The sequence below is a fragment of the Aquipuribacter hungaricus genome, assembly GCF_037860755.1.
Classification (GTDB): Bacteria; Actinomycetota; Actinomycetes; order Actinomycetales; family JBBAYJ01; genus Aquipuribacter; species Aquipuribacter hungaricus.
Genome location: NZ_JBBEOI010000008.1, coordinates 1 through 48,088 on the forward strand (window position 1 = coordinate 1; position 48,088 = coordinate 48,088).

Consider the following 48,088-nt stretch of genomic DNA (forward strand, 5'->3'; position numbering starts at 1 on the left):
GGCCGGGCGGTCGTCGGCCGGGCAGACCCCCGCCGGGGGCGGGGTCGGGCGGGCCGGGGCGACCGGCGCGCGCGGCGGGCACGGAGCCGCCGGCCAGGTCGACCGCCAGCACCCGGAAGCTGTACGAGGTGCCGTGGCGCAGCCGCGGCAGGGAGCCGGGCTCCACCCGTGAGGTGGTCCGCGCGCCGTCGCCCGGGGCGTCGGGCACCGTCTCGACGACGGCCTCGGTCTCGCCGTCCGGTCCGGGCGGCTCCACGTGCACGACGGTCAGCCCCGGTCGCGGCGCGGACAGGCTCCAGCCGTCCCACCCGGCGACCACCTCGTGCAGGTAGTAGCCGACCACTGAGCCCGAGGACGCCCGGTTGAGCGCCGACAGCTGGAGGAACCCGACGTCCGGCTCGTCGGTGAGGACGGGCACGTCACCCGGTCCGCCGGTGACGGTCACCCGCCGCCGGTGCAGGCTGTGCCAGCGGCGGGTCGCGTCGTCCCAGACCTCGACGCGGATCCCGCGGACCAGGTCGTCCAGGAGCAGCTCGCGGGTGCCGTCGTCCGCCGCGAGCGCCTCGGCCCGCTGCACCCGCGCGAGCACCTCGGTCGAGCGCTCCCGCCGCGCCAGGGCGAAGCCGGTCGAGCGGAGGGTGGCCGGGGCCGAGGTGGCCGGGTCGCCGTTGGCCTCGCTGGCGTAGTGCCGGGCCAGGGTGCGCGCGTGCTGCTCCAGCTTGAGGCCGGCGGCGTCCGGGTCCGCGTCCAGGACCACCCAGTCCTCGTCGCCCAGCGGCAGCAGTCCCGAGACCCACGCCTCGCTCGACCGGGCGGCGAACAGGTCGCCGTCGACGACGACCGCGGTCCGGCGCGGGGGCAGCACCTGCAGGTCCTCGGCGGGGGACGTCATGGTGACGCTCACCCAGGTCGCCCCGGCCAGCGCCGCCCGCGCCGCCGCCCCGCCCCCCGCGCCGCCGTCGTCGGTCTCCAGGACGACGTCGACGGCCAGCCCGAGCCGGCGCAGCAACGACGGCGTGGACCCGAAGCCGGCCACCCGGGCGTGGAAGTCCTGCTCGGGCCTCTCGGGCCGGGGCGTGGGCACCGCGTCCGGGTCGGGCAGCCGGCGCGGCGGCTCCTGCGGCTGCTCGGGGCGTTCGTAGTAGCGGCGGACCGCGTGCGCGTCCACGACCAGCTGCAGCCCGGGGTCGTCGAACCGGCCCTCGCCGGCCAGCCGGTCGAGCCTCTCGCTGGTGCGGGTGTCGGCCCCGGGGTCCTCCAGCAGCAGCTGCACCGGGGAGGGCCGGTCCTCGACCTGGCGCTGGTACGGCGGCAGCGGCGGAAGCTCACGGCCGTCCCGGGGGCCCTTCTCCTCGTCGTCGTCCGCGGTCAGCGGGCCCAGCGTCGTCACGGCGTCCTGCAGCCGGCGGGCGAGGCGCTCCTGGTCGCGCCGGGCGCGGACGGGCGCCTCCTCGAGCAGACGGCCCAGCGCGCCCTGGCGGTCCAGGCTGGCCATGGTGTGCAGCAGTGCGCCCGCGACGGGGTCGCCCTCCAGCCCGGGTCGCCGGGCGGGCGCGGCGGTGACGGCCGCCAGGTGCAGGTCGACGGCGTGGTCGCTCATCCGGCTCGCCGGCAGGGTGCGCCAGGTCTCCTGCGACAGCGTCGGGGCGGGGAACCCGGCCACCGGCATGGTGGGGGGCAGCACGGCGGCCCACGAGGCGGCGTCGGCCACGGACACCACCCGCAGCGGGATGCTGCCCGCCGGGTCGAGCGACGTGGTGAGGGAGAAGGTGCAGCCGGCGAGCGTCGTGGGCCAGTCCACGGCGGCGGGGAAGTCGGACAGGACCGTGCCGTCCACCAGCTTGTGGGTGAGGAACACGGTCAGGTGGGCGGCGGCCTCGTCGTCGAGCGAGCGGGGCAGCGCGGTCGCCAGGACGGTGGTGGGCATCGGGTCCTCCTGCTCAGGCCGGGACCGGGGCGAAGGCGTCGCAGTACGCCACCCAGTCCGCGTTGAGGCCGTCGTCGTCGTCGGGCGGCATGACCTGCGCCATCGTCGGGTCGCCCGTGGAGCCCGCGAGCTTGCGCTCGACCGTGATCTCCACCGAGGCGGAGAAGAACAGGACCTCGACCTCCACGACCAGCGACGCCCGGCCGACGAGCTTGCCGGTCTGGAACTGGTAGGTCAGCGACAGCTCCAGCGTGATCGAGGCACTGACGAGCCCCAGCACGTCGACCTCGCCGCGGATGCGGAAGTACGCGGTCAGCAGGCCGGCGTCGGCCTCGAGCCGCAGGTACACCCCGACCGAGACCGACACGGAGCCGGACGCGACACCGAGGTCGACCGACAGGCTGGCCGCCGCCTCCAGGCCGAGCTCGAGCAGCACCAGGCCCTTGGGCGCGGCCCGCAGGCCCAGCCACCCGCCGCCGCCGACCATCATCACGGTGAGCCGGAACGGGGCGTCCTTGGAGCAGAACCGGAACCCGACCGTCATCGCGTCGCCGAGGAACGGCACCCGCGCGTCCGCGCCGAGCGCGATGTTCTCCAGGCTGAAGACGCCGACGGACACGTTGGGCAGCGCCAGGTCGAAGCCGGCGGTCACCCCGGTCGGCGCGACGTCGACGTAGGGCGGGTCCGAGAAGCCGTCGAAGGGGATGAGCCCGCGCAGCCGGTCGACGAACGACAGCGGCCCCAGGAAGCCGATCCCGCCGAACACCACGTCGACCTCGGGCTTGCCGGTCGACCCGGCGTGGAACGCGATGCGCCGGAACATCAGCTTCATGAGCGCCGTCCCGCCGGTGCCGACGAGGTTGAGGTCGACGTCGGAGATCTCCGCCAGCACGTCGACCGCCGGGGGTGCGCTCGCCGACGCCCGCACCACCACCTCGACGAGCAGCGGGTGCGCGTCCTTCGGCAGGAAGATGCCCGGAGCACCCGGGAGCAGGCCCCACGGCGTGATGGCCGGGCGCCACGACAGCCGCGCCGTCACCTGCCCGGCCGCGAGCCCCTGCAGCATCTCGGCAACACCCTCGGCCTCCGAGGCGAGGGCGGTGAGGGTCCGGAGGGTCCGCACCGGCCCGTCGAGCGAGGACCGCACCGCGGCGGGCACTCCCGGCACCCCGACCGCCACCAGGAGCGGGTCCAGGTCGCCGGCCAGGGCGACGGCGGCGGGGCTCAGGGCGTCGGCGGTCCCGGGCAGGCCCTCGACGGCGTCGACCAGGTCGTCCAGGTGGGTGCGGGCGGTGGCCAGGCGGGCGTCCAGGGCGTCCTTCGCGGTCTGGGCGACCGCCCTCGCGCCGGCGTGGGCGGCCCCGGTGACCTCGGCGCCCAGTCGTCGCTCGGCCTCGTCGAGCGCCGCCCGGAGGCGCTGCGCCTCGCCGAGCATGCTCGCGAGCGCGTCGAGGGAGTCGGACACGAACGCGGGCGCCTCGGCCAGGTCGCCGTCCGGCTCCAGCAGCTCGAGCAGGCTGAACAGCCCGAACAGCTTGGGGAACGCGCCGGCGAGGAAGACGGCCGGGTCGAACCTGCCGTCGACCGACGGCGACGGGCCGGTGCCGTCCTCGCCGACCGCCCCCAGCACCCGCGAGATGCCGCGGACCGTGAGGTTGGGCGCGACGAAGCCGCCCGAGCGGTCGGACCCGCCGGTGAAGTCCACGACGGGCGCGGTGCCCGGCTTGAGCGCCAGGACCAGCTCGCCGGTGTTCGGTGCACCGGGGACCGGTGGGGCGTCGACGCCGCGCACCGGCAGGCCGTCCGCGAGGTACGGCTGGGCGAAGACCAGGTCGACGGCGGGTGCCTGCGGGGACAGGTGCCGCATCGAGGGGACGACGGCGCGGGCCTCGAGGAGGAACGGTCGCGAGGTGACGGCCTCGGCATCGACGACGCCGTCGAAGAGCAGGTGGCCGACCTCGACAGAGGTGTCCCCGGCCTTGACCGGCGGCGCGACGGCGAGGGTCTGCCCGCGCCCGAGGATCTGCCGGACGGGGGTGTACAGGCCCGAGGCGAGCTCCGGCCGGACCACGACCGTCCGTCCTTCCCGGCTGAGGGCCTGGACGAAGACGAGCGGCGCGGCCCAGCTGCGGTCCTGGCCGCCGCGGTCGACCGTCGTCAGGGTGAACGGGAACGGCACCCCGCCCCGGGTGGGGACGAACGGCTGACGGTCCTCCGGTGGTGCGTCGATGTCGGGGGTGACCAGCGGGCTGAGGGTGACCTGCGCGAACGGGTTGTCGCGGTCGGTGGCGGGGTAGGTGCGGGTGGGCTGCCGGACGACGATGAACCAGCGCTTCCACAGGTACGCCACCGGCGTCTCGCGGTGCTTGATCTCGCGCTCGGTCACCTCGACCAGGAAGCAGCGGTGCCCGAAGGGGAACAGGAACCCGGGGTAGGCGACGCGGACATAGCCGTCGCGGCCCATGAACGCCTGGTGCCGGTAGTCGACGACGCTCCCGGACTCCCACGACTGCTTCCAGTCGAACCAGGCCCCCAGGCTGGACAGGGCGAGGTGGCGCACCTCCAGGGGAGTGTCTGCGTTCCGGGGGTCGGCGCCGGTGGTCTGGTCGACGACCGCGCCACGCGAGAAGGCATCGAGCGACATCTCGAAGCCGGGCTGGGGCGGGTCGACGCGGCCGTCCCGGTCCCGGTTCCACAGGGCGCGGACGACGCGCTGCCCGTCGTCCGGGTCCGCCCCGCCCCGGGCGGCGCCCTCGTCTCGTGGTCCCTCGGCTGCCGGTCCCTCGGGCTCGCCGTCCGGGCGCTCCTGGCCGTCGGACCGGCGGACGCCGAGGGCGGTGCGCCACAGCTCGCTGCGCCCGGCCGGCCCGACCGGGTCGCCGGAGTGGCGGAACACCCCGCGGGCGCTGGGCGAGACGACCAGCCGGTAGGGCGCCTCGATCGCCGTCTCGCGGTCGGTCGGCGGCTCGAGCGACCCCTCGCCCGCCGTGCCCGCGGGCGTCGCCGCCGGGGCGACCCGCAGCTGCAGGCGTTGCAGCGCCTCGAGCACGTCGCGCAGGGTCCACGTGATCCGGGTGCCCTCCGGCAGCTCGTAGACCAGGCGGCTGGGCTCCGCTGCCCGGTGCGCCGACGGCCGGGTCGGGGGGAGGGTGGGACCGGGGACCCCCACCGGCCAGGTCTCCTCACCCAGGTGCTGCGGCGGGAAGTGCACGACGAGCAGCGCGTCCGGACCGGCGACGAGCTCCGCCGAGCCGTCGGTCGGCTCGATCGTGCAGCCCGGTGCCTCCAGCCGGAGGTCGATCAGGTCCTCGGTTCGCAGCAGGCGCACCTCGACCGGCTCGCGCCCGTCGCGGCCGAGCTCGTCGGGCTCGCGGTCGTCGGGCTGCCCCATGAAGCACCGTTCCTCGCTCGTCACCCCGCTGGCAGGCAGCGCGGCGGGTGGTCCTGCGCCGAGGCGCGACGGCCGACGGCGAGGTGCGAGAGGCGGCCTGCGGGAGTGCGCGTCGCGGGTGGGGTCGACCCTGCCGCGGCGGCCCGGCCTCGCACCGGCCCGGTCGTCGACGGCAGGAGTGACGCTACTCAGCGTGAGGACGGTGTCAACGGTGATGGGTCGGCGTCCTCCAGTCCTGTCCGTCCGTGACCGCCCCTGAGGTCGTCCCCCGCGTCCGGGGTACCGGGCTCGTCGTAGACCGGGCCCGTCGTCACTCCTAGTCTCCGTCCGAGTCAGGACGGCAGACCACGGCCTGCTGAGGCGCGGGTGCTGGCGAGGCCGCGTCGACCGAGCCAGCGGGGGACGAGGGTGGGCCCCGTGGGGCTCGAACCCACAACCCGCGGAGTGATCCCGGGGTGTCCCGGCGCGTTCGCTCGCGTGCAGTTTGTGCAGGTCAGGGGGCTAGCGGGTCCGGTTGTTCTCGGCGGTCGAGGGACGCTGAGACCGCGGGCGTAACCGCATCCTGACCGCTCCTGCGGGTCACCATGGCTGTCGCGATGACGCTGGCTCAGCCCTCCCGCCGCGTCGTGGGCTTCCCCGGCGTCGTGTCCTTCGGCACGGGTCCATCCTCGTTTCCAAGGTCATGAACCTCCACCGAACCCAGGGCGCTTCAACCGAACAGTCATGTGTCGGTATGGCGGCGCCGTGCTAGCGCGTGCCCTTGCTTCTGGCACCTATCTGGCACGGTCGCTCGGGGGCGGCGCCTCCCGGCGGGCTGTTGCCGAGCGGCCCCACATTGCCGTGAGCCAGGTCTGGGCCGAAGTGCCCAGCCCGCCGCTTCGTAGGCAGCCGCACCTCCGACCGCAAGGTTCGTCACCTGTGCGGATGATTTGCGTGCCATCGTCGATGTGCTCCGACGCCCCCGGCACTACAGCGCAGCGGTCGACCGGGGCTGGCGCCAGGCCAGCGTCGCGACGAGCGAGCACCCAGAAAATATTCAGGCAAGCGGACTGGACAACGGTCGGCGCGGGCGGAGCACCACGGCGCACGACCTTGGTGGCCCGACTGGCGGAGCCGCCTAGTGAGTGCGCCGCTGTCTTCGACCGATGAGGTCGTAAGGTCCTCAAGATGTCGACCTACTCCGCAATGGAACGCTTCGCAGAGGCGCAGCGTCGCCTCGTGACGCAGGCGAGTGACTTCTCACTGGAGACCGTCGCGGCCATGGTCGACACCCAGGCGATCGACCCCTCGCCGGCCTACCAGCGACGTGCAAGATGGAGTGTGTCGAAGCAGTCGGCGCTGATCGAGTCGTTTCTGCTCAATGTCCCGGTTCCTCCGGTGTACCTCGCCGAGGAAGAGTTCGGCTATTACAGCGTCATCGACGGCCAACAACGCATTACGGCTGTTCATGATTTTATGCGAGGTCGGCTTGAACTGCGAGGGCTTAAAGAACTACCCGAGCTCAATAACGCCAGGATTGACGCACTGCCAGAAGCAATGAGGAACGCGCTACGCATGCGCCCGTATATCAGGGCGGTGACGCTCCTGCGCCAATCAGACCCGGACCTGAAGTATGAAGTCTTTATCCGCCTTAACCGTGGCGGCGAACGGTTGACTGATCAAGAAGTGCGCAACAGCGCGATGCGAGGCCCGCTGAACGATCTGCTCATTGAGCTTGGGTCGAATCCATTCCTCTGGCAGCAATTCAATATCACCCCGAGCTCAGAGCGGTTTGCTCAGATGGCCGACGTGGAGTACGTTCTACGCTTTCTGACGTTGCTGCATAGTTGGCCATCCTTCACTGGCGACTTGTCTCCGTCCATGGACCATTTCATGCTTGAAAACGCACACGCGGGCCGGCAGGGTCTGGAACAGTTCGCGCTTGAGTTCAATAGCGCCCTTGTCCGGTGCGAGGAAATATGGGGCGTAAACGCCTTTCGTCGAGCAGAGCAAGACACCTGGCGGGGGCGAGGGCTCTTAGGTATGTACGACGCCGAGATGCTCTCTGTGGCGCTTCTGTCCGAGGCAGAAGTCAATAAGGCAGCAGCACGAAGCGACAATGTGTTGCGCATGACGAACAACCTCTTTGACGACCCAGAGTTTGTCAAGGCCGTTACGGTCTCGACCAATACGTCGGCGAGACTGAGGTTTCGCGTCGAGGCCCTTATGCATCTCTTGCGAAACGCATAGTCGGGCAGTGTCAGCAAGAGAGCGGCTGGTTCGGAGTCTGCGGGCGCTTCTGAACCACATCGACTCAGGGGGCATACAAGACATGGCCTTACCTGGGACCGATGCGTCTGAGGCGACGCGCCTTAAAGAACGGCCTGTCTGTCACCGCCTTCGCCTGTTTCGAAGTCTTCATTCGGGAACGCCTGGACGAACTACTTGTCGAGTTAACGAAATGTCCTACGCTGCCCGATTTCGATCAACTCCCAGAAGCCCTTCAGATGGCCGCTACGAAAGGCGTCGTGGATGCCTTACGCTTTCAACTAAACCAGCGGCGTGAGAACCTCGATACACAGACGGTCGTGGCGCTATCACAGCGACATGCTGGAATGATCGCATCGACGGCCGGCAGGCCCTTCGAATTGTCGGATTGGTCGTTTGGCTGGGCGAGCAGCAATGTGGGCCCTGGAGTCTTGGTCGATTTTCTCAATGCCCTCAAGGCGCCGAAACTTTACAGCGAAATCCCCAAGGTCCTACAAGATGTCGACTTCGACTACGCAGCCGCAGGTCTTGCGGACGGCAACAAGTTCGCGTTAGCGCGCCTCGGTGGGTGGCGTCATGCTGCAGCCCACGACGCCACGGCGTCGGTCGATCTCGCACTGCTGCGAACTCGAATCACAAGCTATTTATCTGTGGCGTTCGCTTTCGACCTGCTCGCATCCTTCGCGATGCGCGTGCTCGTAGATGAGTTCTCGGGTTATGGGGAGGTTGCGCCGGATAGGAACTGTCTTCTCCTGCGGCAATTTGTGCCAGTGGTGCCAGCATTTGAATTGCAGGACATCTCTGGAGGTCGATTGCAGTCCTACTACGCCTGGGCGCAATGTCGCGCAGACATCGGCGAATTGCCGACGCCTCTGACTGGCGCAGTATTCGAGCGGGATGTACAGGGTCAGATCGTCGATTGGTTCTTCCACTGATCTAGAGGTGTGGCGGCAGTTCAGTGGATGGGCGTCCGTCGTCTTGCCTCTTTCTCGTCGTTGTAGCGGAGTGCCACCGGATGCGCGATTGGTACGGTTTGGGGGGCGGGGCACCGAAAGGCTGGAGCTCCTAACGCCCCGAGACAATAGCGAGGCGGTAGTTCGATGTGAACGGTCGCGTCGAAGTCGTGACGGTGATTAGAGACCGACGACGCACCGTACATATGGTGCTATCAGGAGAGACTATGCTTATGCAAAGCGGCGTCATAGCGAGGCGAGGGTGGTAGCTCGCTGCCTTTAAGCAGTATCTTGCGCTCGGCCTTTTCAGGAGGGGTAAGCCGTCGGTCTCCACAGGCGCAGGGATGCGAGCAGCGCTGCGCCGCACTCGCAGGCCGCCGTGCCCGTCGCTGCGCGCAGGCGAACCCGTGGATTGCTGAAGGCGCGCGCCGCCCGAAGCGATCTCCCCCATTGCCAGTCCACGGTAGAGTGTGAAGCATGGCAAAGTTGGTCGTGGTGCTGGACACCAACGTCCTGAAAGAAGACCCCGTCCTGAATGGCCCCGCGGTGAAGCGGCTGTTCGCGTTGAGTCGGCGCCAGATGCTGCACGTTGCCATCCCCGAGGTGGTGCTCCTGGAGCTGAGGCGTCAGTACACAGACGTCGTCGAGGGGAAGGTCGCGCAATTGCGCGGGATGCCCTACAAGGCCAAGGAAGCATTAGCAGAGTTGCGTATACCCTTGGATCACGAAGAGGTGAAATTGCCCTCGTTCCCGGACCTCGACTTGGCTGCGATGATGGAGAGTTACTCCGATACCGTGACGCTCCGCCTCAGTGAAGCGGGGGTAAGCCGTCTCTCGCTCCCGCGAGTCTCGCACGCTGATGTCTTGCGGCGCGACCTGGAGCGCCGGTCCCCTTTCAAGGCGAATGGCCGCGGTTATCGCGATACGTTGATTTGGGAGAGCATTCGCGAACTATTCACTGAGGCGCTCGCCCTCGTGTTCATCACCCGCGACGGTGACTTCGTCGCTGGCGGCAGCCTGAAGGATGACCTAAGCCCGGATGTGCCAGGGTACGTCCAGGTTACTTGCGCCGAGGACATCGACTCTGCTTTAGCCCTGGCGACCATACAGGACTTGGTCTCTTCAGTCGAAGCCGACTATGCCGAGTCTTTCGCTTCGGCCGAAGACATCGCCGTGGCATTCCTTGAGTCGGCAGTTGAGCAATTGCAGGATGTCGACGTGCCGGAAGATGTGTTGCGTAGTCAAGGAATCGACCGAAGCGTCTACGATGCGACTATCGAGGCGGCGGAGGGTCTTCATGCCGTCATCTGGTCCCCTTACGACGAATTCGATGGCACTACTGTGTTGGGCGAAGCCTCACTTTTGATCGCGGCCACCGCTGTCGGTTATGTTGATAAGGCGGATTCTGCTGCACTGGCAGATGAAGATTTGGCGGTCGTCAGTTGGGACACGGAGGATCGAGCACAGGTTCAGTTCCAGGTCCGAGCCCGAGCGGAGTTCGATCTCCGGATCGAGGTATCGGGTGAGTCCGTTGAGGATTGGACATTCGGCGGCTTGTCGCCGGAGTAGTGCTCGACGGGACTGTAATCAGCCGGGCGCCCATTGCCATACCTTTTTTACATCCGCGCCCGCAGAGGAGCTTGAGTTTCTATCCATAACCTCAAAGACTCGTTGGGCGGTGGTCCAAGCGGCCTCGACGTAAACCGGTGATGCGTCCGCTGAACGAGCAAGAGGCTGACCTTGTGTCAAGGGAGACAGATGTTTCCATGTGTTTCGGCTCTGCTGGGACTTCGGGCCCGAGCGCCGGAAAAGTAGATGACTGCGGCAGTGCGGTTATTCTGTGCGGGTGTCGCCAAGGACAAAACTTCTGTTTCTCGTCCGTTTTCGTTCCCATGGAAATCCTCAATCGTATGGTCGGGGCCGCGACCATTGCTTCGGCAGTTGCGCCGTGGTGCACGACTTCAGCGGTTGCCGACGTCGGTGCGGTCCAGGTCGCGCCGCGCGGGGCAGCCGCCGTGCCAGGGTCACGCTGCGCGCGAACCGGGTAAGAACCCGGGCGAGGACCCTCTACGGCATCGACTCGGTCCGGGAGTGTTGGCACTTCCTGTCGTGAAAGGCCCAGGAACTGGCGAACGATCTTCTTTAGCGCCGAGGTGCCGTATCAGCCGCCGGTGAGACCCGCGGGGGGACGTCCATGGGCACGGTCCTCGGCCGGAGCGGGTTTGAGATGCCTGATTGCCAAGGCGAGGGCGGGGGCAGGGCTGTGCGGCGGCCTGGGGTTCGCCACTCCTCGGTCTTGGTCGCGGGGACGGCTCCGGCGGGGGAGCTGCTGGCGTTCCAAGCATGCGCGGGCGGGGAGTCGTCAGTGACGTAGCGAATCTCTTGGGACGGGTCGGGGTCGGTGAGCAGCGTGGCCCGCCACAGCATCTCGAACCACGGATCGGCGACCCTGTCGTCGGTGCGCTCCGCCCGTGTCCTACTGGCGGCAAGAGGCCCGCTCGCTTCGGTAGGTCGCACGGCTGAGGCGAGAATTGCGTCGACCGGCCATCCTCGCTGCACGCCTCGCTCGACGGCGTGGCCGAGGGCCGGCCACCAGGGGCTGTCCTCCACGGTCTGGGCGTGCTCCGCACCCAGGACGGCGATTGCGGCTGCCGGCCACGCGGTTGGACATGGGCGCGTGGCGCTGGCGCCGGGGGTCGTGGGTGTGTTGCGGGTGACGCGCCACCACAGGGCGGCGGCGTGGTCGTCGGGCACCTGCCCTTGTGCGGCCGCGTCGACGAGCACGGCGCGGGCGTCCACGCCTGCGCGGGACAGTCCTGCGAGCCGGTCCGCGAGGTCGGTGCGGAACGGGTCGTGGCCGGCACTGGGTGCGAGGCGTTCCACCAGGTGGCCCCATTCCTGCCATGCCGGTGAGGGGCCGCCCTCGATCCTGCGCTGCAGGCTCTGCTGCCAGGTGCGGGCGGCCTTCTGCAGCTGGGGCGCGCCGGTGGGGCGCCGGTCTGCGGGGTCTACCTGGACGGCGGCCCGCCACACGCGCAGGTCCGCAACGACGTCCGGCGGCGGGCCCGCAGCACCCGCCGGCACCCACCCCGGGGACCCGTCGACGTCGGAGCGGACCTGCTGAGCCAGGTCGACTACGCGGGCGGCGCGGTCGGCGAGGTAGACCCCCCAAGTGTCGTCTTGAGCGAGGCGGGCCGGGACGGCGGGCAGCCAGGGCAGCGGCCCGGGACTGGTGCTGCGCAGGCCGGTGTCGTCCAGTCGCCAGTCGAGGACCGCGGCCGGGTCGACGGCGTCACCCAGGGGTCCTCTCTCCGCGTCCGCCCGCAGCGCCTCGGCGGGGTTCGCCCCGCTGGCGGTCAGGAGCAGCAGGTGGGCCCGCAGCACCGGCCAGGCGGGTGTCTGGTTGATGCCCGGCACCAGGTCGTCCGCCGCGTCCTCGACGGCGGACACGACTTCGGGGCCGGTGATGTCTTCGGCGGCGAGGCCGAGGGCGTCGAGGTAGCGGGCGGTGGCGTACCCGAGCTGGACGGCGGGGTCCGCCTGGTCGCGCTGCAGGGTGGCCGCCGAGGTCGGGCTGCCGTCGCGGGCGAGGATGGCCTCGAGGTGCTCGGTCGCGGTGCGAGGGTGCACCACCTCGGGGCGCACGACGCCGTGGGGGTCGCCGTCCCCGACGACGGGCAGGTAGACGTGGTTGGCGAGGCGGCCGCGAGTGAGCATCGTGTACAGCTGCTGCCGAGACAACGTTCCCCCCCGCCCTCCGTCGTCCCCCCCCGCCGACGAGGCCGTGCATGGTGTCCACGGACAGGCCCTGGGCGCTGTGGACGGTGGTGGCGTACCCGAGCTCGGTGCTGGTCCGGACGTAATCCGCGGGCAGGCGCACGCTGCGCCCGCTCCCGAGATGCCTCGCGGTGACTGCGCCGTCGTCGTGGGTGGCGGTGAGGGTCCAACGGTCGCCGTTCTTCACCCAGTCCGTCGCCGTCGTCCGCAGCGACCGGTCGTTGGTGCGGGTGAGGAGCAGGTCGCCCTCGCTGGCCTCGTTCCCGTCCGCCAGCCTCACCATTGCCAGCCTCACGACCGTAGGCCCGTTCCCTTGCTGGGTGGCGAGGCGGTGGGCGCGGGTTCGCTGGTTCAGGTCGCTGACCAGCTCCCTGGTTGGGGCCAGCATGATCGAGTCCAGACCGGCGGCGCGGTCGTGCTGCCAGGCCTGCAGCACCTGCGCGGTCATGGTGGTGAGGTCGCCGACGTGGACGCGGTCGTTGTCGAGGTAGAACCCGAGGGCCTCGGGTCGGCCTTCGCGCAGCGCCAGGCTCGCGGCGGCCTCAGCCCGGTCAGCGAACCGGAGGAGTTCGTCGAGGCGGAGTGCGCCGTGGCTGGCCTGGATGTCGCGCAAGACGCCGCCGGCGCCGATCGCGGCGAGCTGCTGGTCGTCCCCGACGAGGCGGACGCTGCCGCCCCGCCCGGCGACGAACTCCACCGCGGCGTGCAGGGAGATGGTGTCTGCCATGCCCGCCTCGTCGATCACCACCAGCGTGCCGGCATCGATGCCGCGGACCCAGTCCGGTGCGGACGCCATTGTGGCTTCGCCCTGTGCCACGCCCCTCGCATGCGAGTCGTGCGCGGTCTCGTGGGTCAGTGACCAGGTGAGCTTGGCCAGGGTGTCGGTGCGGGTGCCGGTCGACTCCCGCAGCGCGGCCGCCGCGGCAGCGGACGGTGCAAGCCCGACGACGTTCCCCCCACCCTCGGCCCAGGCGGCGGCCAGCACGCTCATGGCCGTCGTCTTTCCCGCCCCGGCCGGGGCGATCGCGAGCTGGACCCGCGCGCCGGAGGTGGCCATCTCCCGCACCAGGGCGGCCTGCCCGGCGTTGAGGGTGGTGCCGTTGGCGGTGGCCTCGAGCAGCGCCACGTCCACGGCCCGGGCGTCGACCGCGTGTCCGTCCCGCTGCCCCGCGAGCTCCACGAGCCGCCGCTCCGCCGCGAGGACCGCGGCCGAGGTGTAGAGGTCGCTGCCGGCGACCCGGTAGACGCTGCTGCCGTCCGCCCGCCGCAGCCGTCCAGGCTCGCCGAGGAGCCGCCCGTCCACCCTGCGCTCGGCGGTGCTCAGGGCGACCGACCGTCGGTGGAGGACTTCTGCGACGAGGGCCTCGACGGCCTGCTCGCTAGCTGGCACCGAGGCCCCGGCGGCGCGGACCTGGCGTTGTGCCTCGGCGCGGACGTGCCACACCTGCCACGTCGACCGGTTCTGCTGCAGCGCAGCCAGGGCCCGCTCGGCCGCGCTGTCCAGCCAAGCGGCGTCCCCCGCCGGGTTTGCGTGAGTCCGGCAAAAGGCGGGGGCGAGGACCTTGCCCAGCATCCGGTGCAACCCGCCGCCCTGACCGAGCACCTCATCCGCTTCCACCCGCCACACGGTTCGCTGCTCGGCGAGGGTGCGGGGTTCGTGCTTCGCGGCGCGGGTCTCCAGATTGGCCTGCTGCGCCAGGTGCAGCGTCTCCACCGGGGTCGGGGGCCGACCGTGGTCGCGCTGGAACTGGGCGGCGAGCTCGCCGCGGCGGGCGTCGATGTCCCCACGGCGCGTGGCCCACCGCTGCAGCAGGACGGTGTCGATCCCCACCACCTCCCGGACGGGCCTCTTGCCCGCCTCCGACCGAGAGGTCACCGCGCGGGGCTCGAACTGCAGCCCCAGGTCGTCGCGAAGCCTGGCCTCCAGGGCGGTGTTGTACGTCTCCGACGCCGCGACGACGGCCTTGAGCAGGACCCGCCCGTCGATCGACAACCACCGACCGTCCGTCCCCCCGGAGCTCGTTCCCCCGGGATTTGTCCCGCCGGAACCTGTGCCGCGGGTCTGGACCTTGTTGGCGACGGCTACGTGGGTGTGGAGGTCGGGGTCCCCGGCCCGGCTGTCCCGGTGGGTGAACGCCGTCGCGACCAGGCCAGTGACGTCGACCTGCCTCACCCCGTTCGTGCCGGTCCGCGTGTACAGGGCGTGGGTCTCGATGAACCGCAGCGCGTCGGCCACGGCGCCCTGGTGGGCGCGTTCGATCTGGGCGGCGACGTCGGGTGGGGCGACCGCCCAGAGGGCGCTGACCGACTTCACGGGGGAGAAGGCCAGGTCGTACCCGGCCACGGCGGTGGCCCGCGGCCGCGACAGCCGTGCGATCGTCCCGGCTAGTTCCCGGGCGTCGCGGGGTGAGCGGCCGTGCTCCTCGGCGAAGATCTCCCGCGCCACCTCGGTCCGGACCCGGGCCCGCTCGTCGGCGGAGACCGGCTGCCCGGCCGTGAGACCGGAGTCGCCGATCGCGGCCACGCGTCGGGCGACCTCCATGCGGAACGAGCTCACGTCAGCGGCGTAGACCTTGAAAGGAGCTCCCAACCGAGTCGCGGTTTGCCGGTCCCGTGCACCCGGCCCACGTGCATCGGCGTCGTGCTTCGCCTCGAGGGCGGCGAGACGGTCCGCGGCCAAGGGGTGGTGCCCGAAGCCGAACAGGGCGTGCATCTGCTGCTGTGTCACCGGGTCCCCGGCGGCCAGGCCGTCGATGCCAGCCAGACCGGACCCGATCCACTGCCCGGGCGCCTCGCCCCGCTCGGTGTAGTAGCTCGCCAGGCCGACGTGGCCCTTCTCCGTGGCGTCCAGGGCTGCGACCTGCCGGGTCAGGTAGTCGTACCCCGACCCGGCCGTCAGCTTGTGGACGCTCATCACAATCACACAAGCCGGGCCCTCTGCCCAGGCGCTCAGCCTGGAGCCCCGTACCCCCCGACAATGCAAGAGGTGTGTGGCAGATGATCTTTCGCCCTCGAACCAGGGGGGAACGAAGGGACCGTGCCGGCGTCCCGAGCCTGCGGCGGGGCTAGGCGACCGGGGGCTAGGGGAGCGGGGGCTAGGGGAGCGGGGGCTAGGGGAGCGCTGCGTATGGCTCGGAGCGGGATGCCAGCTCGGGCTGCGACGGGACGCAGCCGGGCCGGAGGGCCGCAGCCGGCACCAGGAGCGCCTGCTGCTGATCGACGCGACACCTGGTTACAGGCGACGCACCCTGAAGCCTCGCGGCGCGTCCCCTGCCCGCAACAGCCTCACAGGACTGTCGGCGACTAAGCTGGGTCGGTGGCCCGGTCGGATGTGGGGCAGGCGGCCTGTGTCCCTCAAGGCCGCCACCCTGCCTCCTTCTCGTCGCCTTGCCAAGGAGCGCGACGTTGAGCGAGGCAAGAAGGAGAAGAGTGAGCAGTCCCGATCGAGCCTTCACGTTCGTCGACTTGTTCGCCGGGATTGGCGGCTTCGCCGTCGCCCTCAGGGACCTCGGCGGCGAGTGCGTCGGTTCGGTCGAGCTCGACCGTCAAGCAGCTGCGGTCTACGCCCTCAACCACGGCACAAACCCCTTTGGTGACATCACGGAGATGGCGAACGAGGATCGAGTCGCCTTCGACGAGCACACGGTCCTCGCTGCGGGATTCCCGTGCCAACCTTTCTCGAAGTCCGGCTCCCAGAAGGGCATGGACGAGGTGCGCGGCACGCTCTTCTGGAACATCCTTAAGATCGTCGAGGCGCGTCGCCCTGCCGTGCTGCTGCTCGAGAATGTCCGAAACCTGGCCGGACCGAGACACCGCCACGAGTGGGACGTGATCGTCAAGTCGCTACGACAGGCCGGATACCACGTGTCTTCCCGTCCGGCGGTCTTCTCGCCCCACCTGCTGCCCTCCGAGCAGGGCGGCCAGCCACAAATTCGTGAGCGAGTGTTCATCACGGCCACGTACTGGCCCGAGCGATCCTGGGAAGATCCCGTTCCTGCGGTCCAGAACCGCATGGTCCGCACGGACCCTTGGGACCTCGAGAACGACCTGCCTCTAGACTCCCGTCGGCACATTCCAGGCTGCGACCTGTCCGCAGACGAGCGTCGTTGGATCGATGCCTGGGAGAACTTCCGACAGCTTGTCGTCGCCAGCCTTATGCACACCGCGCCCAACCGCCTCCTCGACGAAGTGCGACTGCCGGGCTTCCCGATCTGGGTCGACGCGTGGGAGGACGACGCCGATCTGGAAATCCCGGAGGGCACCCCCCGCTGGAAGCAGGTCTTCCTCCGGAAGAACGCGACGTTCTACACACAGCACCGGTCAGTCCTCGATCCTTGGATCAAGCAGCACGGCGTGATGGCGTTCCCGCCGTCGCGGCGGAAGTTCGAGTGGCAGGCACAGCAGGAGTCCTCCCTGTGGAACTGTGCAATCCAGCTTCGGCCGTCGGGTATCCGGGCCAAGCGAATGACTCACCTGCCGGCCCTCGTCGCCATGTCGCAGACGCCGATCCTCGGGCCGAAGCGGCGGCGCCTGTCGGTCGCCGAGGCTGCTGCCCTACAGGGCCTTCCCTCCGACTTCACCTTCGGTGATCAGCCCGACTCCGCTTCGTACAAGCAACTTGGCAACGGTGTGAACGTGGGCGTCGTGCAACATGTTCTCCGTCAGCACGTCTCGCGGGACATCGAGCGCATCCGGCTGATCGCGCCAGACCTGCTGGCTGCTGTGGGAGTTGTGCCGGTAGCTCCCGTGGAAGCCCAGCTTTCCTTGGTGTGAGGGACCGACGCGAGATGAGGTACGAGAGCGCGCGGACGAAGGCCGAGGTCGTCGCCCGGATGTACTTCCTGGGCAACCGCGTCGCGGAGCCGCTTGGCCCGGGCAGCAAGGAGAAGAAGTCGGCACTCGTTGCCCTTGGGCGCCATCTTCAGATGGACCTCGAGCCCGTCGCAGGCAAGCACGAGTGCGCGCGCCTCATCGCAAGCGCGTTGGGCGTGCCATGGGACGACACGTGCATCTCCGCTGGTGACACGATCACTCTGACAGGGCTGAACCGACTGGTCGACGGAGCCGTCATGGCACACATCACGGCCGGCACCAGCCCTGTACGTTCGCTGATACGGGAACTGGCCGGCGTGAACCCGGCACCGCGCTGGGACGAACGGGAGGCCGACAACGTGGCAGCAGATTTCAGCGAGATCGAGCAGAACATTGCTGAGGCCCTCGCCGAGCTCGCCTCAGGCGGTGCGACACCGCTGAAGGTCGACGTCGCATGGTCTGATCCGTCTTCCGGCACGGACATCTCGCTCGAGGACGGAAGCTGGCGGACGCCACTCGCGGCCGTACAGGGCTGGCTGGCGCTTCCTGCGTCGATCGACGCGACGGACTCACAGTCGTTCGACCGTTCCCTCGGTCAACTTCTCGGAGTCAGTGGCTCGACCGTCGCCCCGGGGCCTGAGCTCTTCGAGCGGCTTCAGCAAAGGCTGGAGCGGGCGGTCGCGATCAGGCAGTCGTTTCACGAGGCGCTCGAGTCCGATTCGGACAGCTCAGCCACGCTCGAGTCAGCGTCCATCTCGTGGGAAGCCGCGTGGGGAGAGGTCGAGGAGGTAGAGGAGGCCGAGGCGAGCGGCCCGATCAAGGCGGAGGCGTCGACGTGGCCGATCGCGCAGTTCCGACAGTACGCCATGGACGGCGAGATGGACCTCAACCCTTCCTACCAGCGGGCAGACGTCTGGCAGACGGCGGATGCCCAGATCTTGATCGAGTCCGTGTTGCGAGGCATCCCCCTCCCGTCGGTGATCCTGCTACAGCGCAACACAGAGGACGGGGACCGCTACGAGATTGTCGACGGCAAGCAGCGGCTCACCTCGTTGCTCCGCTTCACGGGCGCGCACCCCAGGGCCCTTGCCACAGTCCGAGCCAAAGCAGCGGAGTGGGGCGAGACCCCGGATGAAATGCTCGGCCTCTTCACCACCGACTACCCCCGGTTCAAGAAGATATGGCGCAAGCACGAGGCGACGAACCTCAGCGCCAAAAAAGAGAAGGAACTCTACTTCCCGTTTGCACTGCGGTCGACGAACGCCCCCGCACTCAGCGGGGATCTCGATCAGCTCCGCGGGCGCTACTACTCCGAGATCAGGTCCCTTGCGATCCAAGTGGGAAACGCGAAGAAGAAGATTCGAGCCCTCTTCGAGGAAGTGTCCGACTACCGGATCCCGGTAATCGTCTACTTCGAAGCCACAAGCCGTCAGATCCACGAGGTGTTCAGTCTCTACAACAAGCAGGGCAAGCACCTGAACGCAGAGGAGATCCGGAACGCCGCGTTCCACGAGCTCGACTTCATGCGAGCATTGCTCGCGATTGCCGGCGACGCCGACGGGTTTGATCGGGTCGCCCCGTTCCTGGCGCCCGTGTGGAACGACGTGAGTTCGACGGGCGTGGCACTGGCCGACCCCACTGGCCCCTATGCCTTGCCCGACGCGGGCTACAAGCGGACGAAGGCGCTGTCTTGGGTCGCCGCTGCGCTCCTGATGGAGGATGAGAGCGCGTCCACCCGCTCCACCACAGCGCACATCAACGACCTCCTGAAGCGGATCGAGACGCACGCTGACGACCCCCTCCGGAGCCAGCAGGCGGTCACGGAGGCGATGAGTTGGCTCGGCGCGGCCATGGATGCGCACCAGGCAGCACCCATGCAGATCTGGGGATCGAAGTTCCGGGGAACTCAGCCCCGGTGGCAGGAGCTCCAGCTGGTTGCGTCCCTGGTGGCGCTCGCCGCAGCCAGCACGCTGCTCGGCAACGATCTCTCCGATCGCATCGACGAGCGCGCTGACGAGCTCCGGGCTGCGTCCGATCGGTGGGCTCGTCCGAAGAAGTCCCAGTCGAGGGAGCAGTGGCAGTTCATCGGTGGGGTCGTGCGAGAGTTTCTTGACGTGCTCGGGGTGAGCGCTGAGGCAGCCGACGGCGAGATCCGCTCCCGATACGGGACCTCCGGGCTCCGCGAGCTGGTCTCTCTCCCCCAGCTCACGGAGTGGTCTGACCAATGACCCTCGGCGGGCACGAGGTAATTCGCCTCGCCTCGTCGACGACCGGATGGCTCGCCGACTACGAGCGGGCGCTCACCTCGACCGCTCTGGTCGAGACAAGTCGGCAGGTCGTGCTCGAAGACTCACAGTTCATCGCTGACCGCGCAGCGCTCGACGTGGATGATGCTCGCTGGGGTTCATCGCGCGTTCGCACCGGGGTCGTCATGGGTGCCGTCCAATCGGGCAAGACCGCATCGATGATCGGAGTGGTCGCGCGAAGCCTCGACAACGGCGTAAATGTCGTGGTGGTCCTCGCGGGGACCCAGGTGTCGTTGTGGCAGCAGAGCATGGGCAGGATCCAGTCGCAGCTCGATGGGGGCGTCAAGCCCTTGCTTCGCCGCGTCTTCCTGCCGAACCCCGACGACATGACCTCCTCACGTCGAGCGGGCCCGGCGGCGGCCTACGGCCTCCCCGCGGGCCAAGCCAGTCGGGCGCTCGAGCGGGGACGGCCGATCATCTTCGTTGCCATGAAGCAGGTCGATCACCTCCTGCATCTCGGGCAGGTACTTCACAAGGTCGTCTTCCCAGCGGCAGCGTCTGTAGGTGTTCCGGTGCGGCTGCTCGTCGTCGACGACGAGGCGGATGACTCCTCGATCGCGGACGACGGGCTTCAATGGGGAGCCCTCGACCTCGACGCGTACAAGCAGACCCCCCGCCGGATCGTCGACCTGTGGGAGAGCAGGAGTCAGCCCGGCCAGACCGTGTCGGAGCATGTCTTCGCGACGTACCTCGCCTACACGGCGACCCCGCAGGCCAACTTTCTCCAGGATCCGGAGAACCCGCTGTCGCCGCGAGACTTCGTCGGGTCCCTCCGGACTCCGGGGCCGAGCGGCGCCGTCACACCCCGCACCCTCACCTACCGAGTTCCTGAAGGCCTTCGAGGGTGGTACACGGGTGCGGACACCTTCTACGGAGAGCTCGCCCCGGAACTATGCGTTGCGAGTGGTGCCGCCAAGATGGGCGACGAGGCCACGGCCAACAGTGCCGACGCCGAGAACGCCGACTCGGCCTCCGGGGAGCTCGACATCGCGGAGATTGTCGACGCGACCCGCGCGTACCTCGTTGCCGCTGCGATCAGGGTGAGCAGGGCTTCGGGGTGTCTGGGACCGACGTCGGCCCGAGCGAGCACGTTCGCCTCCCCGGGAGACGTCGAGCGCCGCATCACCCCCATCTGCTCGATGCTGATCCACCCGTCGTCCGCGATGGAGTCGCACTTCGAAGTTGCCGACGCGCTCCAGGGCTGGTGGAACCTTGGGACGGGGCAGCACGGCGACGGGGTCCTCGCCGACATGGCCGACAACGAGCAGGAGTGGGTCGCATGGGTGGAGCGGTACCGAAACTCCAGCAAGGCAGTCTCCGCCGCTCACCACATCCCGGGGGGCTTTGCCGACGACCGTCATGTGCCGGAATGGGACGCGTTGCGCCAGCTGATCGTGGACGAGGTCGTGCCGGGCACAACGATCGCGGTCGTCAACAGCGACCCGAACGCAGACGATCGTCCGTCGTACCTTCCGTGGTGCGACGCGGACGGCTGGCACCCACCTCGCAACCATTCGACGATCTTCGTGTCAGGCAACGTGATGTCCCGAGGACTCACCCTGGAGGGGCTGCTGACCACGCTCTTCACGCGCAGATCGTCGGCACCGTTGGCGGACACACAGATGCAGATGCAGCGGTGGTTCGGCTACCGCGGCGCCTACATCGACCTGTGCCGCGTCTTCCTCTCTCCTGAGCAACTCATGCTGTTCGCGCGCTACGCGGATGCCGACCATGCCCTCAGGTCACAGGTCCTAGCCGCCATGGAGTCGTCGGAGTCACTCCCCGACTTCACGGTGCTCCAGGGCCACGCGTTCCAGGCCACCGGCAAGGTAACCGGCCTCGTGGGGCGACAGTTGCGGCCCGGATCACGCCCTTTCGTTCGGCACCTCAATCCGCCAGGTCAGGACACCACCAACCTCGCAGTCGTGAGCAGACACTTCGCGACCGCCCATCGGTCCGGCCGCTTGAAGACGGATCCGCGAGGACTTCTCGCCCTCGACGATCTGTCGCTCATCGAGTGCGCGGCCCTTCTCGACCAGATGCGCTACAGCGACCACGGACTCGTACCACTCGAGTCGGATCGGTGGCGCGCCCTCGAGCGGCAGGCGGCACTCCAAGAGGGCGACCCCGAGTACCCGCTCTATCGTGCCCCACCCGTTGGCGATCAGGGTCTCGACCTGGGAAGCCGCTCCCCCTTCGTCATCGCGGCGTACCTGCGGTTCTGGGCAGCGTGCCTGGACCGAGACGTCCGCGGGGTGTTCACCGACGATTCCCCTCCCCAACGCTGGTCGCTCTTGAACCGCGACGCAAAACGCCTGAGCCAACCGCGGTTCCGTGTCGCGGTGCGGTTCGGTGCGGGTCTACCGGTGTCGGCTGGTCCGTTCGTCGACCTCAGCAAGTCGATCGGACTCGACATCCGGGCCATGGCGCGCGACACGACGGAGGAGGGTCTCGCCGCCCTGTGGGGTTCCCGCGAGGCGACCGCAACGGGCTATGTCGGTGACGACCTCTTTGACGCCTCCCTACTAGGTGAGGCCCCGCCCCTGCACGCCGATGGCACGAGAACGGAGGGGGCCCCTGGGCTTGTCCTCTTCCACCTCATTGAGCGCTCTGACGCCGGAGGAATCGCGATCGGACTCAGCATCCCGAGTGGTGGCCCCGACCATGTGGAAGCCGTGAGCACGCTCCGTCGGAGGGGGACGAAGACCCGTGCCGAGTGACAGCACTACCTTCGAGACGTTGCGGCACGCCCTCAAGTCGGCCTTGCCAGCCCCATCTGCCCAGGAGCGGCGCATCCAGTGGGTAGGGGGCGGGCACCGGATTGGCTTCGCCCGGGACAGCAAGGGTCGGCTGGAGGTGTTCCTCCTGGGGGCTCCCCTTGATGCTCGAGAACCCTCCGTGCGGGAGCGTCTCGTGCATGACACGTGGAACACCGTGGGGGGCGAGCAACTCGCCGCCACCCGCTTCCGGCTGCCCGACGATGACCACCACGACGCGATCGCGGCCACAATCCTCCTTGAGCTCCTCGACAAGGGGTATGAGCACGACAGGGACGAGGCCTTCCGGCTCACGGAACCGCTGATCGCGTTGGCGTTGGATTCAGCGCGCACTGAGAACGCTGCGCTCACTGGACTCGCAGGCGAGCTCCTGACACTCGCCTCGATGGTCCGGCTGCACCCCGCCTCGGCCCAGGACTTCCTCGACGCCTGGCAAGGCTGGCGCAGGTCTAGCCGAGACTTCCAGCTCGGCTCTACAGGGATCGAGGTGAAGACGACCACGACCAGCGCCAGCCGTCACCACATCCAAGGGTGGTACCAGGTGGAGTGCGGGGTGGCCGCCGACGGGACCGTCGAGACAGACCTGCACCTGCTCTCGATCGGCATCCGATGGCTCCCGATGGACAGTCCGGGTGCGTCGATCGAGTCGCTCGTGAAGGAGGTTTCCAGCGCGTTGCCCGCACCGCGCCGACCGGGCTTCATCGGGGCCGTGCGGGGGTACGGCGGGGTGGGCTTCGCAATCGACGAGGACGGCACAGCCGGTCAGGTGTCACTTCGACGGCCGTTCATCTCCACCTACGAACGCCTGTACGACCTCCGGGACGATCGGATTCGATTGCCGACCGCAGCCGACTTCGCCCGCTTTACCGACCTCGTGTCCGATACCGTGAGTTTCGAGATCGAACTGCACGAGCGGGTACGGGGTGACCGGAACCCAGTCGTGGGCCTTGGTGCGGCTCTCTCGGCCCTCCTAGCGCGGCCTGGATAGCTCGAAGTCAAATGCGATCACTGACCAGACCTGGCAGTGGTTGCAAGTGATGCAAAGTCGGGTGTCCGGGGAGGGGACCTCATCACCGGACACAGCGTGCCACCGTGCCCCGGCTCGTCGATGGGTGCTATCTGCCGCCATATGTGCAGCCCGTCGTGGGACACCAAGTTCGAAATCCCGCCCCGGCGCGAGTCAACACACTCCGGGGGCGTCATTTCCGCGTCGCTTTGCGGGTGACCGGGGAACGACCGACGCGCGGTTGACGCTGCGTTCGCCCGCCACAAGCTCGCCTGTTTTATCGACGCTGCTGGTGGCCCTGATGGGCCAGACGGCGGGCTTGGGCGGGGTCTGCTGACGGTGGACCTGCATTGATGCTAAGCATGGCGGATGACTGTGCCAGTGCATCTGCCGGAGAACCACCGTGTCCGCCTGGACTGGTTCGCCAGCCGTGCGGGTCAGACGACCTACTTCCCGGAGCAGCTGCCCGACGGGTCGTTTTTGGTCAGTCGGCCGAAGGGTATTTTCAAGCCGCAAGGCTTCGAGCACGCAGTGAGCGTCCGTATCAACCTACACAGCCCCTACAAGGACGGAAGGTTCGGAGCCGCTCGGACGGCAGCTGGTATTTTGACTATCATCAGGAGAACCCAGACCCGGACCAGCGCGACACCGCGTACACCAACCGGGCACTTGTCGCCTGCATGAAAGATTCCGTGCCTGTGGGTGTTCTTCGCGAGCGAAGTGTCTCGAAAGGCAGACGTCCCGAGTACGACGTCCTCGGTCTGGCGGTGCCGGTTGACTGGAGAGATGGTTACTTCTTCTTCGAGAGCGTGACCGGATCCGCCGGGCCGCGGGGGGACACCGCCGGGCAGGTGCTGACGGCGTCCGCTGAGGACGAGTTCTCCGCCCAGCTGATCGAAACGTCCCCACCCGAGGACGACTACGACGCCCGTCGTCGCGTATACCGGCAGATCGTGGCCCGGCGCGGCCAGGTGAGTTTTCGGCGGGAACTGCTCGATGCTTATCAAGCGCGATGCGCGATCACGGGCTCATCTACGACGATGGTCTTGGAGGCAGCCCACCTTCGACCCTATCGAGGTCCCCGCTCGAACTCGGTCTCGAACGGTCTACTCTTGAGGAGCGATCTGCACACGCTTCTCGACCTTCAATTGCTTGCTTTTGACCCGACGTCAAGAAGGGTGCTCTTGTCGAGGGTTCTGTCCGGTGGGGACTACGCAGACCTGGCGGGCCGTGCCATGCGAGAGCCGACCAAGCCCCACCAGCGACCAGCCGACGACGTGCTGGCAGCGGTGCATGCGGCATTCCAGCACGCGGAGGGGCGACGCTAGCGAGTCCGTACGTCCTCGCTGTCAGACCGGTGGGCGCACACGTGCTCATTGCCCCAGCCTTGGCACAGGAGTCCGCGGCTTGTCAGGTTGAACCGCGTGGACGGGGCAAGGCGACGTGAAGACAAACGTTCAGCCAATCTGCCGTTGAGGCCACCCGGAGGCCAGTTCACCGGATAGCGTCTGCCGGAACGACCAAGGGGGGTTGTGTCGGCGGCCACCGCAAGAGTCCTTTCGCTGTTCCAAGTTGACGACAGAGAGGTGGAGGCTGTGATGCGCGGGGACTATCGGCGTTGGAACGCTGCTGTTGCGGACGTCCTGTACCCCGAGCTGACGGAGACGAGCCCCGCATACCTCGACATCGAGAGCGACGCGCTGGGCAAGATGGCAGCCGACGTCGGCTGTCCTCCCGAGCGAGCCCGGGAGGCGCTCGTCGAAGCGGTTCGTGAAGCGGCCATTCCCGACGGCCGCTGCGATCTCCGAGGGCTCGCACGCGAGCTCGCTCGTTGGCGCCGTGACGACCGGCTCGGCCCCCCACCGGTGCTGGGCTTCCTCGCCGTGACCGTCATGGCCGCTGAAGAGATGGGCCGCAGCGACGGGGACCTCCCTTCCCATGCCTACTACGCCCGGCTTGCACGGATCTTCGGGCTGCCGGACGCGGACGAGGGTCTAAAGACCCACTACAGGAGTTATGCGGAGGAGTTCTGGTCAGCCGTCAACGGGTGGCTAGAACGACTGGACGGTCGACGCGGCCTACCGACCGCCTACGCCCTGAGCCATCGGTACGTCAGTCTTCCGATCTCTCAGGCGCTGGTGAACCGCGGGGACAGGGCCCGCCTGCCGCTCGTCTTCGACGACTTGGGTCTCGCCGCCGGGATGCAGTTGTCGACCTCTGACATCGAGCGCCACCTCGAGCAGTACCTCGCCTCTTCGCACCCGAGTCTGTCGGCGGCGTTCCGCCGGCTCTGGGCGAGGCCGGCCAGCAAGGAGCGGCTTGCGTCACTCGTGTCGGTAGAGCTGGCGCACTGGGATGGCACGCTTCCCGGGACCTCCGAAATCAGGGCCCAGGGTCGTCGTGCCGTTCTCGTAGTCGACGTCCGGCGACACTTTCGTGGCACCTCCGTCGACATCGGTATGGCCATGAGGACCGCCAGCGACTTCGACGGCAAGGCCACGGCCCTGGCGGAGGACGCCTCCTGGGTGCCAGTGACCCTGGTCCCCGCGACGGCCGGGCTCTGGCGGACGATGTCCGGTGCTGGCATCGACGTCGCTTCGTTGCTGGACTCGATCGTCCGCCTCCGGGCTGACGGGGAGGTCGAGTTCATCCACCGCCCACGGAGCATCGTCCCTCTCGTGTATGACGAGCTCCAAGCCTCGTTCGTCGAGCAGGAGCGGGCGCAGCTGGCCGCTGACTCCGTGCTGCTCGTTCGCACCGAGGGTGGCAGTCGCGTGCTGGACAGGGTCCGACGCGTGCTCGACAGCTGTGCACGCCCAGGGTGGGACGTCGTCGAGGGCACGGGCGTCCCGTCTGGCTGGGTCCTGGTCGAGGGTGTCCAGCTGTTCGCGACACCAGCCGATGGAGCGCCGCAGGAGCTGGTGCCGATGTCCAGCACCCAGCTCACGCTCGCGGGCGGCGTCAGGATTCCTTCCCGGGTGCGGAAGTGGGTCGTCTCGGCTCCGCCAGAGGCCAGGGCGGTGGCCGAGGACGCGGGTGAGCTGCACGTCGTGCTTCGAGAACGGGACTCGCAGGCCGAGGTCCACCGCTGGGCCGGCGAAGGGGGGGTCCTGGTCGCTCCCCTCGGGGAGGCCGGGCTTGAGCAAGGCGACTTCGATCTAGAGCTTTACACAGCGCGCAAGAGTGCCCCTGTCCAGAGGGTGTCGGTGCGGCTTCGATCGGCAGACGAGCCAGACGCGAGCTTCGAGGACGTGGCGACGCTCGTCTACAGCACCGGTTCGACAGCGGCGGGCGCGTTGTCCGCGACGCCGTTCGACGAGGAGTCGGACACCGTTTACGTCGACGGGTCGGTGGCTGCTGGGGCCATCGATCTAGGTCTCGAGCCCCTGGTAGCACCGCGGGGCGCGCCATGGACGGCCCGTGAGAGCGCGGTGCTTGCGCGCCCGGTCGTGCGGCTCGGGTCCGTCGACCCCACGTCGTGCGTCGTCACCGGAGCACACCGGTTCGAGCTCCCTCCCTTTCACGGTGGCCGGGCGCAGCGCTACGTGGAGGGCGAGTGCTCCTCCTGCGGGCTCGTGAAGCGGTGGCCCGGATGGCTGCGTCGGGGCCAGGCTCACCAAGCGCCCGCTCGTCTTGCCGAAGGGGTCAGCGTGGCCGACCTGCCACCGGCGAGCATCGACAGGGTCTACGACTGGCCGGCGGCCCTCGGGGCGTTGGGCCACCTCGGGGGAGGCGGCATCCGGCAGCTCGAGGCGGTCGCCACCCAGCTGGAGGGCACTCCTCTGTTCGTCGGGCAGTTCATCCGGGCCATCGAGGCGCTGGGGCATGTCGACATCCAGCGCGACAGCCGGCTCGTGCCCGTCAGCTGGGCGGTGGCGGCGACCGCGGTGGCCGAGGACTCGACTGGTCGGTGGCACCTCACTGGTTATTGGCCGGACATCCTCGTCCACGAGGTCGGTGTGGCGGCGGCAGCGACCGGGGGGTTGCTGATCTTCCTAGAGCGGGGTGAGGACCCCGGCGGGTGGGTGCTCACCGGCCTGTCCGAGAAGGCGCTGAGGCAGGTTCTACCGGAGGACGTGAGCGTTGTGCCCGACGCCGGTACGGCGGTTGCCAACACGCTCCCCCCGCTGAGCCAGGTAGCGGCCGCTCTGGACAAGATTCCGATGCCGGGGTACGACGAGGCGTTCCGGTTCGACGTCCCGGCGGCCTCTTGGGTGCTGGTGCACGACACGAGCGGTCCGGGTGCCTACCGGTTGCGGCGCGGCTACGAGACGGTCGACGTGTTCCGCGACGAGGCAGATGCGCGGGCGGGGACGGCCAGCAGGGTGGACGTCTACCTGGCCAAGCACCTCGCCGCCAACCTGGAGGGCACCGTCCTCTTCGCGCACCTACGTGAGGCGGAGCAGCTCGTTCTCCCGCGCGGGTGCCATCTCCCCGGGCTTTATGGCCGCTCGGTCGCACTCGCGTCTGGCGCGCTGGGTGTCGAGTCCCGCTTGAGCAGCGGCAACCGCCGCTACTGCCACCGGTACGCCGACGTGCCCGCCGGGCTCGCCGACCGCCTCGCGACCGTCATGAGCAACTAGGAGACCCATGGACCAGCCGCTGACACCGATGGGCCTCGCGCAGGACCTGCGTGACGCCTACCTCCGGTACTTCGACACGGCGTTCTGGCTCGCAGACGAGTCGTTGATGCGCGAGCGTCGTGATCTGCTGGAGGCCCCCGGGGCGCTGGTAGGCGAGACGATGATCGAGCCGGTGGTGCCCTACCCCGGGACGGAAGACTTCTCACAGGCCTTGGACCTGGTCGGTGCAAGCCGCCGGACCGGTGCAGCCGTGGCCAAGGCGTTGTTCCCGTGGGAAGAGCGGCTCGAGCACCTCAAGCTCCGTTATCACCAGGCGGTCGCGCTACGAGGCAGCCTGAAGGACGGTGCCGCTGATGGCCGCAACGTCGTGATCACCTCTGGAACGGGCTCCGGGAAGACGGAGTCGTTCCTGCTCCCGATCTTGCTGCGGCTCGCTGAAGAGGCGACCACCTGGACTTCTCAGCCATCCCAGGACGAGTGGTGGGCCTCGTCCGATCCTCAGTGGCGGCCAGCGCGGCACGGGGAGACGAGGCCGCCGGCAATGAGAGCCATGGTCCTGTACCCGACCAACGCCCTGGTCGAGGACCAGATGACCCGCCTGCGCCGGGCGGTGGGCGTGCTCCGCACAGAGCTCGGGCAGCCGCTGTGGTTCGGCCGGTACACGAGCGGAACGATGGGCACGGGAGCGACTCCCTCACGGGCCGCGGCCCGCGAGGTCGGGGCTGACATCCGAGCACTCGCCGCCGAACGCGTGAGCCTTGAAGCAGCACGCTCGGAGAGCATCGACCTGAGCCAGTTCGTCGACCCCCGCGGCGGTGAGGTGCTGACCCGCTGGGACATGATCGCCCACGCACCGGACGTGCTGGTCACCAACTACTCGATGCTCAACACCGTCATGATGCGTGGGTTCGAGGCGCCCATGTTCGAGCAGACTCGCAGGTACCTGGCGGACGACCCGGCCCGAACGTTCACCCTCGTCGTCGATGAGCTCCACCTCTACCGGGGCACGCAGGGGAGCGAGGTGGCGATGATCGTCCGCTCGTTGCTGCGCCGGTTGGGCCTTGCTCCCGACTCGCCCCAGATCCGGGTCATGGCTACCTCCGCCTCGCTAGAGGCCGACACGAAGGGCCTCGCCTACCTCGAGCAGTTCTTCGGTCTGCCGCGGGAGTCATTCGTCGTCGAACCTGGCAGGCCGCGGCCGCTGCCCGAGCGGCCGTCGCTGGACCGGGAAGCGGTCCGGAACGGGACTGCGTCCCCCGCGACCGTGTCCGCCGCCGTAGCCGCAGCCTGCTCCGACGCCGGTCGACTCCGCGCCACCAGCCCTGCTGCGTTGGCCGCCCGGCTCTTCGGTGATGAGGATGACGGCGCCGAGCTGTTCGCTCACGCCCTGCGGATCCTCGCGGCTGCCGGGAGCGAGGACACGGCTGAGCTCGTCCCCCTGCGCGGACATGTCTTCGTCAGGAGTCCGCGGGGGCTGTGGGCCTGCTCGAACCCTCATTGTTCCGGGGCACCCGCCGACAGGTCTGCGGCCGTGGGGCGCTTGTTCTCCGCGCCGACCTCCTCGTGCTCGGACTGCGGCTCGCGCGTGCTGGAGCTGCTCTACTGCTACGAGTGCGGTGACGCCAGCCTCGGTGGCTTCGTGCTGGGCCCGGTGGGCGATGACCTGCTTATCGGACCGGGGCCGGTGGACGAGAAGCAGGCGGGCAAGCAGGTCTTCCAGCGTTCCAGCACGGAGTACGTCTGGTACCGGCCTGGGCTGCTCCCTACCGGCGAGACCTGGACGAGGGAGGGCGTGACCCTCGCTTTCGCACCCGTGACCTTCGACCCGGTTCTGGGACACGTCCAGCGTGGCGGGGCGGCCGCAACCGGCCTGGCGCTCGTGCACTCCGGTGCCACTGAGGGCGACCGCATCCCGTCGCTGCCGACCCGCTGCCCCGCCTGCCGGTTCGACTCACCGGCACAGAGCCGCAACGGTGCCAAGTTCCGCGACGGGCAGGTGCGCTCGCCGATCCGGGCTCACACCTCCGGCCTTGGAGCGACAACACAACTGTTCCTCTCCCAGCTGGTCCGGTCGTTGGCCGCAGGCAAGGCAGGCCGTGCCGCTGTCGAGGACAGCCGTACGATCGTTTTCACCGACAGCCGTGACGACGCCGCCCGCACCGCCGCGGGCGTGGCGCTGAACCACCACCGCGACGTCGTCCGGCAGCTGCTCAGGCGCTCGGTCCTGGACCAGGACGACCCGCTAAAGGGGCTCGACACGATGGACGTGCTCGAGGCCGCGTCCAAGGGGCTGGTGGAAGCGTTCATCGCGCGGCAGAAGCAGCGCGGCGGGCTGGCGTTGGACGCCTCGGACGAGGCGGCTCTCAGTGCTGCTGGGGAGCTGCTGGGCCTAGACCCGGCCGTGCCCTTGTCGGGTGTCATCGACCGGGTGGCAGAGGAGCTGGTCGCGCTGGGCATGAACCCGGCCGGCCCGAACCCGTACGAGCAGTACCTCGAGGCCGAGAGGGCCACACCTTGGTTCCGGGCGTTCGCTCCACCGCGGCCAGGGCTGTGGGAGACGCCCCCCATCCACACGGGGCGGGAGCGACTGCTCAGCAGCCTTCGCCAGGCGGTGACTGACGCCGTCTTCGACCGCGCTCGGCGTGACCTCGAATCGGTGGGCATCGCTTACGCGGTTGCGAAGGGGTGGCGGCCTGTCGAGGGGCCGATGTCACCCGAAGAGCAGGAGCAACTGCTCGGATCGGTCCTCCGGCTGCTGGGGCTCCGGGGCCGTTGGGAAGGTTCGCGCCGCGGTGGGGTGGAGCCGCAGGCCGCCGTCCCCGCGTTCGTGCGCCGCTACGTGGAGCGGTCCGTCGGCACAGCCGAGGAGGTGCTGGAGCAACTGGAACGCCTCATGGCCGGGGCGGAGGTCAACCGCGCGGTCTCGGGCTGGCTGCTGCGGCCGGCCGCGCTCGACACCACCCTCGCGCTGCAGCCCGCGGGTGGGCGCCGCTGGCGCTGCAGGAACTGCCGGTTCGTGCATCTCCAACCCAGCCTCGGGACATGCGTGAACCCGCAGTGCCATGGCAGGGACTTGGAGGCGCTGGACGGCGCGCCCGAGGTCGACTACTACGCGTGGCTCGCCGGCGAGGAGCCCCGCCGACTCGCAATCGCAGAGCTCACAGGACAGACGAAGCCGCTCGCGTTGCAGCGAGACCGCCAGAGATGGTTCAAGGGAGCACTGACCCTGTCCGAGAACGAGCTCACCCACGAGCTTGACGTCCTGTCGGTGACGACGACCATGGAGGTGGGCGTCGACATCGGCACCCTGCGCGCCACCATGATGGCGAACATGCCGCCGCAGCGGTTCAACTATCAGCAACGGGTGGGTCGGGCCGGTCGCGCGGGGCAGGCGCTGAGCTTTGCCGTGACGATCTGCAGGGACCGGACGCACGACGAGTACTACTTCGGCAGGACCAGCCGCATCACGGGGGACGTCCCCCCTCAACCGTTCCTCGACCTTGCCCGTCGGCGGATCGTGCAGCGGGTGGTCGCCGCGCTGTGCCTTCGCGCCGCTTTCCTTTCCCTGCCGACGGCCGACCGGCCCCGGTGGACCGGGGCGAGCAACCACGGGACCTTCGGCCAGCTGGTTGACTGGTCGACCGTCGCTCCGGCCGTCCGGGCCTGGCTGGCGCACGACCCGGAGGTCGAGGACATCGTGGTCCGGCTCAGCCATGGGACCGAGCTCACGGAAGCGGACACCCGCGGCATCACGAGCTGGGTCCGTGAAGAGCTGGTAGACCAGGTCACGGCGGTGGTCAGTTCGGAGCAGGGAACGGTAGACACCGAACTGAGCGCGGCACTCGCCCGCAACGGCATCCTGCCGATGTTCGGTTTCCCCACGCGCGTCCGCCAGCTGTGGGACGCCCCGATCCGATCCAAGCAGTGGCTCGAAGAGAGGGTGGTCGCCGACCGGCCCCTTCACATGGCCGTGTCCTCGTTCGCGCCGGGCGCGCAAGTTGTCAAGGATGGTTTGGTGCACGTGGTCGACGGGTTCGTCGCCTATCGGCCCAAAGGCAAGGCCGTCGAGGCGGTCAACCCTCTCGGACCCGGTCATCCTCTCTCGCGCTGTCCGTCGTGCGGGCGGAGCGAGCTGCGTCAGACCACGTCTTGCCCGGAGTGCCACGCCGAGATGGACTCACTCGTCCTCTATGAGCCGCGCGGGTTCAAGACTGACTACAAGGCGCGTCCGTTCGACGACGTGGTGGACCTGTCGTCGTCAGCCGGGATGCCGGTGCTGAGCCCACCGACCCGACCGCACGCGACCGTGCAGCTGCCCCACGCGGACCTCGCCGTGTTCGAGCAGAGCCGGCTCGTGACGATCAACGACGGCAATGGCCGCGGCTTCGAGATGGTGCCGTCGCAGCATGGTGGGTTGGAGGCCCGGCCCGGGCGCCCGGGTGCGGCTGAGGTGAGCGTGATCGGAGAGGTCCGAGTCACCGACGCGCTGGTGGTCACCCCAGCGCGCCTCGACCTCCCCACAGGCGCTGTCGCGCTGTACGACAGTTCCCAACCGGCTGGTCGAGCCTGCTACACCTCCTTGGCCGAGGTCATTCGCCGGGGAGCGCAGTCCTTGCTGGACCTGGACCCGTCAGAGCTCACCGTCGGCCTGTTGCCCAGGCGCGTTCCGGTCATCGGTGCTGCGGAGCCAGACGTGCAGGCCCAGGTCGCGGCCGCGGTGTTCCTGGCTGACACGGCGGAGAACGGCGCGGGCTACGCGGTGGAGCTCGGTGAGGAAGCAACGTTCCGTAAGCTCATCGAGACCACTTTCGACGATCTCACCGAGCGCTGGGAGGGTGATGGTGGGCACTCTGCGAGGTGCGAGGTGTCCTGCCCGGACTGCCTGCGTTCCTACGACAACAGCCGGCAGCACCCGAGCTTGGACTGGCGTCTGGCCCTCGACATGCTGGAGGTGCTTGGTGGGCGACAACTTTCCCTTGCGCGTTCGCTGCGGGCCGGGGAGCGCGGAGTGGCCGCGGCAGCCAAGGAGCTTGGCTGCACGTTCGAGGAGGTTCACGGGGTGTGGATGCTCGCTCGCGGACAAAGCGCTGTCCTGCTGTCGCACCCGCTGTGGCGTACCGACGAGCGCTACCTCGACGAGGTGCAAGCCGAAGCGCACGTGGTCGCCGAGTCGCGGTACGGCCGGGTGAGTTGGGTGGATGCCAGGTCGTTCCGTCTCAACCCGCTCGTGGCATGGCCGTTCCTACAGTGACCATCACGGTTCCCGAGCCTGCGGCTCGACCTCTCGCCAAGATGTCACCGTCGAGGGTGAGCGAGGTCGAGGCCTGTCCTCGCAAGGTCGGGTACGGCCAGGACCCCGTCTTTCGGGGCCTGCGGAGAGGAACGCCGTCGTCAGCGTTGGGGCAGGTGGTGCATGCCGTCCTCACCACGGAACCCGGCGACAGCTTTGAGGAGTCGTGGCGGTCGGCTGAAGCGACGGCACTCGATCGCTTGCGGCGGGCTTGGTCGCCCGCCACCCCTCCCGCCCCACATCGGTGGCCGGGCTGGGCGCTCGCCAGGGCCAGGGCCAGAGCGCGTTGGATGCCGATCACAGCGCGACGCGGGGGTGGTGAGGCTGGTGACGTCAGGGTGGGCGCTCCACCCCTGCCCTGGGTTGAGCGACGCCTCGACCACCCCGACCTGCCGCTTTTTGGCCAGCCGGATGTTGTGGAGCAGATCGACGGCGAGCTGCTGGTCCGTGACTACAAGACCGGCAAGGTGGATGCAGGGCCCGGAGGCAGCAGCTGGCGGCAGTTGCTCCTGTACTGCGCACTGGTCGAGGCCGTTCTTGGTCGACTGCCCGACGTCATGGTGATCGACACGCTGGGCGCTCGACATCGCGCTGATGTCCACAGGCCGGCTGTCGACGACACGGTTGCGGCCGCCCTGGCTCTGCGGGCCTCGTACAACGCGTCAGTTGGGGACGGTCCGGTCGCGGGGGCTCCAGGACCCGAAACTTGTCGCTTTTGCCCTTTCCGCCTTGTGTGTGAACCGTTCCTGTCCACGGTGCAGGCCGACTGGGGCGTCGGGTTGCCGCTCGTGGGGACGGTCGACGCCGTCGACGAAGCGGTGACCCTTCGACTGGAATGGCCAAGCTGGTCTAGAGGTCAGCTTGTGACGCTCATCGGTCTCCCCTTCCCCGACGGTGTCGCGCGCGGGCAGAGATGGGGTGTGCTGGGAGCTGCACCCCGAGGTGCCGCCGCCGTGGCCGGCTGGAGCAGCGTCGTGCACCGCTGGTCGTGAGCCCAGACCAACGACCAGCCCCAGGGCGCTGACCCCCGACCGAAGTCGCCGTGACCACGGAGGTGCGCCAGGTCAGCCTGGGACGGCCGGCGCACGCACGATCGGTGAACGTTCCAAGGCGGCTGAACGGCTGGAGGTCCCACGAAGCGCCAGTGGGCATAAGTCCGGCGTAGCTTGTCGAAGTGAGCGAACGCTGGCCTCGACGTGCGCCGCAGTCACCCAGGATCACGAAAAGTGCGGTCCGCAGACAAGCATGAACGGTCGCATCCAAGACGGGAGCCAGAATGAGTCACCTTGTCGCCTATTACGACGAGAAGCCGGTTGAACTCAAGGGTCAGGTCGAACTACAGCAGATGCCGATCGTCTCCGCCTCAGCCTTGCGCTCAGCCGAAGGCGTTATCCGAACCTCACTCGTCTACGTTTGTGTGCCTAAAGAGACTGGCCCCTTCCTAGTTCCGTTCGGCGAGTTCGACGATTCGTCGCTGCGTGACCGCTACAACGAGGCGATCCGAATCATGAACACACTCGGGGCGTCCTCCATCATCTGCGAGACCTTCCGCGAGGTGGTCGCCCGTCGCGGTTTGCGCGCTCGGGTGTTCACGCGTGGCGGCGTTGAGCCGGTCCAGCAGCGGATCGGCAACACGGGGTTCGACTTTCGGCACAGCGGTGCAGGAAGCACGCCACGTGATCCGCGGCCACTCCGTTGGCCGAACGAGTCTGGCTTCGCTGCCGCAGTCAGCAGCGTGCTGGAGAACGGGGCAAGCGAGGTCAGTTTGAACATCAAGAACAACCGGATCTACTCCCTCGAGGGGGAGTTGGGAATGAAACTAAAGAAGATTGGGTTTGACCTCGGCGCCGGGACTCAGCACTCTGGGGCCACGAGCCTTCACATCCGCGCAGAGTTTCCTGCCGCCCGACGTACGTGGAGATAATCAGTTGTGCACGAAAGTCGTGACGGGGTGTCGGCAACGGGTCTATGCGCAGGTCCGTACCCCGTCGTAGGCTGGGTGTCCGATAGGGGGGTTCGCGGCATGACGCCGTCCCGGTCCATATCTGGCGGTTGCGTGCAGTGACGCTTCGAGGCCGTGCTCGATCGTGATTGCACAGCCCGATTGACTAGCTTAGGCGTCTGGCAAACCTCTAGGGGCTGTCGGCCACCCGTCGGGCGTGCGTGTCCAGAGCGGCGACATGCGCCCGGCGTCCACTTAGGGCTGATCGCCCGGACCGCAGAGGCCCCCGTCGGCGATGTCAATGACGGCCTCATTCATTGACCCCATAACGCACGTCTGCGGAAATGTCTCCCGCGAGCAGTCCGTTAACTGCTTGGTTCGACCATCTCTCCTGACGTGCGCTCGCCGGCCGGGGCACATGGAGCGCCTCGTAGAGGCCGAATCTATTCAAGTCGACCACGGTGCCCATCGCCACCCCGTAGCTTGCGGCCGCGATGACTGAGCCACGATAGAACAGGTACGCCATGGAATATGGCAGCAGAGTGATCAGAGCCCAGCTGCCGGAGTTCCACAAGAATGCGACGGCGGCCAGGCTGGCGAGTTGGCAAACGAAGCTTAGCCGCACGGCGAGGTCGAGCAGCGTGCGCTGGTCATTTAGGTATGCGATGTGGGCCGGGGGTGCCACGAGAGCCACGTGCGGCAGCACTCTGGGTGCGTCCAGCCCATAAGACGACCCAACTGTTGTCTCGTAGTGACGCAGGACGTTGCCCAATCGCGTGGGCATTAGGAGGTCCGCCCGCCGAGGCATGTAATTCAGCAACCGTTGAGACTCAGCAATTTCGATGGCCTGGCGCAGACTGGGCTGCTCGCTCTCAGTGCCGCTTTCGAACATCTCCTGCAGCCGCATGCGCCGCTTGCGATGGAACTCGGTGCGCGCCTCTCTCAACGCGACGGCGGGGCGAGATACCCCCCAGTACCCTTCGAACAACTGCACCAGCGTGAACTGCAGTGGATGAAATAAGAGACCGAGGGCGACTGAAGCTGCGAGTAGTGCGGCAACGCCGCCCACGTCTAACTGCAGGATGGACGCTAGGCCTGCGTGCCAGTCCGGTGGCGACGTGGGTGCACCCGTGCCGGTGAGAAATACAAGCCAGAACATTAGAAGAGCCGACGGCACCAGACTGATGACGTTGAAGTAACCGCCAATCGTCCGAGTAACCTCCGATGCGAACTGGTCCACCGAGGCCATTGCTACGACCGCCGGCGGCGGCGATTCTCACAACTAGAGCACTGCATGCCAGGGGCGGGGACCTGCTTCTTCCCGCAGCTAGCGCAGACTGAGCCGCGACCAGGGTTGTGCCCCGGGGGCTGCAGCGGGGGCCCGATGGTGGACCTCACGACACCAGCACCTGGAGGCCTAACGATGAACACGGCCCCTCCTTGCTGCAGCGCAGGAGAGGAAGCATGTCGACTATCGGGCTGAAGCACAAGACGCCGGGACACGCCGAGATGGATGGAGGGGCTCGCCCCACCCCCTGAGAGGCTCTAAGGGTGTCTGCCGCCGACGCTCCACCGGACGCAGCGCTCGGCGGTCCTGGGGGCGCAGCGCGCCTCCCGTCGCGAATCTGGGCGTGGCCCGCAGTGTTCGTCTTCGTACTAGCGGTCGCTGGTCGGCTGCAGGGTCCGTACGGTGCCGCCCTGGGAGGCTTGGCGGCGTTCTGGACTGTGGTCCTTCTGTTTGGTCGAGACGTCGTTGCCCGACGGGCCCTGCTAGCGCTGTCCGCACTATGTGTGGTTGCAGCAGCTTGCGTTGTCTACGGAGAAGCGGTGGGGATCCCACAACTCAGTACCGAGCCGCTGCGGCCTCCGCCCTCTGTCTCCACCAGTACTCCTTGAGGGCCTTCGGTCCCAAGTTGGCGTGACCTCGGACCGGCTCAACGTTCGTACCACCATGGCAAGAGGCCAGCGCGCGGCATCATCCGCGACTGACCGCCTGGGCCCTGTATCCGCCTTGGGTAAGTGAAGGCAGATGTAACCGGGCCCCCGTCGGTGGTGCACAGGGGACACGGTCGTCGGCCTCGTTGTGGACGACCGCCGCGCGACCCCGCGCAGCGGTCAGGCTGATCGAGGAGGTGGGCAGCATGGAGCAGAACATGATCGGGGCGCGGGGCGTGAGCCCGTCGGTGAAGCGGATTCCGACGGGTCCGACGTCACCGGAGGACCGGCTCTGGACGGTGCACGACGTGTCGGCGTTCCTGGGCGTGCCGGTGTCGACGCTGTACCAGTGGCGGGTGCAAAGCCGGGGTCCGGCCTGCCGGCGGATGGGTCGGCACCTGCGGTACCGGCCGGAGGACGTGCGGGAGTGGGTTGCGGGGCTGGGTGATGCCCGGGTGGCCTGGTGAGCGCCCGGAGGCTCACGATTGGGGAGCACGGCACCATCGGCTTCCGGGAGCGTCCCGGGGGTGGCTTCACGGCCGCGACGTACTACCGGGACCTCCGCGGGCTGCGCCGTCGCCTCGAGGCGTCCGCACCCTCGAAGTCGGTGGCCCGGCGTCGGCTGCTGGCGCGGTTCGAGGAGACGATGCGCCTCGGTGGCTCGGCCGGTTTCGACCCGCGCACGACGCTCAAGGACGTGGCCGAGGAGTGGCACGCGGGCATCGTCGAGCGGGTCGATGCGGGACGCCGGTCGCCGACGACGGCAGCGCTCTACCGGCACGCGTTGAACCGGCACCTGCTGCCCGAGCTGGGGGCGCTGCGGCTGTCGGAGCTGACGACCGCCCGGCTGGACTACTGGTTGCACGACGTCCGTCGCCGGAAGGGCCACTCGACGGCGAAGCTGTGCCGGTCGGTGCTGTCCGGCGTCTGCGGGTACGCCGCGCGCCGAGACGCGATGCGGGTCAACCCGGTCCGAGACGTGTCACCGCTGGAGAGCGACCTCGGCGAGCCGGCGCGGGCGCTGACGAAGGCCGAGGCGGTGGAGTGGCTGGCGCTGTTGGAGGGCGACGAGTACGCGCGTCGGATGGACTTACCGGACTTCGTGCGCTTCCTGCTCGGGACGGGGCTGCGGATCGGGGAGGCGGTCGGGGCCCGCTGGGACGACGTCGACCTCGACCGAGGGACGTTGTCGGTGCAGCGGACTATCGTCCGGGTGGCCGGCGCAGGGCTCGTCGCGCGCAAGCCCAAGAGCCGCGCCGGGGTGAGGGTGCTCGGTCTTCCCGGTTGGCTCGTCGACCTGCTCCGTGAGCGGCAGGTGTCGGCCCGCTCCGTCGAGGAGCCGCTGTTCCCGGACGCGTTGGGTGGCTACCGGGACCGGAACAACGTCGAGGCCGCATTCCGCGCGGTGCGGTCCGGGACGGCGTTCGAGTGGGTGGTGCCGCACACGTACCGCAAGACGGTCGCGACGTGGATGGACGCGGAGGCCTGAGCGCGCGGACGATCGCGGACCAGCTGGGGCACTCGCGCATCTCGATGACGCAGGACGTCTACATGGGCCGGCGCGCCGTCGACGCGTCTGCGGCGAGGGTGCTCCAGGCGGTCGAGCTACCTCCTCGGATCGCTGCGAAGGAGTCGGCGTGACCGCGTCAGGGCCGCGTGACCGCATGGTGACGGCCGGGTCCAGCCGAGGTGGGAGGAGAGGGCCAGTATGGCCCCTGACCTGCGATAATGGTGGGCCCCGTGGGGCTCGAACCCACAACCCGCGGATTAAAAGTCCGCTGCTCTACCGATTGAGCTAGAGGCCCGACAGTGCGCAGGCCACCGACAGGGAAGGACCAGTCAGGACTGCGCGCGCCTGACGAGGCTAGCGTCGTGGGTACCGGAGCGCTCCGGGCCCCACCGGTCCGCAGCCAGCCTGGAGCGCGCGACGTCCGGCTCTCCGCTCGTGACACCCCAGCCCCAGGCCGTGACGGGCCGAGCGGTACGAGGTTCAGAACCGAGTGGTCGCCCGGGTGCGGTACTCGAGCGAGCGGATCAGCTGGTCACGCACCCAGTCGTCGCCCTCCACCTGTGCTGCAGCGGTCCAGCCTGCGAGGCCTGCCGGCTCAGCGTGCCGGCCGAGCAGGTCGCAGTAGAGGTCGTCGACCCGGCGGGCGGTCGCCTCGTGCGAGTCCCAGACGCCGAGGACGGCGGCGCGACGGCCCTGCGACCGGACGACGCCGACCCAGCCCTGCAGCCCGCTCGGCTCGACGTCCCGGCCGAGGACCTTCCGGTAGAGGTCGCTGACGAACGCCTCGTCGTTGCCGCCCGCCCTGAGGTAGAACTCGTGGCTGCCGAGCAGGTCGACCGGGAGGTCCTCGAGCCGCACACGCCCGCGCTCCGCCTCGGTGCGCCAGCCGACGAGCCCCACCTGGTCGACGTCGCGGCCGAATGCGAACCGGTACGCGTCGTTGATCTCGCGGTGGCGGTACTCGGTGCTGGTCGTGATGCCGGCCGTCATGGCCGTCGGGTCGCCGCCGTCCCGCAGCACGAGCTCGGTCCAGCTCTGCAGCCCGCCGGCGTCCGGGGCCCGCCCGAGCAGGTGCGCGTAGAGGGCGGCGACGTGCGCCCTGACCGGGGCTGCCTGCGGGGGATGGATGACGGTCGTCGGCAGCGGGCGCCCGGCCGGGTCCGTGAAGACGTACCCACGAGACGCGTAGCTGTCGATGATCTGCGGCAGGGCTGCGACGGTATTCGAGCGGTTGCTCGTCACCTGCGCCTCGGGTTCCGGTGAGGCCTTGCCGTCGTGCAGCAGGACGATCGGGTGCTCGTGGGTGCTGACGGACCGCGTGACGATGGCCTGGGTGGAGGCACTGGTCGTCGTCGCCGCCTGGGCGGCGTCCTCGCCGGAGACGGTCCAGTGGGCGATCGTCAGGCCGCGGTCGCGCGTGATCTCCGAGGTGAGGGCTGTGCTGTGCCAGCCTCCGGGGCCGCGGAAGAAGCACGGCGAGACGCCGGTGACCGCGCGGATGGTGTCGGTCGTCCGCGTGATCTCGTCGATCTGCACCGCGACCGGCAGGGCATCGAACCTCCCGTACACCGCTGCCCCGGGCACGGCCTGCGGGTGCGACCAGGTGTGGTTCGCGATGACGTGGCCCTCACGGACGATCCGGCGGGCGATGTCAGGGTGAGCCTGGACCGCGGCCCCGGTCACGAAGAAGACCCCCCGCACGCCGCGGGCGCCCAGCGCGTCCAGGACGGCCGGGGTGTGCAGGGACGGACCGTCGTCGAAGGTCAGGGACACCGTCCGGGCAGAGGTCGCAGGCGACGTCACGAGCTTCTGGCCCGCGCTGGCGGGGCAGCTGCTCGCGGCAGCGCTCGCCACCGGTGCTCCGCCGGGGCCGACCGGGAGGGTCGGCGCGACGAGTGCGAGGGCGAAGGCGCCGACGGCCAGAGCCAGGACGTGCGGGCGGAGGGCATGCGGTGCGCGTCGACGGCCGGAGAGCATGGTCTCTCGTCGGCTCCTGGCACCGGCTCGCTGAGCGACGTGAGCGCGCGTGGCCCGGATGGATGCACGCGGTCCGTCGTGGCTGGAGGGGGCGCCTGCACCGGCGTCGGTGGACCGCGAGAATGACCTCGTGGGCGGCGACTGGACCGACGAGCGCAGTCGCATCGTCGCCGCCCAGGCCGCGGCCGCCGAGCGCGCTGCGGCCAAGGAGGCGGCGCAGGCGCAGGTGCTCATCGACGCCTTCGTCGCCGAGGCAGCGCGTCGAGGCATCGAGCCGCACCCGCTGCTGGCGCCCGGGAAGGACCTGCGTCGCCGTCGCTACCGCACCGGCCTCGTCGGCTGGTACCTGTCGCGGGACGAGCGCGTGGCCGTGGACACCGACGGGCGGTACTACGTGCTGCGCGCGCAGGGCACCCTGCGTGAGCGGCTGACCGGGGCGCAGGTCGAGCCGATGGACCCGCCTCTGGTGGTGGGCCGGGGCGCGCGGGACGGCGAGTCGATCGACCTGCAGCGGCTGCTGAACCGTCGGCTCGGCGACCCGGAGTGACCGGTCCGTAGAGGTACGGATCGCACGACGACGCTGGGGCCGGTCAGCGCACGGACGCCGGCAGCGGCTCGACCCGAGCGGCCCACGCCCGGAGCGTCGCGTCGGCCCCGGTGCGGCACGCCACGAGCGCGCAGGCGATGGCGCAGGTGGTGTCCCGGTCGCCCAGGCCGGCGACGGTGCGCCAGAACGTCGCCTCCAGGTCGTCGGCGGACTGCACCAGCGACCACAGGACGAACGGCACGGTGTCCCACGCGGACCCCTCGCGCCCGGTGCCCAGCACCGACGCGGCGTGCGCGATGCTCGCCGGGTCGTCGCCGACGGCGCCTCGCTCGACCAGGTCGACGACTGAGCGGACGCCGTCCTGGACCTTGCCGGGCGGGCAGACCGACTGGGCCGCGTCGAGCAGCACCCGCCATGACGGCAGCGGCCCGCCGCGGGAGCCGGCGAGCATCGAGGCGACGGCTGCCACCGCGGCGGCGCCGGTCCGACCTTCCTGCTGGTGATGGGTGACGGCGGCCTGCTGCGCGGCGAGCGCGCCGGCCCGGTCGGGGTCGCCGGCGTGCCAGGCGCCGACGACCGCCGCCCGCATGGCGGCGCCGTTGCCGTACGACCCGGCGCCGAACAGCGTCGCCGACTCGTGCCGCCAGTCCGCGCCGTGCCGGACCGCCCACAGCAGCTCGCGGGAGCCGTGCCCGTAGCCGCGGTCCATGTCCATGCTCCGCGCCAGGTGCTGCACGAGCGCGTCCTGCGGCAGGTCGCCGTCGTACCGCTCGAGCACCGCGACCACGCTGGCCGACTGGAGCGTGTCATCGGTCCACCGCAGGCCGCCGGCGGGCACGTCGGGCAGGCGGCGCTCCTGGATCCTGCGGGACGCCACCTCCGGGGGACCGAAGTACCGCTCGCCGTGGGCGTCGCCGATCGCGCAGCCGAGAAGAGCCTCCATCGCCCTGCCACGAGGGTCGACGACGACGGGAGCCGCGAGGCCCGGGCCACCGCGAGTGCAGGGCGCGCCGGTAGTGCCCGTCGAGTCGGTTGCGCCCGTTGCGCCCGTTGCGCCCGTTGCGCCCGTCGAGCCGGTCGCGCCGGTCGACCCGGCGCCGCGGTCACGCGCGTGGCCGGTCGTGCTGTCGTCGGTCACCGGTCGATCATGGCCGCCCGGGCCGCTGAAGGGGCTCGGCCGGAGGAGCGAACCGCTCGCGCGCCTACGCTCGCCGCCGTGACGACGGAGGCAGCCGGACCGGGCGTCGCCGACCTCCTCGCCCGGCTCCCCGTCGGGCACTCCGAGGTGCGCTACCGCGGCCGCCGGTGGTCCGTGACGCGGACGGTGCAGCAGCACGGGCGCGTCGAGAAGCTGTGGGCCGAAGAGCTCGGCGGGCGGGGCGTGGTCAGCGCGAACCTGTACCGGGGGGCGACCGGCGACCGGTTCCGGCCCTGCGAGATGCCCGCCGCGGTCGTGCTCGACTTCCTCACCGGGTGGTCGCCGACGGACTGACTCACCGCCCGGTCGGCCCACCGACGGCGCGTGTCCTGGACGCGCCCCGCACGCCGTGCGACCGTCGGGACGTGACGATGACCGACGAGGCAGCACGCCAGGGCTCGACCTGTGTCGGGTGCGGCAACCCGGTGCCCACCGCCGGGGCCTGCGACGCCGGTTGTCCGCCGGAGCCCGCCGTGCAGGGTCCGCCCGCCACGCAGGACTGACGCCCGGGCCGAGCAGCGCCCATGCCACGGCCGCCGTGACGAGGACCGAGCTCTCCTGACGGGGCCGCAGGTGTCACCGGACGCCTGGCCGGCGACCGGCGCCGCCCTGGATTGCGGCCGCCCGTCCGCCGACGGAGGGTGAGACGTGCCAGACGTCTCCGCCCGCGACCGCCCAGCGGCCGACAGCCCCGACCGCGACAGCCACGACGACGGCAGACCTGGTGGCGGCAGTCCCGGCGACGGGAGCGACGGCAGCCCCGACCCGCGCCGCTGGCGCGCGCTCGCCGTCACGCTGCTCGCGGGCTTCATCGTGCTCTTGGACGTCACCATCGTCGCCGTGGCGCTGCCGTCGCTCCAGCGGGACCTCGACGCGAGCGCCTCGCAGGTGCAGTGGGTGGTGTCCGGCTACACCCTGACCTCCGCGCTCATGCTCGTCACCGGCGGGCGGATGGGCGACGCCTGGGGTCGTAAGCGGATGTTCGTCGTCTCGCTGGCCGCGTTCGTCGCGTGCAGCGCGCTCGCCGGCCTGGCGCCCAGCGTGGAGTGGCTCGTCGCCGCCCGGCTGCTCCAGGGCGTCGCGGGCGGCGCGCTCACCCCACAGAGCAGCGGGCTCATCCAGCAGATGTTCTCGCGCGCCGAGCGGGGCCGTGCCTTCGGCATGTTCGGCGCCACGGTCGGCCTGGCCACCGCGCTCGGGCCGGTGGTCGGCGGCGGGATCCTGGCCGTGGCCTCCGGCGAGGACGGCTGGCGCTGGATCTTCTACGTCAACGTGCCCGTGGGGGTGCTCGCCCTGGTGCTGGCCATGCGGCTGCTGCCCCGCGACACCCAGCGAGGCGGGCTGCGGCTCGACGTGGTCGGCACGCTGCTGCTCGGGCTGGCGACGTTCGCGGCGCTGCTGCCCCTGGTGACCGCCGAGGACGGCGGGCTGCATCGGCTGTGGTGGCTGTTCGCCGTGGCGGCGGTCCTCGGGGTGGCGTTCGTCCGGTGGGAGCACCGCGTCGTCGCCCGGGGCGGGGCGCCGCTGCTCGACCCGCGCCTGGTGAGCAGCACCCCCGGCTACGCGGCCGGCGTCGCGCTCATCAGCGTGTACTTCGTCGGGTTCAGCGGCGTGTTCCTCGTCCTCGCCCTGTTCTTCCAGACCGGCCTGGACTACACGCCGCTGGCCTCGGGGCTCGCTGTGACGCCGTTCTCGATCGGCGCGGCGGTGTCGGCGGTGGTCGCCGGGCGGCTGGTGGGCCGGTTCGGCCGGACGCTGACGGTGCTCGGCCTGGCCGGCGTCGCCACCGGGTTCGGGGCGACCGGTCTGCTGCTCATGCTCGCGCCGGCGTCCCAGGCGGGGTGGTGGGCGGCGCCCGCGCTGCTGCTCGCCGGGCTCGGCGGCGGGTTCGTCATCTCGCCCAACACGACCATGACCCTGTCGTCGGTGCCGGTCGAGGCGGGCGGGGTGGCCAGCGGCACCCTGCAGACCGGGCAGCGGGTCGGCGGGGCGATCGGCACCGCGCTGCTGCCCGGCGTGTTCTACCTGGTGCTCGCCGAGGACAACGCGCCGCACGCCGTCGCGGTCGCCCTCGGCGGCGCCACGGCCGTCGTCCTCGTCGCGCTCGTCGTCGCTGTCCTCGACCGGCGGGCGGGCCGGCGCCGTGACGAGGCGACCCGGACGGAGGACGAGGAGCCGGTCGCCGCCGGGCGCGGCTGAGCCTGGCCGGACCTGGATGCCGCCGGGCGCGGCTGAGCCCGGCCGGGCCCCACCAGCGGAGGGCCCACCGAGAGCGAAGGCCCGCTCAGCCCGGCGCGACCACCCGCAGCAGGTGCTCCGGCAAGAGCGGCGTCGGCACGCCGAGCCGGTCGGCTGGCACGTGGTCGAGCAGGCGGCGCCACGACTCGCAGCGGTGGGCTTGCGCCAGCCGCAGCGCCGCGCCGACGAGCCGGTGCAGGTGCGGCCCGCCCCACGCGTCGAGGTAGGGCGCGACCAAACGACGGACGTACGGGTCGTCGGCGGAGGGGCCGTCGGGCCACGTCCCGGTCGCCATCGCCAGCGGCACCTGGAGCACGGCGAACGGGTGCGACCAGAACGCGTCGCCGACGTCGAAGCACACCGGCCCGCGCGGGCCGCGGGCGACGTTCCACGGGTTGAGGTCGTCGTGCTGGAACGTGCTCGGCAGCCCGGCGCCTGCCAGCTCGTCGCACCAGCCGCGGACCGCAGGCAGGCCGTCGCGCACCGCCCGCCAGCCGTCGGCGTCCAGGTGCTGCGGGTCGCCCGGCGGCAGGGCGGCGAGCCGGTCGGCGAGGGCCTCCACCCAGCCCGGGAGCTCCTCCACCGTCAGCGACGGCAGCCCCGCCGCCCGCAGCCGGTCACCGGCCCCGGCCAGGCGCTGCTGCACCCCGGCGTGGTGGGCGAGCAGGCCGGCGAGCTCCGCCTCGGAGATGTCCCGGTCGCCGCGGGGACGCACCGCGCCGGCGTCGGGCAGCAGGAAGCGGCCGCGGGGGGCGTCGACGGCCAGCGGCGCCGGGAAGTCGTCCGGCGCCAGCGCCGCCAGGGCGGCGAGCACGGGCCCCTCGAACGCTTGGCCGGGGTTGCACTCCTTGGCCCAGACGGTGCCGGTCGTGCTGGGGTAGCGGCGCACGGCCGACCAGAACCGGGTCTTGACCTCGGTGCCGGGGCCGGTCAGCGCGGCGCCGCGGTCGGCGAGGACCTCGGCGACCCAGGCGTCGGTCTCCTGCTGCCAGGCGCGGCCCTGCCACCGGGCGAGCAGGTCCTCCACGGCGGCAGGCTAGGCGCGCGCCACCGACCGGGGCACCCGTACGGCGGGCCGACGGCGGGCGCCGGGGGGACCCGCGCCCTCGGGCACCAGCAGGCTGCTGCGGGGCGGGCCGACGGGCACGAGCGTCTCGTCCAGGTCGGCGCGAAGGGTGGTGAGCGCGTCGAGCAGGTAGTTCTGCCGCACCTGCCAGGGACGGCGGTCGCCCTGGCGCGGGAACGCGTGCACCGAGCGCTGCACGTACCCCGCGGCCAGGTCGAGCAGCGGTCTCGGTGACAGCCCGGGCGCGGCGACCGGCACCACGGCCGCGGCGTCGTGCCGGTCGGCCCAGCGCAGCACCTTGACGACGAGCCGGTGCGTGAGGTCGGCGCGCAGGGTCCACGAGGCGTTGGTGTAGCCGATGCAGACCGCGAAGCTCGGCACCCCGGTGACCATCGCTCCGTTCCACACGTACTGCTGCGACAGGTCGACCTCGGTGCCGTCGACCCGGGGACGCAGCCCGCCGAAGGCGCGCAGCCGCAGCCCCGTGGCCGTGACCAGCACGTCCGCCTCGACCAGCCGGCCGGACTGCGTGAGCACGCCCTCGGGCACCACGCGCTCGATCCGGTCGGTGACCATCGTCGCCCGGCCGTCCCGGACCACCCGGAACAGGTCCCCGCCGGGGCTGGAGCACAGCCGCTGGTCCCAGGGGTCGTAGGCCGGCGTGAAGTGCTCGGCGACCAGGGCGGGGTCGCCGAGCGCACGGGTCGCGAACCGGGTGAGCAGGCGGCGTGCGGCCTGGGGGCGGCGCCGGCAGTACTGGTAGAAGCCGGTGGTGGTGGCGATGTTCTTGGCCCGGACCAGCCGGTGCGCCAGGCCGGCCGGCAGCACCGCCTGCAGCCGCTGGGCGGTGCGGTCGCGGCTCGGCACAGCACCCACCCACGTGGGGGAGCGCTGGAGCATGGTGACGTGCGCGGCGGCACCGTCGCCGCGCAGCAGGGCCGGCACCAGGGTGACCGCGGTGGCGCCCGAGCCGACGACGACCACCCGGGCGCCGGCGTGGTCGAGGTCCGCGGGCCAGGACTGCGGGTGCACGACCCGGCCGGCGAAGCTGTCGACGCCGGGCAGCTGCGGGTCGTGCGGGCTGTCGTAGTCGTAGTACCCGGCGCAGCTGTAGAGGAAGCCGCACGTCATCCGGTGCGTCGCCCCGCTGCGGGGGTCCTCGACGGTGAGGGTCCAGCGCGCGTCGGCGGTGCTGAAGTCGGCGCCGACGACCTTCGAGGAGTACCGGACGTGCTCCCCGACGCCGGTCTCGGCGGCGGTCGCGCGGATGTAGTCGAGGATCGCGGGCCCGTTGGCGAGCGCCTTGCCGTCCGGGTCGCGCCACGGCCGGAACGAGTAGCCGAGGGTCGCCATGTCGGAGTCGGAGCGGACGCCGGGGTAGCGGAACAGGTCCCACGTGCCGCCCAGGTCCTCGCGTGCCTCCAGCACCGCGTACGTCGTCCCGGGCCGCCCGGTCTGCAGCCGGTAGCCGGCCCCCACCCCCGACAGGCCCGCCCCGACGACGACCACGTCGACGTGCTCGAGCCCGCGGTCCTCGTCGCCCCCGGAGCCGTCCTCCGGGCCGGCATCCCCGTCCTGGCGCACGTCCGCGCCCCCCGTCGTCACCACGGCACCACGATGCCTCCTCTGTCCGGTCGCCCGCCGCCCGGGGTGGGCGGGGCACGCCCGGGAGGGACGGGCCACGATGGGCACCCCGCCCGCCCCGAGAGGACCCGCCGATGCCGCTGCCCCCGTTCGAGTTCGCCGGTGCGCGCGCCGTGCTCACCGGTGCCGCCAGCGGCATGGGGGAGCAGATGGCCTACCAGCTGGCCGCGCGCGGCACCGCCCTGGTCCTCGTCGACCGGGACGCCGACCGGCTCGCGGCCGTCGCCGGCCGCATCCGGCAGGAGCACCCGGACCTGGAGGTGCGGACCGAGGTGGTGGACCTCGCCGACGCCGCGGCGGTCGACGCCCTGGTCGAGCGGGTCGTCGCGGCCGTGCCGTCGGTCGAGCTGCTGGTCAACAACGCCGGGGTCGCGCTCGGCGGGGCGTTCCTCGACCTCACCGCCGAGGAGTTCGACTGGGTGCAGGCGATCAACTTCCGCGCGCCGGTCGCGCTGTGCCGGGGCTTCCTCGCCTCCGGTGCGCTGGGCCCGGGCGGGCACGTGGTCAACGTGTCGAGCCTGTTCGGGCTCATCGGCCCGCCCGGTCAGTCGGCGTACTCCGCGTCAAAGTTCGCGCTGCGCGGGTTCAGCGAGGTGCTGCGGCACGAGCTCGCCCCGCTCGGCACCGGCGTCACGGTGGTCCACCCCGGCGGCATCCGGACCCGGATCGCCGAGAGCGCCCGCGTCGCGGCGAGCGCCGAGCCCGAGGAGGCCGAGCGCGGGAAGGCGGCCTTCGAGAAGCTGCTCACGTACCCGGCGGACAGGGCGGCGACGGTGATCCTCGACGCCGTGCAGCGGCGCCGGGGGCGCGTGCTCGTCGCGTTCTCCGCGGTCGCGCCCGACCTGCTCGCCCGGCTCGCGCCGTCCCGCTACATGCGCGTCCTCGCGCTGCTCACCCCCCGCGCGGCCCGCCAGGCCGGCGGCCTCGGCCGCGCCCGGGCACGCCGGTGAGCGCCGACGGCC

The 48,088-nt window shown here is 70.0% G+C and carries 27 protein-coding genes and 1 tRNA gene; 19 read left to right on the plus strand and 9 right to left on the minus strand.

The annotated features are described in order from the left end of the window. The coding region (locus WCS02_RS02805) for a hypothetical protein (protein ID WP_340289431.1) at nt 1-1,927 on the minus strand (1,927 nt) is incomplete at its 3' end. Between the two features lie 13 nt (nt 1,928-1,940). Next, nucleotides 1,941-5,318: a hypothetical protein gene (locus WCS02_RS02810; RefSeq protein ID WP_340289434.1), complete on the minus strand. Its 3,378-nt coding sequence runs from the start codon at nt 5,316-5,318 to the stop codon at nt 1,941-1,943. A 1,167-nt stretch (nt 5,319-6,485) separates the two neighbouring features. Between WCS02_RS02810 and WCS02_RS02815 the strand changes: the two genes are divergently transcribed. The 3 genes from WCS02_RS02815 (at nt 6,486) to WCS02_RS02825 (ending at nt 10,087) form a co-directional block, all read left to right on the plus strand. Then, entirely contained in the window at nt 6,486-7,547 is a 1,062-nt protein-coding gene (locus WCS02_RS02815; RefSeq protein ID WP_340289437.1) for a GmrSD restriction endonuclease domain-containing protein, read from the plus strand. Between the two features lie 101 nt (nt 7,548-7,648). Next, the gene (locus tag WCS02_RS02820) at nt 7,649-8,500 is read left to right on the plus strand and encodes a hypothetical protein (RefSeq protein ID WP_340289439.1); all 852 of its coding nucleotides are present in this window, start codon (nt 7,649-7,651) and stop codon (nt 8,498-8,500) included. Nucleotides 8,501-8,995: 495 nt separating this feature from the next. After that, nucleotides 8,996-10,087: a PIN domain-containing protein gene (locus WCS02_RS02825; RefSeq protein WP_340289442.1), complete on the plus strand. Its 1,092-nt coding sequence runs from the start codon at nt 8,996-8,998 to the stop codon at nt 10,085-10,087. 1,723 nt (nt 10,088-11,810) lie between these two features. Here WCS02_RS02825 and mobF read toward each other — a convergent pair. Next, nucleotides 11,811-15,209: a MobF family relaxase gene (gene mobF / locus WCS02_RS02830; protein ID WP_340289445.1), complete on the minus strand. Its 3,399-nt coding sequence runs from the start codon at nt 15,207-15,209 to the stop codon at nt 11,811-11,813. 515 nt (nt 15,210-15,724) lie between these two features. Here mobF and WCS02_RS02835 point away from each other — a divergent pair. The 9 genes from WCS02_RS02835 to WCS02_RS02875 all read left to right on the plus strand — a co-directional run bounded on the left by WCS02_RS02835 (nt 15,725) and on the right by WCS02_RS02875 (nt 34,993). Continuing rightward, nucleotides 15,725-17,068: a DNA cytosine methyltransferase gene (locus tag WCS02_RS02835; RefSeq protein WP_340289448.1), complete on the plus strand. Its 1,344-nt coding sequence runs from the start codon at nt 15,725-15,727 to the stop codon at nt 17,066-17,068. Between the two features lie 14 nt (nt 17,069-17,082). Continuing rightward, nucleotides 17,083-19,335: a DUF262 domain-containing protein gene (locus WCS02_RS02840; RefSeq protein WP_340289450.1), complete on the plus strand. Its 2,253-nt coding sequence runs from the start codon at nt 17,083-17,085 to the stop codon at nt 19,333-19,335. Further along, a complete protein-coding gene (locus WCS02_RS02845) occupies nt 19,332-22,133 on the plus strand; it encodes a Z1 domain-containing protein (RefSeq protein ID WP_340289453.1) in 2,802 nt (933 codons plus the stop codon). Before WCS02_RS02840 ends, WCS02_RS02845 begins: the two co-directional genes overlap by 4 nt. 178 nt (nt 22,134-22,311) lie before the next feature. After that, the gene (locus WCS02_RS02850) at nt 22,312-23,178 is read left to right on the plus strand and encodes a PD-(D/E)XK motif protein (RefSeq protein ID WP_340289456.1); all 867 of its coding nucleotides are present in this window, start codon (nt 22,312-22,314) and stop codon (nt 23,176-23,178) included. A gap of 698 nt (nt 23,179-23,876) precedes the next feature. Further along, nucleotides 23,877-24,524: an HNH endonuclease gene (locus WCS02_RS02855; protein ID WP_340289459.1), complete on the plus strand. Its 648-nt coding sequence runs from the start codon at nt 23,877-23,879 to the stop codon at nt 24,522-24,524. A 204-nt stretch (nt 24,525-24,728) separates the two neighbouring features. Further along, nucleotides 24,729-27,779, plus strand: a complete 3,051-nt coding sequence (locus WCS02_RS02860; protein WP_340289462.1) for a hypothetical protein — start codon at nt 24,729-24,731, stop codon at nt 27,777-27,779. A gap of 7 nt (nt 27,780-27,786) precedes the next feature. Further along, entirely contained in the window at nt 27,787-33,030 is a 5,244-nt protein-coding gene (locus WCS02_RS02865; protein ID WP_340289465.1) for a DEAD/DEAH box helicase, read from the plus strand. A 41-nt stretch (nt 33,031-33,071) separates the two neighbouring features. Further along, nucleotides 33,072-34,061, plus strand: a complete 990-nt coding sequence (locus WCS02_RS02870) for a PD-(D/E)XK nuclease family protein (RefSeq protein WP_340289507.1) — start codon at nt 33,072-33,074, stop codon at nt 34,059-34,061. A 284-nt stretch (nt 34,062-34,345) separates the two neighbouring features. Further along, the gene (locus WCS02_RS02875; protein WP_340289468.1) at nt 34,346-34,993 is read left to right on the plus strand and encodes a hypothetical protein; all 648 of its coding nucleotides are present in this window, start codon (nt 34,346-34,348) and stop codon (nt 34,991-34,993) included. A gap of 328 nt (nt 34,994-35,321) precedes the next feature. On the opposite strand, the gene WCS02_RS02880 is transcribed toward WCS02_RS02875, so the two are convergent. Then, nucleotides 35,322-36,251: a hypothetical protein gene (locus WCS02_RS02880; protein ID WP_340289471.1), complete on the minus strand. Its 930-nt coding sequence runs from the start codon at nt 36,249-36,251 to the stop codon at nt 35,322-35,324. Between the two features lie 901 nt (nt 36,252-37,152). On the opposite strand from WCS02_RS02880, the gene WCS02_RS02885 reads away from it, so the two are divergent. The 3 genes from WCS02_RS02885 to WCS02_RS02895 are packed head-to-tail and all read left to right on the plus strand — an operon-like array spanning nt 37,153 to nt 38,587. Then, the gene (locus WCS02_RS02885) at nt 37,153-37,413 is read left to right on the plus strand and encodes a helix-turn-helix transcriptional regulator (protein ID WP_340289474.1); all 261 of its coding nucleotides are present in this window, start codon (nt 37,153-37,155) and stop codon (nt 37,411-37,413) included. After that, nucleotides 37,410-38,435, plus strand: coding sequence for a site-specific integrase (locus WCS02_RS02890; RefSeq protein WP_340289477.1), 1,026 nt, complete (start codon nt 37,410-37,412; stop codon nt 38,433-38,435). The genes WCS02_RS02885 and WCS02_RS02890 overlap by 4 nt, the downstream gene beginning before the upstream one ends. Then, nucleotides 38,414-38,587 (plus strand): hypothetical protein, encoded by a 174-nt coding sequence (locus WCS02_RS02895; protein ID WP_340289480.1) that lies wholly within the window; start codon nt 38,414-38,416, stop codon nt 38,585-38,587. The genes WCS02_RS02890 and WCS02_RS02895 overlap by 22 nt, the downstream gene beginning before the upstream one ends. Before the next feature lie 88 nt (nt 38,588-38,675). Here the strand turns inward: WCS02_RS02895 and WCS02_RS02900 are convergent. Continuing rightward, a tRNA-Lys gene (locus WCS02_RS02900) sits at nt 38,676-38,751 on the minus strand. A gap of 185 nt (nt 38,752-38,936) precedes the next feature. Next, nucleotides 38,937-40,310: a polysaccharide deacetylase family protein gene (locus WCS02_RS02905; RefSeq protein WP_340289483.1), complete on the minus strand. Its 1,374-nt coding sequence runs from the start codon at nt 40,308-40,310 to the stop codon at nt 38,937-38,939. Between the two features lie 232 nt (nt 40,311-40,542). Here WCS02_RS02905 and WCS02_RS02910 point away from each other — a divergent pair, with 232 nt between their 5' ends. After that, a complete protein-coding gene (locus tag WCS02_RS02910; RefSeq protein ID WP_340289486.1) occupies nt 40,543-40,980 on the plus strand; it encodes a hypothetical protein in 438 nt (145 codons plus the stop codon). Nucleotides 40,981-41,023: 43 nt separating this feature from the next. Here the strand turns inward: WCS02_RS02910 and WCS02_RS02915 are convergent, their stop codons facing one another. Next, nucleotides 41,024-41,923: an ADP-ribosylglycohydrolase family protein gene (locus tag WCS02_RS02915; RefSeq protein WP_340289489.1), complete on the minus strand. Its 900-nt coding sequence runs from the start codon at nt 41,921-41,923 to the stop codon at nt 41,024-41,026. 273 nt (nt 41,924-42,196) lie between these two features. Between WCS02_RS02915 and WCS02_RS02920 the strand changes: the two genes are divergently transcribed. Both WCS02_RS02920 and WCS02_RS02925 read left to right on the plus strand, forming a co-directional pair. Next, on the plus strand, nt 42,197-42,472 hold the full coding sequence (locus WCS02_RS02920; RefSeq protein ID WP_340289492.1) for a peptide methionine sulfoxide reductase: 276 nt from the start codon (nt 42,197-42,199) through the stop codon (nt 42,470-42,472). A 354-nt stretch (nt 42,473-42,826) separates the two neighbouring features. After that, nucleotides 42,827-44,377 (plus strand): MFS transporter, encoded by a 1,551-nt coding sequence (locus WCS02_RS02925; RefSeq protein ID WP_340289495.1) that lies wholly within the window; start codon nt 42,827-42,829, stop codon nt 44,375-44,377. Nucleotides 44,378-44,462: 85 nt separating this feature from the next. Here WCS02_RS02925 and WCS02_RS02930 read toward each other — a convergent pair whose 3' ends face one another. Both WCS02_RS02930 and WCS02_RS02935 read right to left on the minus strand, forming a co-directional pair. Further along, nucleotides 44,463-45,443, minus strand: a complete 981-nt coding sequence (locus tag WCS02_RS02930) for an aminoglycoside phosphotransferase family protein (protein WP_340289498.1) — start codon at nt 45,441-45,443, stop codon at nt 44,463-44,465. Between the two features lie 9 nt (nt 45,444-45,452). Further along, on the minus strand, nt 45,453-47,090 hold the full coding sequence (locus WCS02_RS02935; protein WP_340289501.1) for a flavin-containing monooxygenase: 1,638 nt from the start codon (nt 47,088-47,090) through the stop codon (nt 45,453-45,455). Between the two features lie 110 nt (nt 47,091-47,200). On the opposite strand from WCS02_RS02935, the gene WCS02_RS02940 reads away from it, so the two are divergent. Then, entirely contained in the window at nt 47,201-48,076 is an 876-nt protein-coding gene (locus WCS02_RS02940) for an SDR family NAD(P)-dependent oxidoreductase (RefSeq protein WP_340289504.1), read from the plus strand. Nucleotides 48,077-48,088: the final 12 nt, after the last annotated feature.

Coding starts and splice junctions, on each gene's coding strand:
- WCS02_RS02820 (WP_340289439.1), top strand. CDS start 7,649: ATGCGTCTGAGGCGACGCGCCTTAAAGAACGGCCTGTCTGTCACCGCC.
- WCS02_RS02915 (WP_340289489.1), bottom strand. CDS start 41,923: ATGGAGGCTCTTCTCGGCTGCGCGATCGGCGACGCCCACGGCGAGCGG.
- WCS02_RS02825 (WP_340289442.1), top strand. CDS start 8,996: ATGGCAAAGTTGGTCGTGGTGCTGGACACCAACGTCCTGAAAGAAGAC.
- WCS02_RS02840 (WP_340289450.1), top strand. CDS start 17,083: ATGAGGTACGAGAGCGCGCGGACGAAGGCCGAGGTCGTCGCCCGGATG.
- WCS02_RS02865 (WP_340289465.1), top strand. CDS start 27,787: ATGGACCAGCCGCTGACACCGATGGGCCTCGCGCAGGACCTGCGTGAC.
- WCS02_RS02885 (WP_340289474.1), top strand. CDS start 37,153: ATGGAGCAGAACATGATCGGGGCGCGGGGCGTGAGCCCGTCGGTGAAG.
- mobF (WP_340289445.1), bottom strand. CDS start 15,209: ATGAGCGTCCACAAGCTGACGGCCGGGTCGGGGTACGACTACCTGACC.
- WCS02_RS02855 (WP_340289459.1), top strand. CDS start 23,877: ATGAAAGATTCCGTGCCTGTGGGTGTTCTTCGCGAGCGAAGTGTCTCG.
- WCS02_RS02845 (WP_340289453.1), top strand. CDS start 19,332: ATGACCCTCGGCGGGCACGAGGTAATTCGCCTCGCCTCGTCGACGACC.
- WCS02_RS02810 (WP_340289434.1), bottom strand. CDS start 5,318: ATGGGGCAGCCCGACGACCGCGAGCCCGACGAGCTCGGCCGCGACGGG.
- WCS02_RS02815 (WP_340289437.1), top strand. CDS start 6,486: ATGTCGACCTACTCCGCAATGGAACGCTTCGCAGAGGCGCAGCGTCGC.
- WCS02_RS02940 (WP_340289504.1), top strand. CDS start 47,201: ATGCCGCTGCCCCCGTTCGAGTTCGCCGGTGCGCGCGCCGTGCTCACC.
- WCS02_RS02870 (WP_340289507.1), top strand. CDS start 33,072: ATGTCACCGTCGAGGGTGAGCGAGGTCGAGGCCTGTCCTCGCAAGGTC.
- WCS02_RS02875 (WP_340289468.1), top strand. CDS start 34,346: ATGAGTCACCTTGTCGCCTATTACGACGAGAAGCCGGTTGAACTCAAG.